Here is a 46,726-nt window from a genome sequence, read left to right as displayed (position 1 = left end):
CATCAACGCGCTGTGGAACATCGTCGACTGGACCGAGGTCGGCAAGCGCTTCGAGGACGCCCGCGCGGGCAAGAACGGCCTGCTGCTCCCCTGAGACCCGCGGTGCCCCGGGCGCGCGGCAGGGTCGCGCCCGGGACGCCACCGGGTCAGGCCGCCAGTTCGGCCACGGCGGCCGCGACCGTGGCCACCTCCTCCTCGGTGTTGTAGTAGTGCGGGGACAGGCGCAGCGCCCAGTCGACCTGCTTGTCCCGGAAGTCGAACTGGGCGAACTCGCGGAAGCTCAGCGCCGAGTTGATCCCGCGCTCGTCCAGGGCCGCCTTGAACGCCGCGGCATCCCACCCGGCGATCGCGAAGGTGACCATCGCGGACAGCCGCGGTCCTCGGTCCAGCACCCGCACCCCCGGCACCTCGGCCAGCCGGGCGCGCAGGTCCGCGCCGAGGGCGGGGGAGTAGCGCTCCACCTCCGCCATGCCGACCTTGAGCGCGTAGCGGGCCGCCGCCGCGCAGCCCAGCAGGGTCGAGTACGGGAACTCCCACTCCTCGAACCGGGCCGCCGAGGCCACCGGCTCATACCGGTCCGGCTCGGTCCAGCGGGCGCCGTACATGTCGATGAACAGCGGCTCGTAGCCCTCGCGCAGCACCCGGTCGGAGACGTAGAGGAAGCCCGAGCCGCGGGGGCCGCGCAGGTACTTCCGGCAGGTGGCCGAGAGCAGGTCGCAGCCGATCTGGGCCACGTCGAGCTCGAACTGGCCGACCGTCTGGCAGGCGTCCACCAGGTACAACAGGTCCAGCTCCCGGCAGTGGCGGCCGATCTCCGCGATCGGCTGCACCAGGCCGGAGTTGGTCGGCACGTGGGTGACAGCGACCAGCCGGGGCCGGCGGGTGCGCATCAGCGCGGCCATCGCCTCGACGTCCACGCCGGTGCCGTCGGCGTGGTCGGGCGCGTGCACGACCTCCACGCCGAAGCGCTTGCGCAGGGCCAGGAAGGCGATCTGGTTGGAGATGAAGTCGTTGCGGGTGGTCAGGATGACGTCACCGGGCTGGAACGGGATCGCGGACAGCGCCTTGGTGTAGGCGTGGGTAGCGCTACCGGCGAAAGCGATGTTCTCCGGGCGGCAGTTGATCAGCTCGGCGAGCGCGGCGTAGAAGTCGCGCACCTGCCCGGCCCGCGCCGCCGACGCCTCGTAGCCGCCGATCCGGGCTTCCAGGTCCAGATGTTCGTGCATGGCGGCCAGCACCGGCCGGGCGAGCAGTCCGCAGCCCGCGTTGTTGAAGTGGATGACCGACTCGCAACCCGGGGTGTCCGCCCGTAGCGCTGCCAGATCCATTGCGATAGCGCTATCGTTGTCTCTCATGTCCGAGAGTAGCACCGTGACCTGGCTGGCGGACCGGCTGCGCACCGAGGTGGCCCGGCTCGCGGTCGGCGAACGCCTGCCGAGCAGCCGCGACCTGGTGCGAAAGCTGGGCGTCAGCCCGGTGAGCGTGGCCAGGGCGGTAGCGCTACTGGCCGCCGAGGGGCTGGTGCAGACCAGGCCGGGCACCGGCACCTTCGTCGCACCCCGCCGGGCCACGCCCGCCCGCGGCGACACCTCCTGGCAGACCGTGACCCTGCCCAGCCGCCCGCTCGACCCGCTCACCGTCACCGACCTGCTCAGCGCACCCCCGGACGGCGCCATCACCATGGCGGGCGGCTACCTGCACCCGTCCCTGCAGCCCACCCGCGCCCTGGCCGCCGCGCTGGCCCGCGCCGCCCGCCGCCCCGACGCCTGGGACCGCGCCCCCTCGCAGGGCCTGGCCCCGCTGCGCACCCTGTTCGCCAGGATGGCCGGTGGCGACCTCGGCCCCGAGGACGTGCTGGTCACCGGCGGCGGCCAGGGCGCGCTGGCGATGGCCTTCCGCGCGCTGGCCGTGCCGGGCAGCCCGGTGCTGGTGGAGTCCCCGACCTACCAGGGCGCGCTCGCCGCGGCCCGCGCCGCCGGGCTGCGGCCGGTGCCGGTTCCGTTGGACGCCAACGGGATCCGCCCCGACCTGCTGGCCGACGCCTTCGGCACCGGGGCCCGCCTGCTCTACCTCCAGCCCGGCTGCCACAACCCCACCGGCGCGACCCTGGCCACCGACCGCCGCCGCCAAGTCCTGGAACTGGCCCGCGCCGCCAACGCCTTCGTCATCGAGGACGACTTCGCCCGCCACCTCGGCCACGCCGCCCCGCCCCCGCCACCCCTGGTCGCCGACGACCCGGACGGCACCGTGGTCTACCTGACCTCGCTCACCAAACCCGCCGCCCCGAGCCTGCGGGTGGGCGCGCTGATCGCCCGCGGCCCGGTGCTGGAACGCCTGCGCGCCACCAGGCTCGTCGACGACTTCTTCCTGCCCCGCCCCCTCCAGGAAGCCGCCCTCGAACTGCTCAGCACCCCGGCCTGGGACCGCCACCTGCGCGCCCTCTCCGCCGCCCTCACCGACCGCCGCGCCACCCTGGCCGCGGCCCTCGCGCGCGAGACTCCACAGTGGACAGTCAGCCAGCCGTCGACCGGCCTGCACCTCTGGCTCAGCCTGGACCGCGCGGAGCGGGACGTCGTGCGCGGGGCCAGGGACCAAGGCGTGACAGTGGTGTCCGGCCGCGGCCACTTCGCCGCCGAGCCGCCGGGACCGCACCTGCGGCTGAGCTTCGCGGCCGCCGCCGACCTCGCGGAGCTGGCGGAGGCGGCCCGCAGACTGAGCCGGGCCGCCCTGGGCTGATCGCAGGCTGGGCCGGACCGCCCGTGACCCGCTGGCTGAGCCGGGTTGCCCTTGGCTGACCGCGGGCTGGGCCGCGCCGCCCGCGACTGACCCCGCACAGCCGACAGCCCCCGGCACGGAAACCGGGGGCTGTCAGTGAGTGGTCGATCAATCAGAGAAGGACAGGTCCGCCAACGCGATCGCGCCCTTCGGCGTCTTGTTGAACGCCAGGTACACACTGTCCACCCGGGACAGATCAACACCGCTGAACGCGCTCAGCGGCACCCGGACCTGGTTGAACAGCAGGTGCGGGATGACATCCGGCGTGCCCGGCGGCACGTGCGGGTAGTCCAGGGCCTTGCCGAACTGCGCCACCGGCACCGAGCTGCGCCCGCCGGCCCGGTCGGTCACCACGACCTGCAGGTCCTGGGCCACCCCGGCCGGGTTGGCCGGGTCGGTGAAGTCCACCGCGGCCCGGAACCGCACCGCGCTGAACTTGCGCACGTCCTGGTACGCCACCGGAATCGTGTTGCTCAGCGTGTCCGAGATGTGCCCCCACAGCAGCCGCTGCGACGAGACTCCGAGCGTGCCCCAGCCGCGGTGCGGTTCCCGCTGACGGCTGGTCTGCTTGGTGTTCAGGCAGGAGGCGTCCGCGGTGCTCGCGGTGCCGCCGCACAGCCGGGAGGTCAGCGTGCCGCCCGGGACCACCTGGCCGCCCAGCTGGTTGACCTTGTCGGAGTCGGCCGCGGCGAACCGGTTGATGTCCAGCCGCCGGTTGTTCTGGCTCGGCGCGTGGTAGCTGACCAGCACCGTCGCCGGGGCGATCGAGGCCGGGGTGCCGACCTCGCCCTTCCACAGCGGCGCGAACGCCGCGTCGCCGCCGAGGTAGTGCCGGAAGAAGCTGCCCAGGTAGCCGTTGCCGACCTTGCGCTGCTGCTCCTCGGTCAGCCGGGTGGACTGCGAGGGGTGGCACTGCGAGCTGGTGTTGGCGGAACGCCAGTCATCCAGCGAACCGGCCAGGCCGCTGCTGGGCGCCCAGTTGGTGTTGAAGTAGTTGTGGTTGGCGCCCAGCACGGTGAAGATCGTGTGCACGCCGATGTCGTTGGCGTCGCTGTAGCGGGCGTCGTCGTAGTAGTGCACGCCCTGCAGGTCCGACAGGTCGCCGTCGCAGGTCGGGATCAGCGTGCCCACCGGCAGGTTCAGCGGGATCCGCCGGTGGAAGTCGGTCGGCGCCAGCGGCAGGATCGCCTTGATCGCGTACGGCTGCGGCCGCTGCGAGTTCAGCTCCACCGCCCGCACCACGCCCTCACCGCCGCGCGAGTGCCCCATCAACCCGATCTTGCCCAGGTCGAAGGAGCGCACCGCCTCCTGCGGGATCGGCGCGCCGGGCTGGTTCCGCCACTCCTGCCACAGGTCCAGGTGCTTGAGCACCAGGTGGCCACGGGCGACCATGCCGTACTGGGCGTCGGAGTTGTCCACCGCGTTGATGCCGTTGGCGCTGATGGAGACCACCGCGTAGCCGTGGCTGGCCAGCGCGCGGGCGGCGTAGTCGTAGCCGCGGTGGCTGGGGATCGGCAGCCTGCCCTGGGTGCACGGCCAGGCCAGCGAGGCGCTGCCGCCGGTGGGCGCGGACATGCAGGTGGCGTGCCTGCCGTGCAGGAACAGCGCCAGCGGGTACGGGCCCTTGGCCGCGTCACTCGGGTAGTACACCTGCCCGGCCAGCTCGACCGGCTTGGCGAACCCCGGCGGGGTGTAGGCGCTGTCGCCCAGGTCGTAGGGGGCCTCGCTGACCTGGTGCGTGCCGTTGACCAACGGGTCCGGCACGTCGGCTGGCGCGGCCTGCGCGGTGCCCGCGACGAGCATGGTGGCGGCCAGCGGGGTGAGCAGGGCCGCGGCGAGCAGGCGCCTCATCGCGGGCCTCCCATGGTCAGCGTGCCGACGGTGACCGGCGCTTCGTCGCCGTACCGGTAGGTCACGGTGGCGCCCGGCTTGAGCTGGACGTCCTCGGGCAGCACGGCCCTGGCCGCGTCCAGGTTCTCGGTCAGCAGGCCCCTGCCGACCGGCTTGCCGTCGATGAGCAGCACGTAGTCCAGCGCGCGGACCTCGAAGGCGGCCGAGACGGTGAGCCTGCGCAGCGGACGGCCGCGCTCGGCCACGGCCACCTCGTCCACCACAACGCCCTTGCCGTGCGCGAGCACCTTGCCTGCGGCGGCGGTGCGCACCTCGGCGGCGACCGCAGGCTCCGGTGCGGGCGGCAGCGGGTCGCCTGCTCCGGCGCCCGGTGCCACGGGCGCGTGCGGCACGGGCCGGGGCCGGCCCGACTCATCCGCGGATGGTGACTGTGCGTATAACGTGGCCACCGTCACGATCGAGGCGGCCACCGCCGCCAGCACGGCCACCCTGGCGAACCAGGTGGTTCGAGTTCTTCTGGGCAAATGAGGTCTCCCGCCGGTACTGAAACGGTTATCCGGTGGCTCAGAGGAGCCGGGATCTCACCGACCGTACGAAACGGTTAAACCTCCTGGTAGGGGCCGATTTGCTGGAGCCCGACCGACCGAAGGGGGTTCTTGTTCGAGATTTCAGTTCCACTTGACATGCAAGCCCCGAAACGGCCGCCCAGGTTGGTAAGGTGCGCACCTACTTTCTGTGATTTCAATTTTCTCCGCGCCGGAGACCTTCCGTTCCGCCGAGTTTGGCTCCACCGTTGTCATATGCGGGGAGGTAACTCTGGGGTCAGCACGCTGGACCGGCCACCACGGCCGGTGACCGCGCGCTGGAGACCCGTCTGGCCGGCGTACGCCGCCGCGGTCTGGGTGATCGCCTACGTGCTGTGGGTGTTCCTGGACCTGGCCGGGCACGTGCTCAGCGGCGACTACCTGAACGCGCCGCTGCTGGCCTCGGTGCTGGCCGACTCGGTGCTGCGGGCGGTGTGCGGCGTCCTGGCGCTGGCCACCGTGCGGCAGTGGCGGCACACCGTGCCGGATGGGCCGATGCTGCTGCTGGCCTGGGCCGCGGCCGGGGGCAGCCTGGCCTTCCCACTGCTGAAGTACACCCAGGCAGGGCTGGCCGGGTACGGCCTGGCCGAGCCGTGGCCGGGACCGCTGTTCACCGTGGCCTCGGTGGGACTGACCCTCGGCTCGGTGCTCTTCGTGCTCGCCGCGGTCTCCTTCCTCAACCGCAGCGTGGCGCCCCGCCGGTGGGCGATCCTGGGCCTGTTCCTCGGTTTCTGCGTGATGTACCTGCCCGTCTCGCACTGGTGAGACCGGTCAGCGCAGCAGCCCCGAGCGGAACGTGGACGGGGACTGGCCGGTCTCCCGCTGGAAGAACTTGCCGAAGTTGGTCGGCTCGCTGAAGCCGAGCCTGCGGCTGATGTTGGCCACCGGCAGGTTGGTGTAGGCGAGCAGACGTTTGGCCTCCAGGGCCACCCTGGCGTCGATCAGCTGTTTGGCCGCCTGACCGGTGGCCGAGCGGCAGGCCCTGGTCAGCGTCTTGCTGGAGCAGCCGAGCCGGTCCGCGTAGTCCTCCACCTGCCGGGTCTGGGCGAAGAAGCGCTCCAGCTCGCGCTGGAACTGGGCGAAGGTCGGATTGTTCCCGTTGCGCTCGGACTCACTCGGCCGGGGGAGCTGGGCGATCCGCAGCAGCAGCGTGGCCAGCAGGTGCCGCAGCAGCTCGGTCCAGGCGGTGTAGTCGCCGGTGTCGGTGCGCGCGTAGTCGGCGGCCAGCAGCTCCAGGTTCGCGGTGATCGCGGCCAGGTCCGGGCCGGCCAGCTGCCAGCGGACCGGGCCGCCGCGCCGGGTCAGCAGGTAGTCCGCGGCGCGCAGCCGGGGCGGGAAGGCGGGGGCGAAGAAGACCAGGCAGGCCTCCAGCTCGTCGTCCCTGGTGAACTGCTGCACCTGCCCCGGCCGCACCCACAGCAGCGTGCCGGGGCGGCACTCGTGCGCGACGAAGTCCACGGTGTGCGTGCCAGCGCCCGCGGTGACCAGGGCGATCAGGTGGAAGTCGATCCGCTGCGGGGCGTGCAGACCGGCCTGGCCGCCGGCCCGCTCGCGCAGCTCGGCCAGGGTGCCGCTGGCCATGCCGAGGCCGGGGAGCTGCGGGTTCTCCACCGCGCTGACTCCCCGGCCTGGCCGGTGCTGTCCGAAAACAACCCCCATACCCAGCGAGATTACCTTCCCCGGTAACGACTGTGACAGTTGCGACATCCGGACCTGGGTCTGATTGACCATCGTTTCACCGGGTGGGACGGTGGCGGGATGCTGCGAGCGATGGGCACCGCCTGGGTGGTGCGGGAGGCCGTGCCGGGCCCCGACGTGGACGAGTTCACCGATCCGCGCCAGGTCAGGGCCGCTTTGTCCGCGCAGACCGCGGGCCGGGTCACCCTGCTCGCCGTGCAGCACCCGCACCGCACGCCCGACTCGCTGGCCCACCACCGCGGCCTGAGCCAGGTGCTGCCGGACGCGCGCGCCAACCTGCGCCGCCTGCAACGTGAGTCCTACCGCAGGGTCGCCGACGTGGTGGCGCCCTACCAGGTGGACGGCCCGGACGGCAGCACCCTCGGCCTGCTCTGCCTGGCCGACCCGGCCGAGGTGGACGAGGTGCACGGCTCCGCGGTGCGGCGCACCGAGGAGGTCTACCCGGACATCGTGGCCGAGCGCGCCGCGGTGCTGGCCGAGCTGGGCTGCCTGACCAGCTCCGCGCTGCTGGTCCCGGTCTGCGGCGGCGCGGAGCTGACCGCCGCGCTGCGTACCACCGTGGCCGGGCTCGGCGACCCCGAACTGTCCATTGTGGACGTTCTCGGCAACCGGAACCGCCTGTGGCTGCTCGGTCCCGGGCCGCAGCGGGAGGAGCTGCTCGCGCTGGCCGGGCGGCACCCGCTGCTGGTGGCCGACGGCAACCACCGGGTCGCCGCCGCCGAGGCCGCCGGACTGGGTGGGCTGCTCGCGCTGGTCACCGCGGGACCGCTGCTGCGGGTCGGCCCGATCCACCGGGTGCTGGCCGGCACCGGCCTGAGCCTGGCCCAGGTGGCCGAGGCCTGGCGGGCGCACGGACTGACCGTCACCGAGGCCGACCCCGCCGAGGAGCCCGTGCCCGGCACCGTGCTGGCGCGCGCGGAGGGCCAAGCGGTGCGGGTCGCGCTGCCGCCGCCCCCGGCCGGGGAACCGTTGCCGCGCATTGACCACAGCGCGGTGGAGGAGACGCTGATCGCGGCCGCGCTCGGGCTGGACCCGGCCGGACGGAGCGTGCTGGCCGTGCCCGGCGGCCGCCGGCCCGCGCCACGGGAACCCGGTGATATCGAGCTGCTGATCGCGCCGGTGCCGCTGGCTGATGTGCTCGCGGTGCACGAGGCGGGGCGGCGGATGCCGCGCAAGAGCACCTACTTCACCCCCAAGCCGCGCAGCGGGCTGCTGCTGGCCGAACTCGACGCGCCCAGACTCGATGGAGGGACGGCGGGCGCTGGCGTGTCGTGATCGTGACCTGACGCGATATGCTACGGGCGGTAATTGCCCGGTTCTGGTGCGTGTTGCCATGCGAGGTGGGATTGAGCGCCGCGGGTCGCGCCGAGCTGGCCCGGCGGTGGACGGTGGCGGTCAGCACGGCCGCCTATGTGCCACTGTCGCGGGAACAGCTTGAGCAGCAGCTGCTCGACCTGGTCGACGAACTGCTCGACCTGGTCGCCGCTGACCCGTTCGACCCCCGCCCGGCCGGCCGGGCCGGCGCCCAGCTGGTGCTCGGCAACATCACCAGCAGGCTGGCCTTACGCCGCACCATCGAACTGCTCGGTGAGGGTTGCCGCCGTGAGCTGGCCGAGCGGCAGGGCTCGGTAGAGGAACCGAAGGTCACCGCGCTGCTCGCCGAGTTCGCCGCGGGCTTCGCCGAAGGGGTCCGCCAGTTGACCTTCAACCAGCAGGAAGAGCTCAAGAAGGCGCTGCTCAGCGCCAAACTGGACGCCGAACGGGAGCTGCGGGTCAGCGAGAGCCGCTTCCGCGAGCTGTTCACCGCCTCCGCCATGGGCATCGCGATCAGCGACCTGGACGGCAACTTCATCGAGGTCAACCAGGCCTTCACCGAGATCCTCGGCTACACCGGGCCCGAGCTGGGCTTCCTCACCGTGCCGGACCTGTTCGCACCGGAGGAGACCGCCGATCTGGCGCTGCTGTACCGGCACCTGGTGGACGAGCAGGTGGACCGGTTCCGCTGCCGCACCCGGCTGGTCAGCAAGGAAGCCGACAGCGTGTTCGCCTACCTCGCCGTCTCGCTGCTGCACGACGCGGACGGGCGGCCCAACGGGCACGTCACCATGGTCGAGGACCTGACCAACCTGCACCTGCTGCAGGGCCGGTTCAGCCACCAGACGCTGCACGACCAGCTCACCGGCCTGCCCAACCGGCAGTACCTGCACTCCCGGTTGCAGAGCGTGCTCGGCCGGGCCGAGGCCGGGCAGATCATCACGCTCTGCCACCTGGACCTGGACAGCTTCACCGTGATCAACGACGGGCTGGGCCACCACATCGGCGACGAGCTGCTCAAGACCACCGCGCAGCGGCTGCGGGCCGCGGTGGCCGGCCACAACGCGATGGTGGCCCGTTTCGGCAGCGACGAGTTCGCCATCCTGATCGAGGACTCACCCGCCCCGCCGGACGTGCCCGCGCTGGCCGCCCGGATCAACGAGGAGCTGACCGAGCCGACCTACCTGGACGGCTACGGGGTGGCGGTCACCGCCAGCATCGGCGTGGTGCAGCGCCCGGCCAAGGGCATGGTGGCCGCGGAGCTGCTGCGCGCGGCCGACCTGACGCTGCACCGGGTCAAGGCCAGTGGCAAGGCGCAGTGGGGCCTGTTCGACCCGGCCCGCGAGGCCCGCGACCGGGCTCGGTTCAAGCTGGCCGCCTCGATGCCGGGCGCGGTGGAGAACGGCGAGTTCAGCCTGCGCTACGAGCCGATCCGCTGGCTGGGCGGGCGGGAGCTGATGGCCACCGAGGTGCTGGTGGAGTGGGCGCATCCGGAGCTGGGGCCGCTGCCGCACCAGAAGTGCGTGGAGCTGGCCGAGAGCACCGGGCTGATCCTGGCGCTGGGCCGCTGGGTGCTCAAGCGGGCCTGCCGGGACGCCGCGGAGTGGCGGCCGCCGGAGGGTGATCCGCCGATCGTGCTGGCCACCCTGACCCCGTACCAGTCCCAGGACCCGGACCTGGTGGACGGCGTGCGCAAGGCGCTGGCCGAGGCCGGGCTGCCCCCGCAGCGGCTGCGGTTGCGGATGCCGCTGCGCGCGGTGGTCCGGGAGGACGGCGACGCCGCGGACAACCTGCGGGTGCTGGCCGACATGGGTGTCACGGTGGCCCTGGACGAGTTCGGCCGCGACTTCACCGACTTCGTCCGGCTGCCTGCGCTGCCGGTGTACGCGGTGCGCTTCGACCGGGTGCTGGTGCAGCGTCTCGGCGCCGAGCCCGATCCGCGCTCCTCGGTGGCCAGGGTGATGGCCAGCCTGACCGAGCTGGCGCACGAGATGGGCGTCAAGGTGATCGCCTCCGGGGTGGACAGCCCGGCCAAGCTGGACTGGCTGACCGGGATCGGCGTGGACGCCGGTCAGGGACCGCAGCTCGGGCCGCCCCGTCCCGCGGAGGCGTTCATCGCGGTCAGCGCGCACTCTGCGCTGTGACCTGACGGGCGGTCACCGACCCGTCCGCGGCCCGCTCACCCTGCACGGTCACGGTGGCTCCCGGCTGGATGTCGTTGACCTTGCCGGGCTGGCCGAGCTGCACCGCGGTGTCCGCGCTGAGCGTGACCTTGACCTCGGATCCGTTGGGTCCCTTGAGGTAGAGCGTGTCGCCCTCGATCCGGTCCACCGTGCCCGCAGTGGGCACGCGGCCGCCGGGACCCAGCTGAACGCCGCCGCGCTGGCCGGGGGCGGCGCTTTCGGAGTCGGCTGCCAGGGCGGTGGCGGCCCACATCCCACCGGCGAAGGCGACCGTGGCCAGTGCCGCCGCGGCCAGGCCGAGGGTGAGCTTCGAAGGGTGGGAACCGGGTGTGCTCGTCATGGCGGACATGCTTGGATCCGGAGGTGGGAGCGCGCTGGGCGCTGCCTGGCAACTGCCTGGGAAAGGGAAGCTCCATGAGCCGCCGGACCGATTTCCTGGACACCGCGCGGGTGGCCGCCGGGCTGCTGCGCGATCCGGCCCTGGCCCGCGACTGGGACAAACCGAGCGCGCTGCCCGAGTTCTCCGTCGCCGGACTGGCCGGGCACTTCGCGTACCAGGTCCTGGCCCTGCCCGCGATCCTGGACGGGCCGATCCCGCCGGAGCTGCCGATTTCGCTGCTGGAGCACTACAGCCGGGTCGAGTGGGTGGGCGCGGACCTGGACCACGACCTCAACGTGCGCATCAGGGACAGCGGCGAGCAGGCCGCGACCGAGGGTCCGGCGGCGCTGGCCGACCAGGTCGACGCGGCGATCGCGGACCTGGCCGGGCGGCTGCCGGACACTCCGGACCGGCCGGTGCGCATCCCGTTCTGGGGGCCGTGGTCGCTGTCCCTGGAGGACCTGCTGGTCACCCGCATGATGGAGCTGACCGTGCACGCCGACGACCTGGCGGTCAGCATCGGCGTGCCCACCCCGGAGTTCCCGGTCAGCGCGGTGGAGTCGGTGCTGGACCTGTTGAGCCGCTTGGCCTTGCGCCGTCGCGGCGCGCCGGCCATGCTGCGCGCGCTGACCAGGGCGGAGCGGGCCCCGGGGGACATCACCGCGTTCTGAGCCGGTCCGGCAGTGGGGCCAGGGGATACCGCTGCCAGAAGAAGGCGTCCGCCGCGTGCTGGTCCGCGGCGAAGTTCACCGCCGCCACGATCCGCCCGCGCTGGATCCGGTAGGCCAGCACCCAGGTGATGTCCAGGCCGGGCGGGCTGGTGCTCCAGCCGCGGTGCATGTCCACCACCCAGTCCCCGTCCGCGGCCAGGAACAGCACCTCCGCGCGGAACCCGGCCCGGCCCAGCTCGGTGAAGAACGCCAGCACCTCCTTGACCCCGGTCTTGGTGCCTGCCAAGGGGTGGTGGCCGGGGATGGTCCACCGGATGCCGGGGTCGAAGAACTCGCGCAGCGCGTTCAGGTCGCCCTTGGCGTAGGCGGCGTAGTAGCGGCGGATCAGTGCCACGTGCGGGTGTTCCTTGGTGCTCGCCTGTGCCGTGCCGCCGAGCAGGGCCGCAGCCACCGTTGCCGCGCCACCGGCCAGTACCGCGGCCCGGCTCACCGTTGTCTCTGTCATGCCGTCCAGGCAACCGCGTCCGCTTCACCGGGGTCCAATACCCGTGCCCATACCGTTCGGGCATGGCCGATGTGGACACCCGGCTGTTGCGCTACTTCCTCGCCGTCGCCGAGCACCTCAGCTTCACCGCCGCGGCCAAGGCGCTCTACCTCGCGCAACCCTCGCTCAGCCGCCAGATCCGGCAGCTGGAGGCGCGGCTGGAGGTGGAGCTGTTCGACCGCGGCAGCACCGGGATCCGGCTCACCGCCGCCGGTGCGGAGCTGCTGCCCGCGGCCCGTGCGCAGCTCGCCGACTGGCAGCGCACCCAGCGGCTGGTCCGGGCCGCCGCCGCGGCCGCGCGTGGCGCGCTGCGGGTCGGGTTCGTGGCCACCGGCTGGGGTCCGCTGGCGCGGCAGGCCCGCACCCGGCTGGCGCCCGGCGCGGTCGAGCCCCGGCGGCTGGACTGGGGTGGCGAACCCGAGGCGCTGCGCGAGGGCACGGTGGACATCGCGTTCGTGTGGCTGCCCGCCGACACCACCGGCCTGCACGTCGCACCGGTGGCCACCGAGTCCCGCTGGGTCGCGCTCACCCGCACACATCCGTTGGCGGACAAGGACTCGGTGTCCATCCACGACCTGCGCGAGGAACCGGTGATGTGGACCCGCCGCGCCCCGGCCGCCTGGGTGGACTGGTGGGCGGTCAACCCTCGCCCCGACGGCTCGACGCCGCGCTGGGGACCGGAGAACGACAACGTGGAGGAGATGCTGGAGGGCGTGGCCACCGGCGCGGCGGTCTGCATCGGCCCGGAGTCGATGGCCCGCTTCTACGCCCACCCGGACCTGGTCTGGCGGCCCATCACCGACGTCGAACCGCTCCGGATCGCACTGGCCTGGCCCCAGGACCGGTCCGGCGACCCGCTGTTGCGCGCCTTCGCACACGCCGTGCTGGCCGGGCGGGGTGATGGGGATCAAGGTGTGCCCGTCCCCCAGACGGGGTAACGCACAGGGAGCCGTTGTCCCAGAACCGGAAGGAGCCCTGTGCCCGCGTACTGGACCGACGTGCTGCTGCTGGTCGGCAGCACTCTGGCCGCCGTCGCGCTGGCGATCCTCGCCGTGGCCCTGCTGCACCGACTCATGCAGCGACTCGGCCGCCGGGCGCGCATCCTGGCCGACCTGGCCCGGCGGGCCTACCGCCCGGCCCAGTTCCTGGCCGGGCTGACCGCCATACAGCTGTCGTTGCTGCTGGGCGCGCCCAGCGGTGACTGGCGGGAACCCGTGCTGCACGGCCTCGGCCTGGCCCAGATCGCCGTGGGCGCATGGCTGGTGATCGCGCTGGTGCTGGTCTTCGAGGACACCGCGCTGGCCCGGATCCGGCTGGACCAGGCGGACAACCGGCAGGCCAGGCGGATGCACACGCAGATCACCCTGCTCCGCCGGGTCGCGGTGGCGGTGATCGCGGTGCTCACCGTGGGCGCGATGCTGATGACCTTCCCCGGCGCCCGCGCGGCGGGCACCAGCCTGCTCGCCTCCGCCGGTGTGATCGGCGCGATCTCCGCGCTGGCCGCGCAGTCCTTGCTGGGCAACGTCTTCGCCGGGATCCAGATCGCCTTCAGCGACGCGATCCGGATCGAGGACGTGGTGGTGGTGGAGAAGGAGTGGGGCCGGATCGAGGACATCACCCTGACCTACGTGGTGGTGCACCTGTGGGACGACCGCCGCCTGATCCTGCCCACCTCCTACTTCATGAAGACGCCGTTCGAGAACTGGACCCGGCGGGAGTCCCAGCTGCTCGGCACGGTCGAGCTGGACCTGGACTGGACCGTGCCGGTGGAGGCGCTGCGCGCCGAGCTGCGCCGTGCGCTGGAGGCCAGCGAGCTGTGGGACGGCCGGGTCTGCGTGCTCCAGGTGACCCAGACCACCAACACCCTGGTCCGGGTGCGCGCCCTGGTCAGCGCGGCCGACGCGGCCAGCCTGTGGGACCTGCGCTGCCTGGTCAGGGAGGACCTGGTGGGCTGGCTGCGCGAGCACCACGCCGAGGCGCTGCCGCAGCTGCGCGTGGCCCAGGCCCGCACCTACGGCCGGGTGGAGCCAGCGACCGCGACCGACGACGCGGACGCCAGGCTCTTCGGCGACACCCCGGACGGCAGGCGGCGCGAGCACGCCTTCAGCGGTCCCGCCGGCAACCCCGTCGAGAGCTGAGCAGCACCTCTTCCCAGGCGTTGAGCACCGAGAGCACCGTCCCCGCCAGGGCCACCGCGAGCGCCACCCGCAGCACGCCCTCGGCGGGGAACTCGCCCAGCACCACCACCAGCGCCCCGGCCTGCACCACGGTGAACAGCAGCGTGATGACCAGGCGACTGCTCACGGTCGACCCGTCCCGGCGAACCTGTTCCTGCTGGCTCATGACCTGACCCCTCTCTGCCCGGTCGAACTGGAGGAGTACAGGTGTAATGGCGTTTCCGCAGGTCCTCCGCGTCAGATGACACAGAACTCCAGGCAGGTGGGCCAGCTCACGCCTGCTGTTCGCCCAGCTCGCGCAGCCCGTCGAGGTCCAGCACCGTGATCCGCTGCCGCCCGGTGTCCACCAAGCCGCGCTTGCGCAGGTCGCGCAGCGCCCGCGCCAGCGACTCCCGCGACACCGCCATGGTGTCGGCCAGTTGCTGCTGGCTGACCGACAGCGCGATCTCCACGCCCGCCGCCACCGGCTGGCCGTACTGCTCGGCCAGGTCCAGCAGCAGCGCCACCGCGCGGTGCGCGGCCGGGCCGTCGGTGTACTCGCCGCGCCGCCGGTCGGACTGGCGCAGCCGGTCGGCCAGCACCCGCAGCATCGCCCAGGCGATCCGCGGCTGCTGCTCGCACAGCCGGTCCAGCCGCGCGGCGGGCACGACCAGCGCCTCCACCTCGTCCACCGCGGCCACGTTGGCCGAGCGGGTGCGGCCGTCGACCGCGGAGAGCTCCCCGACGATCTCGCCGGGACCGCAGATCGCCACCACCGCCTCCCGCCCGGCCACCGAGCCGGTGCTGACCCGGATCCGCCCTGCCAGCACCACGAACACGTGCTGGGACGGCTCGCCCTGGCTCCAGATCACCGCGCCGGGTGCGAACCGCCGCCGGGTGCCTGCCGAACGCATCGCGGCACGCTCGGCCGGCTCCAGAAGCCCCCAGAATGTGCCGATCGACGGCCGCCTTCCCCATGACCCGACAGTTGTCCGGCTCCCACACTGCTCCGCCAGGGTGTGCGCTTCCGTGACCGTCATCACGCTCATCACGGATAGGTTGCGATCCGCTGAGAACAGTCCGACACGGGTGTCGAATATGCCGCTTTTTCCGCGCGGCAGGCCCGCGGCGGTGCATCATCCCGGCATGAGCACGGGGGCGAGAAGCCGACTTTCGGACCTGGCGAAGCGTTACTGGACCAGGGGCGCTCCTGGCCGGGAGACACCGCAGGAGCTGCTCACCGGGCTGTTCCGGCTGTGGCTGGTCGCGCTGTTCCTCAAGGTCCTCGGCGCCTCCTGGGACGTCTCCTGGCACTTCAAGTGGCTGCGTGACGACACCGCGCCACCGCACATGATCAACATCACCGGCAACGCGATCGTGGTCGCGCTGGTGCTCTTCCACGGCTACACCGGCTACGGCGCGGACCGGCTCGGCCTGCGGCTGATGCAGTGGGGCGCGGGCATCTTCTTCACCGCGGTGCCGCTGGACCTGATCAACCACCGGGTCAACGGCCTGGACATCACCTCATGGAGCATCTCGCACGCGCTGCTCTACCTGGGCACCGCGGTGATGATCTCCGGCGCGATCCGGGCCTGGTGGGTCGGCGCGCCGCGCGAGGGCAACCAGCGCGCGGTGGTGCTGGGCCTGTTGTGGCTGTTCTTCTTGGAGAACGTGTGGTTCCCCAACCAGCACCAGGAGTACGGCGTGCTCTCCATCGCCGCCTGGGACCGCGGCACGCCCTACGCCGAGCCGATCCTGCTGCAGTTCGCCGCCGACCAGATCGGCAAGGCCCAGGTGGACCGGGACTCGCTGGTGGCCTTCTCGCTGCCGGTGCCGGACTGGGTGTACCCGGTGTGGGCGTGCACCGCGGCGCTGCTGGTGCTGGCCATGGCCAGGGCGATGGTGGGCCGTCGCTGGACCGCCACGCTGGTCGCGGCCGGTTACGTGGGCTTCCGCGCGCTGCTGTGGCCGCTGCTGTCCGGTATCGACTTCCCGCCCTCGGCGGTGCCGTTCTTCTTCGTGCTGGCCGCGCTGGGCGTGGACCTGGCCTTCCTGCTGCCGGTGCCGGAATGGGCGCGCCCGCTGCTCGGCTCGCTGCTCGCGGTCGGCCTCGGCTACGGCGCGGTCGCCGCCCAGGGGTTCCTGCTGGTCGCACCGCCGGTGGACTACGGCTCCGCGCTGCCCGCGGCGATCCTGCTGGCGGCCGGCTGGTCGCTGGTGGTGTGGCTGCACCAGCGCCGCGGCTGGCGGGTGCTGCCCAGCGGCGCGGCCGTGGTCAGCTGACCACCGGCGCCCTGGTGAGCACCACGGCCACCCCGTAGGCCAGGCCCATCACGCCGACCTCCAGGGTCGCCCAGCCGAGCAGCGCGGTGCGCTCCCGGCGGGCGATCCTGGGCAGCAGCCGGAACCGGATGTGCGCGCCGGTGGCGGCCAGCAGCACCAGGAACACCGTCTTGGCGATGATCAGCCAGCCGTAGACGCTGGTGAGCAGGCCGCCGGGCAGGCCGCCGCCCGGGGTGAGCGCGATCTCGACCAGTCCGTTGAACAGCCCGGTCGCGCCGACCAGGAACAGCGCCACGGTGGCCAGCTTGGAGAACTTGGGCAGCGCGCGGGCCAGCAGTTCGCCGTGGCCGAGCAGCAGGGTGGCGATCACCGCGAGCCCGCCGGTCCAGACCGCCGCGCCCATCACGTGCAGCTCCATGGACACCATGCTCACGTCGTGCCAGCGCCAGTTGGAGGCGTGCCCGGTCAGCGGCAGCAGCAGGATGCCGAACACCGCGACGAAGATCCGCAGCTCGGCGGGCACGGCCTCGCCGAAGCGCACCGCCAGCCGCCCGATCAGCACGCAACCCAGCGCGCAGCCCGCGCTGACCAGCAGGCCCTTGCCCGCCCCGACCAGCAGCACGTAGTCGTAGACCAGCCCCGGCGTGGGCAGCGTGCCCGGCGCGAGGTCGGTGGCCTGCAACACCACCGAGGCCAGCGCGCACACCAGCCACACCGCCGCGGTCCAGACGGTGAGCCTGCGCGCCACCGACAGCACGCCCTCGGTGCGCTCCGGATCGTCGATGCCCACCAGCTTCGGCAGCAGGCTCAGCCCGACGGTGGCCACCGCGGCGATGTCCAGCAGCACCCGCACCACCGGCAACCCGAAGGTCACCAGCGTGAAGGGCCGCGGCAGACCGGGCACCTCCGGCACCGGCACCAGCGCGGTCCCGGCCAGCGCCGCCGCGACCCCCGCGGCCACCAGGCACAGTCCCAGCACCGTACGGGCCAGTACGGGCGAGACCCCCTGCTCCCTGCTCACACCCAGGCTCACCCCGAGCATCCTGCCATCCGCTACCGGCGGGCTCGCAGGGCACGGACCACCGCGTGCACGTAGCGGCGGGCCGAGGGCAGGAACCGGGTCAGGTAGCTGGAGCCGTGAATGTGTCCCGGCAGGTCGAACCAGGTCACCGGCACCCCGGCCGCGCGCAGCCGTTCGAGGTAGGCGGTCCCGCTGCCGCGCAGGGCGTCGAACTCGCAGGTGAGCACCACGGTCGGCGGCAACCCGGTGAGGTCGGCGGCCAGCGCGGGGGAGGCGTACTCGCGCAGCCCGCCGTCCCCGCCGCCGGTGTAGAGGTCGGCCGCGCCCCGCAGGTCCACAGTGGACAGACCAACGCCGGTGTCCACGGCGGTTTTCAGCGTGGTGTCCACGAACGGGATCTCCAGCACCTGCGCCGAGGGCAGCGGGGTGCCCCGGTCCCGTGCCATCAGCGTCGCCGCGGCCGCCAGCCCGGCCCCGGCCGACACACCGCCGATCGACACCCGCGCCGGGTCGATACGCAGCTCGGCGGCTTGTGCGAGCGTCCACTGGAAGGCGGCGTACATGTCCTCGGCCGGGGCCGGAAAGGGGTGTTCGGGGGCCAGCCGGTAGGCCACGGACACCACCGCGCACCCCGCGTGCGCGCAGTACCAGCGGCAGAGCGGGTCGGTGTCCTCGATCGAGCCGAGCCAGAACGCGCCGCCGTGCGCGAAGACGTGCGCCGGGAACGGGCCGGGGCCGTGCGGGAGGTAGATCCGGAGCAGGATCTCGCCGCCGTCCACCGGGATCCGGCGGGCCAGCACCCTGGCCGGCGCCGGCGGGCGGGCCATCAGGCGGTGGATCACCCGGTAGGAGCGGGCGTCCCAGTCCCGGTAGTCGGCCAGGGACTTCAGCTCCGGGGTGCGCACCCGCCGCAGGAGCCAGAGTCCCAACCGGACCGCGGGGTGCAACGCCACAGCGTGATCTTAGGCAGGCGCGAGCACCTCGGCGGTGTGCGCCATCGACACCAGCAGTGGCCCGTGCGGCTCCGGCCGCTCGGCCAGCAGCGCGCGCAACCGGTCGGTGGCCGCCCTGACCTCGCCCTCGGCGTCGCCCGGATCGGCGCTCAGCGCGCAGACCGCCTCGGCCAGCGGTGGCAGCAGCTCGCGGTAGCCCGCCGGGGGAGTCGCCAGGTCGCGCAGGGTGTCGGACTGGTGGCGCAGCTCCTCGGCGACCCGGCACAGCGCGCGCAGCGCGGCGGCCCTGCGATGGGCTTCGTCACGGCCGCGGTGCCGCGGGTTCCAGCGGGTGCTCTCGGCGTCCCTGCGGTTGGCGCGCTGCGCGGCGTGCGCCTGGTCGCAGAGCTCGTCGGCGCGGCGGGCCCAGTCCCGCGCCGCACCCTCGCCCTCGGCCATGTCCCTGGCCAGCTGGGCCAGGTTCTCGGCGAGGCCGTGTAGCGCCCGGCGGGCGTCCCGCAGGTGCGCCGGTGGCAGCAGGAACAGGTTGACCGCGGCCCCGATCAGCACGCCCAGCCCGCTCTCGGCCACCCGCAGCGCCAGGTACTGCTCCTCGGTGGCCATGCCGTAGGCGAGCATCAGCAGCGCGGTGACCGCCACCCACTCCCCGTTCTCACCGAAGACCCGCCACCGCCCCAGCGCCAGCCCCGCCAGCACCACCACCCCCAGCGCGAGCAGCGGCCAGGGGATCAGCTCACCGGCCACGAAGGCCAGCACCACCCCGGCCAGCAGCGCGCCCAGTTGCTGCACGCCGTTGGCGAATGACCGGTAGACGGTGTCGCTGACCACGTAGAAGGCCGCGTAGGGGGCCAGGAACGGGTGCGGCACCTTGAGCAGCCAGGCGGCGACGAACCAGGCCAGCACGGCGGCCACCGCGGTCTTGGCGGACTGGATCCAAAATTGGCGTTCGCTCATCACTTACCCGGGTATCCCCTGGTTCGGGGTTCAAGCCGGGAGGTCGGGTGGAGCTGGTGCTGGCGGTCGCGGGCGGGCTCGCCCTGCTCGCGGCCGTGCTGCCGAGGGTGCTGCACGGCCGCGCGCTGTCCGCGCCGCTGGTGCTGACGCTGCTGGGAGCCTCGGTGTTCTTGCTACCCGAAGGCCTGGTGCGGCTGGATCCGAGGCCGGAGCTGGACCTCGTGCAGCTGCTCACCGAGCTGGCGGTGATCGTCTCGGTGGCCGGCGCCGGCCTGAAGCTGAACCGGCCGATCGGCTGGCGGGGCTGGGGATCGACCTGGCGGTTGCTGGGGATCACGCTGCCGCTGTCGGTGGCCGCGGTGACGTTCCTGGCGCTGGGACTGCTCGATGTGCCGGTGGCGGCGGCCCTGCTGCTCGGCGCGGCGCTGGCGCCCACCGACCCGGTGCTGGCCTCCGAGGTGCAGGTGCCCGGACCGGATGAGGCGGAACTGGGCAGTGACAACGAGGTGCGCACCACGCTGACCGCGGAGGCCGGGCTCAACGACGCGCTGGCCATGCCGTTCGTGCTGGCCGCGGTGACCCTCGCGGCGCACGGCGAGCTGGGGGTGCGCTGGGTGCTGACCGAGGTGGTGTGGTCGCTGGCCTGCGGGATCGCGGTCGGCTGGCTGGTCGGCAAGGCGCTGCACCGGCTGTTCTTCCGGGCGCGCTCGCGCTCGCTGCGGCTGGCCGAGCACACCGACGGGTTTGTGCTGCTCGCGGTGGCGCTGCTGCCGTTCGGGCTGGCCGAGCTGGCCGGCGGACTGGGGTTCCTGGCGGTGTTCGTCTGCGCCTACGTGGTGCGCGGCAACGCCGAGTCGCACGACTACCACGAGGTGCTGCACGACTTCGGTGAGCAGCTGGAGGTGCTGTTCGTGGCGGCGCTGCTGACCGCGCTGGGCGTGGCGGTGGGCAGCGGGCTGCTGGCCGGGCTGCGGCCGGTGGAAGTGCTGTTCGCGGTGCTGGTGGTGCTGGTGGTGCGGCCGCTGCTGGGCGGGCTGGCGCTGCTCGGCGGGGCGGCGCGGCCCAGGGCGGCCGCGGCGATCGCCTTCTTCGGCATGCGCGGTATCGGCACGCTGTTCTACCTGGCTTTCGCCTTGGGACACGCCGACTTCGGGCCGGTCGATCCGCTGTGGCGGGTGGTGACCTGCGTGATCCTGCTCTCGGTCGTGCTGCACGGGCTGACCGCCGGGCCGGTGATGCGGCGGCTGGAACGCCGTGGCGCGCACCAGCCCCGGCGCTGACCCGGTGACTCGGCTACCGTCGGGTGCATGGCGTTGACCGAGGTGGACGCGATCGTGATCGGCGCAGGCCCGAACGGGCTGGTCGCGGCGAACCTGCTCGCCGACCAGGGCTGGGACGTGCTGGTGCTGGAGGCCGAGGAGGCCCCCGGCGGCTCGGTGCGCACCGCGGAGATCACCGCGCCCGGCTTCCACAACGACCTGTTCAGCTCCTGCTACCCCTTCGGCGTGGCCTCCCCGGTGCTGGCCGGACTGGACCTGGGGGCGCACGGCCTGCGCTGGCGCAACGCGCCGCACCCGCTCGCGCACGTGCTGCCCGACCAGCGCGCCGCCCGCCTCGGCGCCACACCAGAAGACACCGCGGCCTCGGTCAGCACTTTCGCCCCCGGTGACGGCGAGGTCTGGCTGGCGGAGTTCGCGCGCTGGCAACGGGTGCGCGACGGGCTGATCGAGGCGATCCTGCGGCCGTTCCCGCCGGTGCGGCCCGCGCTGACCCTGGGCAGGGCGCTGGGCGTGGCCGAGGGGCTGCGGTTCGCCAGGATGGCGCTGTCCTCGGCGCGCGGCTACACCGGGGAGCGGTTCGCCGGTGAGGGCGCGCGGTTGTTGCTGGCGGGCAACGCGATGCACACCGACCTGAGCCCGGACACGGCGGGCAGCGCGGTGTTCGGCTGGCTGCTGGGCATGCTGGCCCAGGAGGTCGGCTTCCCGGTGCCGGAGGGCGGCGCGGGCGCGCTGACCGCGGCTTTGGTGGCGCGGCTGAACCAGCGCGGTGGCGGTGTCCACTGTGGACGGAAGGTGCGGCGGGTGCTGACCGCGCGCGGCACCGCGGTCGGCGTGGAAGACGTGACCGGGGAACGCTATCGGGCCCGCAAGGCCGTGCTGGCCGACGTGCACCCGGTGTCGCTGTACCGGGACCTGGTAGGGGAGGAGCAGCTCCCGGCGCGGCTGGTCGAGGACCTGGCGCGGTTCGCCTTCGACGACGCCACGGTCAAGATGAACTGGGCGCTGTCCACACCGATCCCGTGGCTGGCCCCGGAAGCGCACGGCGCGGCCGTGGTGCACCTGGGCGCTGACCTCAACGGCCTGAGCCGGTTCGCCACCGACCTGGCCTGCGGCGTTGAACCGAACCACCCGTTCGTCTTGTTGGGACAGATGACCACCGCCGACCCGACCCGTTCGCCCGCCGGCACCGAGGCGGTGTGGGCCTACTTCCACGTGCCACGGGGCCTGGACTGGACGCCGGACCGGCTGCACCGCTACACCGACCTGGTGGAGTCGTTGCTGGAGCGGCACGCGCCGGGTTTCCGGTCACGGATCCTGGGCCGCGCGGTGCAGGCCCCACCGGACCTCCAGGGGCGCAACCCGAGCCTGGTGGAGGGTTCGGTGAACGCCGGCTCGACCGCGCTGAGCCAGCAGCTGGTGTTCCGGCCGGTGCCGGGACTGGGGCGGGCGGACACGCCGGTGGACCGGATGTACCTGGCCGGGGCCGGGGCGCATCCCGGTGGCGCGGTGCACGGCGGGCCTGGCGCGAACGCGGCGCGGGCGGCGCTGGCGCGCAACGGGATCGCCGGTGGCGTGTACCAGACGGCGATCCAGGGCCTGCACCGGTTGGTCTACGGCTGACGGGCCCGGCCGATGGCCATGTCGGCCAACCGGCTCAGCGCCTCCCGGTTGCGCGGCCGCAACAAGGCCGCCTGCACCGCGTTCGGCAGCAGCTTGCCCGGCCCGGCGTCCACCAGCTCCGACATCGCCACCACCGTGGCGCCGTCCTGCGTCGGGGCCAGCTCCAGCCGCACGGTCGCCTTGCCCACCGGCCACATCCGGGCCTCCAGGACCAGCAGCCGGGACGGCTCCAGCTCCCGCACCACGGTCACGTCCTCGACCTGGAGCGGCCACGGGCCGATGCTGTGGTGGATGCGGGTGCCCACCGCGGGCCAGCCGGCGTCCACCTTGCGGATGTGCGAGGCGCCCACCACCCAGCTCCCATAGCTCCAGCCGTCGGCCAGCACCGCGAAGACGGTGCCCGGCGCGGTCTCGATCCGCTGTTCGACCTCGATCATGAAGCCTCCCGTGTCGACCGGGGGATACCCGGCGCGAGCCGGAACATGCTCACGACTTCTGCCGCACGCCCTTGACCACCACCAGCACCAGGGCCAGGGTGATCACCGCCTCGGCCCAGAAGAAGGCGCAGTAGTCGATCATCGAGCCGATCGGCGGCAGGCCGGGAGCGGCGTTGCGGAAGCCGACCAGCGCGAACAGGGTGGCCGCCATCCAGCCCAGCGCGGGCCAGATCATGCCGAGGCCGCGCCGCACGATGTGCAGCGCCCCGGCCAGCACCGACAGCGCCAGCGCCCACATCACGATCACCTGGAACCAGGCCAGGATGAACGTGCTCCGGGACCGCTTGATCAGCAGGTCCGCGCTGACCCCGCCGTCCTCGGCGGCGCCGCTGACCACGCGGGAGAGGAAGAACGGGTCGTGGTCGGCGTAGCTCAGCGTGGTCGGCACGGGTGAGCCGCCCGCGGTGACCTCGAAGTAGAGCGTGGTGCGGTAGCGGTCGAACGGGAAGTCCGAGACCACGCCGTCGTCAAGGGGTATCCGCAGCTCCTTGGCCGGGATGCGCTCGCCTGCGGTGAACCGCAGCGGCGCGGTGGCCACCGAGGAGCTGTCCACCACCAGGTCCTTGCCCGCCGCGCGGTCGTCGCCGTTGTCGCTGAAGGCTCCGCGCGGGGTGATGTGCAGTTGCAGCACCAGTTCCCTGGCCGGGGCGTCCACCCGCTGCACGTAGACCGAGACGTCCACCCGGTCGGCCTGCGCGGTGTCACCGAGCTCGTAGAAGCCTTCCCTGGTGTCCCGCTCGTGGTAGTAGGCCAGCGTGCCGAGCAGGACGGCGAGCAGCACGCCGAGCGGCGCCAGGACGTAGGGCCACCTGCGCATGCTTCCTCCTGCCCGGAAAACGTCACAACCCCGCGCGGCGGCGGGGTTGTGACGAGCGGTTCGCTCAGAGGGCGCCGTGGATGCCCTCGTTCAGGTCGATGTCCAGGGTGTTGTCGTTGAGGTCCAGCGTCAGCAGGCTGATGTCGACGTTCGCGCCCAGCGGCGACCACGAGACCGGTGGCCGCGACCTGGGCGAGACGACGACGCATGCGCGTTCTCCCATCGACGTTCCTGCACTGCTGCGGCGGAATCCGAACACGTCACCGGGTCCTCGGCAAGAGTTGATCATCCGATCCGGCGACGGCCCCGCCCGTGCGGGTGATCCCGCCGAGCGGGCAGGCGGCCGCGGTGGCACAGTGCCTTGCCCGGGCAACCCACGCCGTGGGCAGGTGCGGGCTCAGATCGGGTACTGGCTGTGCTGCGGCCCCACGGTGATCCACCGGGTCGTGGTGAAGGCGTCCACGCCCCAGCGGCCGCCGAACTTGCCGTAGCCGCTCTGGCCGACCCCGCCGAAGGGAGCCTGCGGCTCGTCGGCCACCGACTGGTCGCCGACGTGCGCGATGCCGGTGCGCAGCTGCCGCGCGATGGCCAGGCCCCGGCCCTGGTGGCCGGTCAGGATGCCGGTGCTCAGGCCGTAGCCGGTGTTGTTGGCCAAGGCGACGGCTTCCTCGTCGGTGTCGAAGGTCAGCACCGTGCACACCGGTCCGAAGACCTCCTCGTGCTGGATGCGCATCCGCGGGGTGATGCCGGAGAGCACCGTGGCCGGGTAGCTCGCGCCCTGCGCCGGGCCGCCGCCAGTGTGCAGGGTGGCCCCGGCCTCGACCGTCTCGGCGACCAGGGCGGCCACCCGCTGCGCGGACTCGGCGCTGATCAGCGGGCCGAGGGTGGTCGCGGGGTCGGCGGGGGCGCCGGGGTGCAGGGTGGCGGCGCGGGCGGTGAGCTTTGCGGTGAACTCCTCGGCCACCGCGCGGTGCACCAGCACCCGGTCGGCGGACATGCAGATCTGGCCGGTGTTGGCGAAGGCGCCGAAGTTGACCGCGGCGGCGGCCTGGTCCAGGTCGGCGTCATCCAGCACCAGCACCGAGTTCTTGCCGCCCAGCTCCAGCACCGCGGGCTTGAGGTGCTCGGCCGCGGTCACCCCGATGATCCGGCCGACGCCGGTGGAGCCGGTGAAGTTGACCATCCGCACCCGCTGGTCGGCGATCAGCGTGCGGGCGATCTCGGCGGCGTCCTCGCGGGCGTTGCTGACCACGTTGAGCACACCGGGGGGCAGGCCGGCCTCGTGCAGCAGGTCGGCCAGGAAGTACCCGGCGGCGATCGGCGCGTCCTCGGAGGGCTTGAGCACCACGGTGTTGCCCACCGCCAGCGGCACCGCGAGGGACCGGACGCCCAGGATCACCGGCGCGTTCCACGGTGAGAACGCGGCCACCACGCCCACCGGTTCGCGCACCGCGAGGGACAGCTGCCCGGTGAACTCCGAGCTGAGCACCTCGCCGACCGGCTGGGTGGTCGCGGCGGCGGCCTCGCGCAGGATCTGGCTCGCCAGGTCCACGTTGAACAGGGCCCAGCCCCTGGTGCCGCCGGTCTCCGCGGAGATCAGCTCCACCACCTGCTCGGCCCGCTTTTCCAGCAGGTCAGCGGCCTTGAGTAAGACCGCCCGGCGCTCGCTGGGCTTGGCCGCGGCCCAGGCCGGGAACGCGTCCTGGGCGGCTTCGGTGGCCCGCGTGACGTCGGCCGGGGTGGCCGCGGCGACCTGGGCGTAGACCTCGCCGCTCCAGGGGGAGTGGTCGGGGGCGGTGCGCCCGCTCGCGGCGGGTGTCTCGACGCCGTTGACGATCAGCTGACGGGTGCGCACAGGGAAACTCCTCGGAGGAAAGTGTTCGTGTAGCGAACTTTTGTTCGTCAGGGATACAGTGCAGTCTGGCGTGTTATCGGATAGGGCGTCAACAGTTCGTGCCGTGGAGGGAGCAGGAGTGCCGGTCGAGAACGGGCCACTGGAACGCGGGCTCGCGGTGCTGCGCGCGATCGGCGGGCACCAGGGGCCCCGGCTGCGGCGCGCCGACCTGGCCAGGCTCACCGGACTGGCCCGTTCGCCGATCGACCGGATCGCCGACACCCTGCTGCACCTGGGCCTGCTGCGCGCCGAAGGCCCCGACCTGCTGCCCGCGCCCCGGCTGCTCACCTTCGGCCACGCCTACCTGGACGGCACCGGCTTCATCGCCCCGCTGCGCCCGTTGCTGGCCGAGCTATCCGAACGGCTCGACGAGTCGGTCTCGCTGGCCGTGCCCGATGTCGGCGGCGTGCGCCTTGTCGCCCAGTCGGCCCGGCGGCGGGCGGTCTACCTGGCCTTCCACGTCGGCGGGCTGCTGCCGGAGGACCGGACCGCGGCCGGGGTGGTGCTGGCCGCGGGCTGGGAGCACGAGCAGTTCGAGGAGTGGGCCGCGGCCAGGGCGGCCGACCCGCTGGACCACGGCTATCCCGCGGTGCCCCCGCTGCGGCACCCGCTGCCGCAGCGGCGGCTGACCTTCCAGCGGCGGACCGCGCGGGCCTGGGACCTGGGCTGGTCCCTGGACGAGGAATGGGTCGAACCCGGACTGCTGGCGCTGGCCGCGCCGGTGCGCGGACGCGGTCAGCTCGGCGCGGTCAGCGTGCTCAGCCACACCAGCAGGCACACCCCGGAGACCTTCCGGGAGACCGCGCTGCCGGTGCTGCTGGACGCGGTGCGCGAGATGGAGGCCCGGCTCGCCCAGCCGGACCCGCCGGCCGTGCCGCCACCGGCGCCGGTGGTCCCGGCCAAGGACGAGCCGGGCGTGGAGTTCGTGGCGGCGCTGGCCAGGGGAGTGGCCGTGCTGGGCGCCTTCCGCGCGGGCGGGCTCACCGTGGCCGCCGCCGCGCGGGCCACCGGCCTGCCCAGGGCCACCGCCCGGCGGGCGCTGCTCACCCTGCACGAGACCGGCTACGCCACCGAGGACGAGGGCGTGTTCCACCTGCTGCCCTCGGTGCTGGACCTGGGCTACGCCAAGCTGTCCGCGCTGACCCTGCCCGAGCTGCTGGACCCGCACCTGGCCGAGCTGGCCGCCGCGACCGGGGAACCGGTGGCCGCCGCCGTGCTCGACGGGGCGGACCTGCGCTGCGCCGCGGTGGTCGGCACCGGGCGGGTGGTCCGCCTCGACCTGGCGGTGGGCTCCCGGCGACCGGCCGCGGACTCCGCACTCGGCCGGGCCATGCTCGCCGGGCGGGACTGGGCGGAGGTCGACGCCGAGCTGCCGGACGGGGTGCGCTGCCTGGCGGTCCCGGTGCCGGGCGGCGTGCCGCTCGCCTCGGCCGACCTGGCCCGCGGCGGCGGCCCGCTCGCCCTGGCCGTGCTGCCCACCGGACCCGCGGCAACGGAGGAGGTGTTCACGCAGCTCAGAGCGGTCGCCGCCCGGGTGGAGGCCGATCTGCGGCTGACCGGAGGCTTCTGAAAAACTAGCGACTATGGCAGATCCCAGGGCGGAGGCCGCGGTGCGCACCAGGGTGCGGGTGCCGCTGCGCTTCGGCGACGGCTTTGGTGTGACCGCGACCGCGGTGACCTTCCACGGCCTGGCTGACGGACTGGAACACCTGGCCCTGGTCTTCGGCGAGCCGGAGCGGACCCCGGAACCGTTGGTGCGCCTGCACTCCGAGTGCCTGACCGGCGACGTGTTCGGCTCGGCCCGCTGCGACTGCGGACCGCAGCTGCGCGAGGCCGCCGAGCGGATCGGCCAGCGCGGCGGCGTGCTGCTGTACCTGCGCCAGGAGGGCCGCGGCATCGGCCTGTACAACAAGCTGGACGCCTACGCCCTGCAGGACGACGGCCTGGACACCTACGCCGCCAACACCGCCCTCGGCCTGCCCGAGGACGGCCGCGACTACACCCCGGCCGCGCAGATGCTGCACGCGCTCGGCGTCGGCGAGCTCGACCTGCTGACCAACAACCCGGACAAGGCCGCCCAGCTGCGCGCCCTCGGCGTGCGCATCCGCCGCACCGTGCCCACCGGCGTCTTCGCCACCGAGAGCAACCTGCGCTACCTGCGCGCCAAGGCCGACCTCACCGGCCACACCATCCCGCTGCACGGCCTGGCCGGCTGAGCCCTCAGCCCAGGAACTCGTCCACGTTCGCCCGGAACACCGCCGGATCGTCCAGCCAGATCTGGTGCGCCGCGCCGGGCACCTCGACGTGCACCGCCTTGGGGAACAACGCGACCATGGACTCCACCACCTTGGGCCGCGGCCCGGTGTCCACCTCGCCGGAGAACATCAGCACCGACCCGGTCAGCCGGGCCAGTCCCGCCCTGGTGGCCTCGGGGTCGAACGCGCCCTCACCCGGATAGGCCGTGGCGGCCTCGCCGTTGCGGTGGCGGTCGCAGAACTCCGCGTGCGCCCGCGTCTCCGCGTTCCAGTCCCGATACCCGAACGGCGCGAGCTTGGCCGCCAGCTCCGGACCCGTCTCACCGGCCCGCAGCCGCGCCAGCGCGGCCATCGCCTCCGGGTACCACGGTTCGCCTGCCCGCAGCGCGATCGCCTCGTCCCGGTCCGACAGCGGGAACTCGATACCCACCGCCCGCGCCCGCCCGGCGATCAGCACCAGGCGCTCCACCCGCTCCGGATGCGCACCCGCGTAGGACAGCGCGAGGTCCCCGCCCGCGGAATGCGCGAGCAGGTCGATCCGCTCCAGTCCGAGGTGGACCCGCAGCGCCTCGACATCGGGGACCTGGCGGTCACAGCGATAGGTGGCGGGATCGGCGGGGACGGCGGAGTCGCCGGTGCCGCGCAGGTCCAGGCGGATGAGGGTGCGGCGCTCGGTCAGCCCGGCGAGATCACCGAGGTAGGCCGAGGCGGTCATCGGTCCGCCGGGCAGGCAGATCAGCGGCGCGCCGGTGCCCTCGACGTGGTAGGCGAGCAGGGTGCCGTCGGGAGCGGTGAAGGTGGGCATGGGCGCAGCGTAGGTGGGGTCGGGGGATCGCGGGGGCGGTTTGGCCGCGCTGACGGGCCGGGGGACTGGCGTGGGCGTTGGCGAGGGGGTGCCTGGGCGGCCGCAGGTGTTCAGCGGGGTGGGGATGTTCGGCGGGTGCTGGCGTTGGGCGAGCGGGATGTCGGGCGGGTGCTGGCGTGGGGCGAGGTGAGGGTCTGGGGTGGACGCTGCCGTGGGGCGGGGCGGGGCGAGGCGGGGCGTGGGTGTGGGGCGAGGCGGGGCGAGGGTGCGGGGCGGGTGCTGGCGTCGGGCGGGGCGAGGGTGCGGCGCGGTCGCTGGCGTTGGGCGAGGTTGAGGGGCGGTCGCTGGCGCGAGGCGAGGCTGCGGGGCGGGCGCTGCCGTGGGGCGAGGCTGCGGGGCGGGCGCTGCCGTGGGGCGGGGCGAGGCTGCGGACGGTCGCTGGCGTGGGGCGAGGCGAGGCGAGGCGAGGCTGCGGGGTCACTGGCGTGGGGCGGGGCGGGTGCTGCCGTGGGGCGGGGTGAGGTGCCGGGCGGTCGCTGGCGTGGCGCGAGGTGAGAGCGTCGCGTGGTCGCACGCGCTTGGCGGGGCGGGCCTGCCGGGCGGTCGCGGGCGGCGATGGCCGGGGCGTGGCGGGGGCGGCGGGGCTGCGGCGGCGCTGGTCAGTCCGGTGTGGACTGGTCGTGGTGCGCGAGCAGGCGGCCCAGCAGCTCCACCAGCTGTTCGCGTTCGGCCGCCGACAGTGGCGCGGTGAGGCGGTCCTGCGCGGAGTCCAGCGCGTGGTCGAGTCTGCGCAGCCGTTCCTTGCCCGCCGGGGTGATGCGGATGATGTTGCGGCGGCCGTCGGCGGGATCCGGGGTGCGTTCGGCGTGGCCCTCGGCGGCCAGCTCGTTCAGCGCGTTGACCACGTCGCTGCGGTCCATGTTGCCGCGCCTGCCCAGTTCCGCCTGACTCGCCGGGCCGAACTCGTGCAGGGTGGCCAGCAGCCGGTAGTGGTAGCCGCGGGCGCATTCCGCGCCGAAGACCTCGGTGACCAGTCGCCTGGCGTGCGTGGCGGTCTGGGTCAGCAGGTAGGTCGGGCGGGTGCTCAGCCGGCGCGGGGCCTCGGACATGGCACCAGCCTAACAGGATTGTTGGCAACACCAACGGTTCGTGTTAGCGTTGGTGACACCAACGAAATGAGGGGTCATGACCGAGATGCAGGAACTGTTGGACCGCAACGAGATCACCGCACTGCTGGCGCGGCTGGGGCGCTGGCTGGACGGCCAGGGCGGGGATCCGGGGGAGATCTACGACGCGGAGGTGGTGGTGCGCAGTCCGCGCGGGGAGTTCCGCGGACTCGCCGCGGTGGCCGAGGTGGCCGCGCCCCGGCCCGGTGAGGAGCTGGCCCAGCACTTCCACACCGATGTGCTGGTGTGGCAGGACGGTGACCGGGCCACGGTGCACGCCAACCAGCTGGTGCGCTTCTTCCACCAGGACCAGCCGCCGCACCGCACCTCCGGCCTGCGCCTGACCTACCAGGTGCGGCGCAGGCCGGAGGGGTGGCGAGTAACCGAGGCCACCATCGAGCTGGTCTGGCTGGACTCCAGGTCAGCGTGACGGAACGCCTGGGCCCCACGGGATCCCGAGTGCCCACCAGGCCAGGAACAACACCGTCCAGCTGAGTGTCATGGCCACCGCCAGCGGCAGCGTGTAGGAGGCCAGGGTGCCGATGCCCGCGTTCTTCCGATAGCGCTGCATGAAACCCAGCGCCATGATGAAGTACGGGCTCATCGGCGTGATCGCGGTGGAGCCGGAGTCGGCGATGCGGAACAGCGCCTGGGTGGTCTCCGGCGAGATGTGCACCAGCATCAGCATCGGCACCAGCACCGGGGCCGCGATGGACCACATCGCCGAACCGCTGGTCACCATCACGTTGACCAGGGTGAGCAGCACCAGCACCAGCAGGAAGATCACCGGGATCGGCATGCCGCTGTCGCGGAAGACCTCGGCCGCCTCCACCGCCAGCACATCACCGAGGTGGGTCCACTCGAAGTAGGCCAGGAACTGGGCGATGGCGAAGAACAGCACCAGCACCGGGGCCATCTGCTTGAGACCCTCGACCATCAGCTTCGGCACGTCACCGGCCTTGCGGATGGTCCCGGCGGTGACGCCGTAGACGATGCCGACCACGCCGAAGAGCAGCGCGACCACCGCGGCGATGCCGTCCAGCAGCGGGGAGTCGATGATGCTGCCGCCCTTGCCCCGCAACGGGGACCAGCTCGGCAGGGTGAGGGCGGCCAGCAGGCCCAGGGAGACCGCCAGGGTGGCCAGCGACAACCGCAGGGCCAGGCGTTCCCGTTGCGCGACAACGAGATCGCCGATGTCGGTCAGGTCGGCGTCCGGATCGGGATCCAGGTCCGGGCGCTTGGCCAGCACCAGCTTGGTGACCAGGGTGATCACCAGCGCGAGCAGCACCGAGGAGGCGATGTTGAAGAACCAGTTGCTCAGCGGGGAAACGGTGATCTCCGGGCTGATCAGCCGGGCCGCCGCGGTGGTGATCCCGGCGAAGATGGCGTCGTTGGGGGTGGGCACCGGGCTGGCGTCATAACCGGAGGCGATGGCGGTGTAGGCCACCACGATGCCCAGGATCGGCGACTTGCCGACCGCGCGGAAAGCCAGGCCGCCCAACGGGACCAGGATGATGTAGGCGGCCGCGGAGGCCACGTGCGCCACGGTGCCGGCGAAGGCCACCGCGAACACCACCCAGGAGGCGGGCACCCTGGACACGCTGACTTTCATCAGCGTGCCGAGGAACCCGCTGCGCTCGGCCACCGCGACACCCATGATCACCACCACGATGGTGGCCATCGGCGGGAACTTGGCGAAGTTCTCCACCATGGTGGACAGCGCCATGGCCAGGCCGTCGCCGCTGAACAGGTTCCGCACGGTGACGGTCTTGCCGTTGCTCGGCGAGATCACCGAGACGTCGAACCCGGCCAGCACCGCGCTGATCGCGCCCAGCAGCAGGGACAGCAGCCAGAACAGCCAGAACGGGTGCGGCAGCGCGTTGCCGGCGCGCTCGATCACGGCCAGCAGCCGGAGCACCCCCGGCAGCTTGGGTTTCTCCGTGGCAGGGGAGGTGGTCATGTCGGGGTCCCTGGCCTTCAGCGGGGCAGCCGGTAGTCGCGGACGAAGCGCCACAGCACCTCGTGCGCCTCGATGGTCTGGGTAGTGACGCCGCCGCCGCTGTAGCTGTCCGCGCCCGGCCAGGTGTGCCCGCCGCCACTGACCGCCACGTGCTCGACCTCGACCCCGCCCTTGCAGCCGGTGCGGCCGGTGACCGTGATGTCCTCGCCGACCTGATGCTGCGGCAACGACTTCCGGCACTTGTCCCGATCGGCCCACTGGCGCACCCAGCTCTGGATCGCGGGCAGGCCGCGGTCCTCGTCGCCGGTGTAGGGGATGGTGGCATCGGCGGTGCCGTGGAACTCGATCACCGGCACCGGGCGGGACGGGCGGCAGCTGATCCCGTTGGGGTAGAAGGCGCCCGCGACCGGTGCGATGGCGGTGATCCGGTCGGCCATGGTGCAGGCCAGGATCCCGGTGAACCCGGCGCCGTTGGACTTGCCGGTGGCGTACACCCGCCGGTCGTCCACGCACAGCGTCTGCTCCAGCGAGTCCAGCAGGCCGCGGGTGAAGGCCACGTCGTCCACGCCGGCCGCGGAGTAGGGCGCGCCCTGCCAGGCCTGCCGGTTGCCCTCGCCGGTGCCGATGACCCCGTTGGGGTAGACCACCACCGCGGGCAGGGTGGACAGCTTGGCGAACTCCTCGGTGGCCGCACCGGTGCTGCCCCTGCCGTGGAAGGCCAGCACCAGTGGCCAGTCCTTTGTGGACTCGTAGTCGGCAGGCAGGTGCAGCTGGTAGGTGCGGTCGCGGCCGCCGCTGCTGATCTGCTGGAGTGCGCTGGTGCCCGGCGGCTGCGGCGGTGTCTTGCCGCAACCGCCGGGAAGGGTGGTCCGAGTGGGGGGCTCGGACCAGGCCGCCGTCGCGGCAGCGCTGGGGAGGATCGCGGCGACGGCGGAGATCAGCAGGACCGCGGTGCGCAGTCGGGAGGGACGAGACATGGGAGTCCCTTTCGTCGGCTCTGACGAGGGGTCGAGGGGAAGCTCAGGTGGCGAGCCAGTCGTCGAGGTAACCGACGATCCGGTCCACCACAGTGTCCACAATGGACTCACCGTGCCGCGCGGTGGCGCGTCGCGGATCGCCCAGCACCCCGTTGGGGCTGAGCCGGTCGTAGCGCAGTGCGAGTTTCGGGTGGCCGTCCCGGCGGGAGAGCCGGGCCAGCGGGGTCAGCTGGTCGAGGGTGACGGTGCCGGGGATCAGCAGGTTGGTGCGCACCAGTTCCGGGGCCAGGTGCAGCATCTGCGCGGTCTCGGCCTCGCCGCTGTGCCCGTGCACCTCGCTGACGTTCATCTCGGCCACCACCGCACCGGCCAGCGCGGTCAGCGGGGTCCAGGCGAACTGGAGGTCGGGGTGGGTGGCCAGGAAGTCCTGGGCGACCGTGCCCAGCGCGGCGTTGTTGCCGCCGTGCCCGGTGATCACCAGAATCCGCCGCCAGCCGTGCCGGTACAGGCTCTCGCAATACTCCCGCACCAGGGTGGCGAAAGTGTTGGTGGACAACGAGATCGTGCCGGTGAAGGCCAGGTGGTGCGGGGAGACCCCGACCGGCAGTGAGGGCCCGATCAGCGCGCGCCCGGCCAGCTTGGCCGCGACCAGCTCGGCGACCTGTTCGGCCCTGATCAGGTCGGTGGCCAGCGGCAGGCCGGGTCCGTGCTGCTCGAAGGCGCCCGCTGGCAACAAAACGACCGGGCTGGCCAGCACCGCGGCCTGGGCTTCTTCGGTGGTCAGCTCACCAAGGCGGTGCCTGGTCACGCGCGCTCCGCGGCCACGGCGGCCCTGATCGAGTGCAGGTGCTCGCGCACGAGTCGTTCGGCGAGGCCGGCCTCTCCGTCCCGGACCGCGGCGACGATCTCGCGGTGCTCGGCGTGGTCCCGGTCGCGGTAGTGGTAGCGGTGCCGGATCTCGATCTGCTCCCTGGAGCGCATCTGCAGCAGCGCGTCCACCATCTCCCGCAGCAACCCGTTGCCGGTGACCGCGGCCAGTGCCACGTGGAAGTGCAGCGCGGGCCGGACATCGCCGTCCGGCGGGTGCAACGCGTTGTCCGCGGCCACCTCCAGCGCGGCCAGCGCCTCGGGCACCCTGGCGCGGGCGGCCTCGGCGGCGATCGCGGGTTCGAGCACCAGGCGGGCGTCCACCAGTTCCAGGATGGAGTCCCGGTCCACCGGCGGGCGGTGCGGGTTGGCCAGCAGCCTGCGGTCCAGGCCGGGCCCGACGTAGGTGCCCGAGCCGTGCCGCAGCTCGACCACGCCGGTGGCCTCCAGGCGGCGCAGCGCCTCGCGCACGGTGGGGGTGGTGACGTCGAGCCTGCGCGCCAGGTCCCTGGAGGAGGCCAGTGCCTCACCGGGGACCAGTCGCTCGCTGCGAATGATCTCGACGATGTCCTCGGCCAGCCGCTCGGACAGCGTCTGCTCACGTCGGGTCATAAAGTGACTAAATCACTTGATGAGTGCGCTGGTCAAGCGCGATGTCAGGATGTGCACCCGAACGAGCTGCCTGGGACGGGAGAGTGCGTGGCGCGCGCGGAACGACCGCTGGACGAGGGCGAAGGACCGCTGCTGAACCTGGCCGCTGACCTGCGAAAATTGCGCCGCGAGGCGGGCAGTCCGGCCTACCGCGAGCTGGCCCGCCGCGCGCACTTCGCCGCAGGCACGCTCTCCGAGGCCGCCGGTGGCCGCAAACTGCCCAGCCTTGAGGTGACCCTGGCCTACGTGCGGGCCTGCGACGGCGACCCCGAGCAGTGGCGGGAGCGCTGGTTCGCGGTGGCCGCCGAGCTGCACGGCGACCCGGCGAACCCGCCGCCTGCCGAGGCGCCCTACGTGGGGCTGGCCGCCTTCGGCACCGCGGACGCCGACCGGTTCTTCGGCCGTGAGGAGCTGCTGGCCGAGCTGACCGAGCGGGTCGCCGGGCACCGCTGCGTGGTGCTCACCGGGCCCTCCGGCTCCGGCAAGTCCTCGCTGCTGCGCGCCGGTCTGCTGCACCAGGCCAAGGGCTCGCCGACGCTCCTGCTCACCCCCGGTCCGAGGCCGGTGCAGGAGCTCGCGGTCCGGCTGGCCGCCTTCACCGGGGCGGGCGCGGCCGAGCCGGCCCGCTCGCTGGCCGAGCCGGCGGCGCTGCACCTGACCGTGCGGCAGGCCCTTGACGACCGGGAGGACGACCTGCTGCTGGTGGTGGACCAGTTCGAGGAGGTCTTCACCCTCTGCGCCGACCCGGCCGAGCGGGACCGGTTCCTGGAGCTGCTGCTGACCGCGGCGCGCGCGGTGAACAGCCGGGTGCGGATCGTGCTGGGCGTGCGGGCCGACTTCTACGCGCACTGCGCGGCGCTGCCCGGACTGGTGGAGGTGCTGCGCACCGCGCAGGTGCTGCTCGGGCCGATGAGCACCGAGCAGCTGCGCGCGGTGATCACCCAGCCCGCGCTGCGGGCAGGCTGCCGGGTGGAACCGGACCTGGTCACCCAGATCCTGCTGGAAGCCAGTGGCGAGGCTGCCGTGCTGCCGCTGGTCTCGCACGCGCTGCGGGAAACCTGGGCGCGGCGCAAGGGCGCCATGCTCACCCTGGCCGGATACCAGGCCACCGGCGGGATCAGCCAGGCCATCGCGCGCACCGCCGAGGCGGTCTACGCCGAGCTGACCGCCGGGCAGCAGGACTGGGCGCGGCGGCTGTTCGTCCGGCTGGTCGCACTGGGCGAGGGCACCGAGGACACCGGCCGCCGCCTGGACCGGGCCGAGCTGGAACCCGCCGAGCCGGTGGTGCTGGAGCGGCTGGCCGCGGCCCGGCTGATCAGCCTGGAGCAGGACAGCGTGCGGATCGGCCACGAGGCGCTGATCCGCAACTGGCAGCGGCTGCGGCAGTGGCTGGCCGAGGACCGGGAAGCCCTGCGCAGGCACCGCCGGCTCACCGAGGCCACCGCGCTCTGGGAGTCCCTGGACCACGACCCCGGCGCGCTCTACCGCGGCGCCCGGCTGGCCATGGCCGCCGACCTGCCGCCGGAGTCGCTGACCAGCCGCGAGCGCGAGTTCCTGCGGCTGAGCCGGACCGCGGCCCGTCGCCGGCGACGGTTCGGGCGGGCGCTGGTGGCCGCGCTGGCGGTGCTGCTGCTGGTCAGCGTCAGCGCCACGGTGTACGCGGTGCGGGCGGAGAACGCGATGGCCCGGCAGCGGGACGCGGCTCTGGCGCACAAGGTCGCGGGCGCGGCCGTCGCCCTGCACGCGAGCAGCCCGGAACAGGCGGCGAAGCTGGCCATCGCCGCGCACCGCCTCTCGCCCTCGGCGGAGACCGCGGACAGCCTGCGCAGCGCGCTGGCCGTGCCGCTGACCGGGCACACCGACGCGGTGACCGGCACGGTGTTCAGCGCCGACGGCCGCAGGCTGGCCACCTCGGCCTACGACCGGACCGTGCGGCTGTGGGACCTGGCGGACCCGTTGCGGCCCAAGAAGACCGGCACGCTCACCGGGCACACCGGGCCGGTGCTCGCGCTGGCGCTGAGCCCGGACGGCCGTACCCTGGCCTCCGCGGGGGCCGACCGGACGATCCGGCTGTGGGATCCGGCCGACCCGCAACGCCCGCCGACCGTCCTGAGTGGACACACCGGTTCGGTGGTGTCGCTGGCGTTCAGCCCGGACGGCCGCACCCTGGCCTCGGGCAGCTACGACCACACCGTCCGGGTCTGGGAGCTGGCCACCGGCACGGCGAGCACGCTGACCGCGCACACCCTCAACGTCAAGCGGGTGGTGTTCAGCCCGGACGGCAGGACGCTGGCCACCGCCGGTGATGATCGGACCGTCCGGCTGTGGCGGCTGGACGATCCCCGGCAGCCGGTGGAGCGGGCAGTGCTGACCGGGCACACCGACTTCGTGGTGTCGCTGGCCTTCAGCCCGGACGGCCGCACCCTGGCCTCCGGCGGCGACGACCGCACCATCCGGTTGTGGGACCCGGCCGACCCGGCCCGCGCGCCCGTGGAGTTGCCGGGGCACACCAACGTGGTCTCCGCGCTGGCCTTCAGCCCCGACGGGCGGGTGCTGGCCTCCGGCGGCTACGACCAAACCGTGCGGCTGTGGGCAGGCGGCCGGTCGCTGGCCACCCTGTCCGGGCACACCAGCGCGGTGTTCGCGCTCGCCTTCGCCCCGGACGGCCACACCCTGGCCACCGGCAGCCACGACCGCACCGCGCAGCTGTGGGAGACCGACCTGGCGCTGGCCGAGACCCGCGCCTGTGCCCAGCCCGCGCTCTCCGCGGCGGACTGGGCACAGCACTTCCCCGAAGTCGGCTACCGGGTGTCCTGCTAGGCCCGGCGGGTGAGCCTGCGCGCGGGCAGCCGGATCGAGCACAGTCCAATCAGGACGGTCGTGGCCAGGATGCCTGCGTACACCAGCGGTGGCCCGGCCGGGATCGGGGAGCCGGTGAGGTTGAGGCTGAGCAGGGTCAGCGGCAGCACCGGGACCGCGGAGCCGATCAGCACCGCGATCGAGACCACCAGCGCGGACTCGGCGCGGAACATCCGCCGCACCTGGCTGCGGGTGCCGCCGAGCAGCCGGAGCAGCCCGACCTCGCCCGCCCGGTCCAGGGTGGAGGTGACCAGGCTGTTGACCACCGAGAGCGCCACGTAGAGCAGGATCACGCCGAGCAGCACCCGGTTCAGCCACAGGTTGGCCTCCTGCTGCGCATCAGTGGCCACGATCAGCTGCGCGCGGTCCTGGACCTGAAGGCCGGGGTAGGCGGCGGCCAGTTCGGACAGTCCCTTGTGGACGGACGGGTCCTTGGCCGCGACCAGGATCGAGTCGGCCAGCCGGTCGGTGGTGTGCGGCAGCAGCACATCCTGGGGCAGCAGCACATCGCCGTAGCCCAGGTTGTCCGCGAAGACCGCCACCACCGTCGGCGTGACCTTGGTGCGGTCGCCCAGGTACAGCTCCACCCGCTCGCCGACCGCCTTGCCCAGCCAGGAGGACTCGGACTCGCTCAGCGCCACGGTGTCCCCGCGCAGCTCGGTCAGCGCGCCGCTGACCGCCTTGAGGCCCAGGGTGCCGGACAGCTGCGCGGAGTCCACGCCGTAGGCCTTGGACCGGGACAGCGGTTCCTCGCCGGCGTCCTTGTCCACCGCGATCACCTCGGTGCCCACCAGCGGGGTGGCGGCGGTGACCCCCGGCACCCGCCGTGCCGCCGCGGCCACCTCGGCCGGCACGCCCTGCGGCGCGGTGAGCACGTAGTCGGCGGCGGTGGCCGCGCGGGCCTGGTGCTGGGTGGCCTCGGCCAGGGTCGTGCCGCTGTAGAAGTGGGTGACCGCGAAGCCGATGGTGAGCACCAGCGGGGTCACCGCGGCGGCCAGGCGGCGGGAGTTCGCGGTGCTGTTGTGCGCGGCCAGATAGCGGTCGGCCCTGGCGGAGCGCAGGAACAGCCCCGCGGCGATCCGGGTCGCGGCCGAGGTGAGCACCGGGCCGAGCAGGCCGAGGCCGATGATGGCCAGCAGCGCGGACATGCTGGCCGGGACCTGCGCCACCGGACCGGGGATGAACAGCGTCGAGCAGGCCCCGGCCAGTGCCACACCCAGCAGCGCCCACCCGGTGATCAGGCGCCCGCGGCCCAGTGCCGCCGGTTCCACCGCGGCCTCGCCCAGCGCGGCCGTCGGCTTGAGCTTGAGCATCCGCCGGGCCGCGGTCAGGCTGGCCAGCTGGGCCGCGCCCACGCACAGCAGCACGGTGGCCAGCAACGGGACCGGGCCGAGGGAGAGGGTGAAGTCCTCGGCCACCACGCCGATCGAGGCGAACATGCCCAGCAGCCACTGCGCGGCGAACACACCGGGGGCCAGGCCGAGCAGCGCGGCGAACCCGGACACCAGCAGGGTTTCCGCGGCGATGAGCCGGCGCACCTGCTTCGGAGTGGCCGCGATGGCCCGCAGCAGGGCCAGTTCCCTGCGACGCTGGTTGAGCACCAGTGCCAGCGTGCTCGCGGTCACGAAGACCACGATCATCAGCACGAAACCGGCGAAGGAGCCGGAGACCATCATCAGCACGAACCTGGACTGAGCGCCGTCCAGGTTCTCCGCCTCGCCCCTGTCCAGTCCACTGTGGACGACCACACCGGGCGGCAGGTGCCCGGCCAGGTCAGGGGCCGGGCCGAAGACGCCGATCGCGGAGACCTGGTCCGGCCTGCCGGAGAGGGCGCGCGCGGTGTCGTCGTGGAAGAACACCGCGGACTGGCGCACCAGCCGGTCCCGGCCCGCTGGAGCGGCGAGGCCGCTGACCCGGTAGGCGCGTGGGGCCGAGTCCACCATGATCCGCACCTGGTCACCGGCCGAGATTCCGGCCCGCTGGGCCAGCTCGGCGTCGAGAACCACCTCACCTGAGCGGGGCGCGACGCCGGAGACCAGCGCGAACGGGGTCAGCGGCGCGCTGCCCCAGCCGTGGCCCAGGGTGCGGCCCTGGTCCGCGCCGGGCAGCACCCGGTTGTCCTTGCCCACCACGGTGGCCGGGAAGCTGACCTCGCCGACCGCCCGTTCCACGCCAGGCAGCCGGCGCACCTGCTCCACCAGCGCGGCCGGCAGCGGCACCTGCTCGGCCAGGTCCTCGCTGAGGTCAGTGGTTTCCGCCCGCTCCACGGTGATGGTGCGGTCGCCGCCGAGCACCACCGGCGCGGCCGCGTAGCGCTGCGCCGGGACCCCGCCGAAGAGCCCGGACTGCAACAGCACCCCGCAGGCGGTGAGCAGGACCGCGCCGCCGAACAGGGCGAGGAAGGCCGCGGCGAACCCGCCCTTGCGGGCCCGGATCGTCTGCCAGGCAAAGGAGAACACCGCTCACCACTCCCCGAGGTGGGTCATCCGCTTGGCCACCTGGTCCGCGTCCGGCCCGTGCAGCTCGTCCACGAACCGGCCGTCGGCCAGGAACAGCACGCTGTGCGCGTGTGCGGCGGCCACCGGGTCGTGGGTGACCATCACCACGGTCTGGCCCAGCTCGTCCACCAGCTGGCGCAGCAGCCGCAGCACCTCCGCGCCGGTGCGCGAGTCCAGCGCGCCGGTGGGCTCGTCGGCGAAGACCACCTCCGGCCTGGCCACCAGCGCGCGGGCCACCGCCACCCGCTGCTGCTGCCCGCCGGAGAGCTGGCCCGGCCGCCGGTGCAGCAGCCCGTCCAGGCCGACCCGGTGCACGATCTCGTTGAGCCAGCCCACATCCGCGCTCCGTCCGGCGAAGCGCAGCGGCAGGGTGATGTTGTCGGTGACGCTGAGGGAGGGCACCAGGTTGTAGCCCTGGAAGATGAACCCGATGCGCTCGCGGCGCAGCTCGGTGAGCTTGGTCTCCTTCAGCCCGGTCAGCTCGGTCTCGCCGAGCCGCACCGAGCCGGAGGTGGGCGTGTCGAGCCCGGCGGCGCACTGCAGGAAGGTGCTCTTGCCCGAACCGGACGGCCCCATCACGGCGGTGAACCGGCCACGCGGGATGGCCCTGCTCACCCCGCGCAGCGCCGTGGTCGCGTGGTCACCGCTGCCGTAGACCTTGGTGACCGAGTCCAGTCGTACTGCTGTCATGGCCACGACGGTAGGTTTCAGCTGATGTGCCGCGACATCCCGCGCGGTGCCGGATCAGGGGTGGAGCCAGCTCTACCATGGGAGGTCGGATGCGGCCGGAGCTGCTGCGGGTGGGGCGGGCGATCCTCGGCCTCGCCCTCGGGTTCGCCACCGCGATCGCCGGGATGATGGTCCTTTTCGGACTGTTGATCTGCGTCATGCTGGTGTTCACCCTGCCGCTGCTGCCGCTGGTGGTGCGGGTGCAGCGCTGGCTGGTCGCGGTGGACCGCCGCCGGGTGGCCGCGCGCACCGGCAAGCCGGTGGAGGAGCGCTACGCCGAGGTCACCGGGCCGCTGCCGCAACAGATCGTCACCGTGCTCACCGATCCGGCCACCCGCAGGGACCTGCGCTGGCTGCTGGTGCACGCCCCGGCCGGGATGCTGCTGGGCCTGCTCGGCTTCGCGGTGCCGGTCTCGGTGCCGCAGAACCTGGTGGTGCCGATGATCTGGTGGCTGGTGCCCGGCGGTGTGGACAGCTCCTACGGCGTGCACGTCGACTCCTGGCCGAGCGCCGGGCTGTCCGTGCTCACCGCGCTGGCCGCCGCGCTGGTGTCCTGGTGGCTGCCGCCGAGGCTGGCCGACTGGGAGGCGGGCTGGGCCGCCAGGCTGCTCTCGCCCGGCCGGGGCAACCTGGCGCAGCGGGTCGCCGAGCTGACCGCGACCAGGGCCGCCGCGCTGGAGGCGCACGGGGCCGAGCTGCGCCGGATCGAACGCGACCTGCACGACGGCACGCAGAACCGGTTGGTCGCGGTGGTCATGCACCTGGGCATCGTGGAACGCGCGCTGCGCCGCGACCCGCCCACCGCGCTGGCCTCGGTGCTCACCGCGCAGAACGCGGCCACCGACGCGCTCACCGAGCTGCGCGAGGTGGTGCGCAGCATCTACCCGCCGGTGCTGGCCGACCGCGGCCTGGACGGCGCGGTGGACGCGGTGGTCGCCCGCTGCCCCATCCCGGCCACCCTCACCGTCACCGGACTGCGGCGGCTGCCCGCGGCGGTGGAGGCGGCGGCCTACTTCGTCATCGCCGAGGCGCTGACCAACGTGGCCAAGCACAGCGGGGCCGAGCACGCGGAGGTTTCCCTTGCCGTGCAAGGAGACCACCTGGTGATCGAGGTCCGCGACGACGGCCACGGCGGGGCCGAGGAGGCCAACGGCACCGGGCTGACCGGCATCCGCCGCCGAGTCGCCGCCTTCGACGGCCAGACCACCCTGTCCAGTCCCGAGGGCGGCCCCACCGTGCTCGGCGTGCGCCTGCCGACCGGAACCTGAGAGGATCACCCCCGTGCGGATCATGATCGCCGAGGACGACGCCCTGCTCCGCGAGGGCCTGACCCTGTTGCTGCGCAGCGAGGGCCTGGACGTGGTCACCGCGGTCGAGCACCCCGAGCAGCTGCTGGCCGCGATCGACGCGGACACCCCGGACGTGGCCGTGGTCGACGTCCGGCTGCCGCCGACCTTCACCGACGAGGGCCTGCGCGCCGCGGTGGAGGCCCGCCGCAGGCACCCGGAGCTGGCCGTGCTGGTGCTCTCCGCGTACGTGGAGGACAGCTACGCGGGTGAGCTGCTGGCCAGCCCCGGCGGCGGGGTCGGCTACCTGCTCAAGGAACGGGTCGGCAAGGTCGCCGACTTCCTGGACGCGCTGAACCGGGTCGCCGCCGGCGGCACCGCGCTGGACCCGGAGGTGGTCTCCCAGCTGCTGGTCCGCCGCCGCGCCGACGACCCGATCCGCTCGCTGACCGCCCGCGAGCGCGAGGTGCTGGCGCTGATGGCCGAGGGCCACTCCAACACCACCATCGGCGAGATGCTGGTGATCAGCGCGGGCGCGGTGCACAAGCACATCGGCAACATCTTCACCAAGCTCGACCTGCCCAGCACCGACGGCGCGGGCCACCGCCGGGTGCAGGCCGTGCTGGCCTACCTGCGCGCATGACCCGGCTCACCGCGGGGTGGACAGCGATCACGGGTGCGGCCAAGACTGTTACCGGGGAGTAGCAACCCAACCGGTGCGAAGGAGCGTCATGGCTGGTCAGTACGGTGCCTACCAGAACGAGATCTACCTGCAGGGCCTCGCCGACCAGCGGCCGCCGATGAGCACCGACCCCACCGCCCTGGAGGCGATGGCCAAGGGCCTGATGGACCCGGGCCCGTTCGGCTACGTCGCCGGCGGCGCGGGTTCGGGGGCCACCATGCGGGCCAACCGGGCCGCCTTCGACCACTGGCGGCTGGTGCCCCGGATGCTGCGCGATGCCACCCAGCGCGATCTCAGCACCACCGTGCTCGGCCGGCAGCTCCCCGCGCCCGTGCTGCTCGCGCCGGTGGGCGTGCAGGCGATCGTGCACCCCGACGCCGAGTCCGCCAGCGCCCGCGCCGCCGCGGCGCTCGGGCTGCCGATGATCATGTCCACCGCCTCCTCCAGCACCATCGAGGAGGTGGCCGAGGCCAGCGGCGAGGGACCGCGCTGGTACCAGCTGTACTGGCCCAACGACGACGAGGTGTGCGCCAGCATCCTGCGCCGGGCCAAGGCTGCCGGGTTCACCGCGCTGGTGGTCACCCTGGACACCTGGACCCTGGCCTGGCGGCCTGCCGACCTCGACCAGGCCTACCTGCCGTTCCTGCGCGGCATCGGCACCGCGGTCCCGTTCTCCGACCCCGCCTTCCGCGCGGGGCTGGCGAAGACCCCCGAAGAGGACCCGCAGCTGGCGATCCTGCGCTGGGTCGGGCTGTTCACCGGGCAGGACAAGAGCTGGGACCGGCTCTCCTTCCTGCGCGAGCACTGGGACGGGCCGATCGTGCTCAAGGGCATCCAGCACGTGGAGGACGCGAGGCGGGCCGCGGACGCCGGGATCGAGGGCATCGTGGTGTCCAACCACGGCGGCCGCCAGGTCGACGGCGCGATCGCCTCCCTGGACGCGCTGCCCGGCATCGCCGAAGCCGTCGGCGACCGCCTGGACGTGCTGTTCGACTCGGGGGTGCGCACCGGCGCGGACGTGCTCAAGGCGCTCGCCCTCGGCGCGAAGGCGGTGCTGCTGGGGCGGCCCTGGGTGTACGGGCTCGCGCACAGCGGCGAGGCCGGGGTGCGGCACGTGCTGCGCTCGATCCTGGCCGACACCGAGCTGACCCTCGGCCTGTCCGGCCACCGCACCCTCGGCGAGCTGGACCGGGACGCGCTCGCCGAGGTGACCCGGTGAAGGCCCTGGCGGTGCTGTCCCCGCACGTCGGCGGGACCAAGCTCAGCAGCATGATCGCCGCGGACCTCGGCGACGGCTTCGAGCTGACCGCGGTGGAGGAGGCCGGGGCCGACCCGGTCGCGCTGCGCGAGGCCGAGGTCATCCTCAGCGCGCTCGCCCCGGTCACCGCCGACCACCTCGCCAAGGCCGGGCGGGTCAGGCTGATCCAGTGCGCCAGCCACGGTTTTGACCACATCGACCTGGCCGCCGCCCGCGCCGCCGGGATCACCGTGTGCAACATCGGCTCCACCGGCGCCGAGGCCCAGGACGTGGCCGAGCAGACCCTGTGCCTGATGCTCGCGCTGGCCAAGCAGCTCATCCCGGGCCACAACGCGCTCACGCAGGGGGAGTGGGCGCTGCCGCGCTTGCAGTTCAGCATCACCGAGCTGTTCGGCAAGACCCTCGGCATCGTCGGCTTCGGCGCCATCGGCCGCGAACTGGCCAAGCGCGCCAAGGCTTTTGACCTGCGCCTGGTCTGCGCCACCCGGCGCGGCCTGCCCGCTGAGCTGGCCGAGCGCTACGACATCACCGAACTGCCACTGGACACGCTGCTCGCCCAGTCGGACTACGTGTCCCTGCACCTGCCGCTCACCGAGGCCACCCGGCACCTGATCAATGCCGACCGCCTGGCCCTGATGAAGCCCACCGCCATCCTGATCAACACCGCCCGCGGAGCCCTGGTCGACCAGGATGCGCTGGCCGCGGCCCTGCACGCGGGGCGGCTCGGCGGCGCGGGCCTGGACGTCTTCGACCCGGAACCGCCACCGGCCACGTTGGCCGTGCTGCGCGCGCCCAACGTGGCGCTGTCCCCGCACGCGGGCGGGGTCACCAGGGAGTCCATGCTGCGCATCGCCGCCGCGGCCCTGGACAACGTGCGCCGCTACGCAACCGGGCAGGCGCCCGCCGACGTGGTCAGCTGACTGCCCGCTACAGCGGACAAAGAACCACCGGTATTTTCCGCTGGGCAAAAGGATTTTTGATGACAAACAGTGCCGAAACCAAGCTAGTTAGGCCACTGAGGCAACCAACTCGGTCATCATCTCCGGCACCCCTTGGCGCATTTCCGCGCCCGCTCAGCGGCTGAACCATGCCCGCTTTCCGCCCGTTTCCGGACAACGATTGCCCAACCGGACTCCCAGCGGCAACTGGACAAAGCCCCCGAAGCACGCATCGGCCATCCAGACCAACCGAGCACAACCGGGTCCCGAGCCGTCCGACCTGACGACACGCCTGCCCGCTTCCCGCCCGACTCGCCGGGGAAGCGCTCCCACCTGGTGTGGCCGATCCACACGTGTTGATGTCCGCACCCGGCCGTTCCTGGCACCGGCAAGATCGCAACAAGCCCGGAAGCCGACGCTGCCGATCTTGGACAGCCGGTGCCAGACTGGCCGTGCTAGCAGGGGCTGAGCTGCGGCGGACGCGGGTGTCGGCCATTGGCCCCAGGCGAGACCAGGGGGCGGTGTGCGCGCCCCCGCGGTGTGAGGAGGCCCTGAAGATGATGTTGCAGACGAGTCAGGTCCAGCGTCCGGCTGAGCTGCCCGAGGACCTGCTCGATCCCCAGGCGCGGGCCCTGTTGTCCCTGATGTGCTCCGGCTGCACGGACGAGTCGATCGCCCGCCAACTGGGCATCAGCCCCCGGACCGTGCTGCGGCGGATCCGGACCCTGATGGACCGGGCCGGGTGCACGACCCGGTTCCAGCTGGGTTGTCACGCCGAACGCAGGGGCTGGCTCAACTGAGCGGTTTCCGCGCCTCGATCAGAAAACGGGTGGTGTGGGCGAGGAAAGGCCCTTCGGACTCGATCCGTTCGTGCAGTCGCCGGAGGTCCGGCAGGTATTCGGCGACCGTGAAGCCCGGCACCATCCAAATCACCTTGCGCAGGAAGTAGACCACCGCACCGATGTCGTGGAAGACGGTGCGCAACGACTCCATCCGGAGATCCAGCACCTGAAGTCCGGCAGCCTCGGCCGCCGCGCGCGCCGCCTCCGGATGCCGCCCGTTGCGCACCTCTTCCGGCTGCGGCCCGAGGAAGAACTCCACCAGCTCGAACACGCTGGCCGGCCCCACCTGCTGGGAGAAGTAGGTGCCGCCGGGCGCCAGCACCCTGGCGATCTCAGCCCACCACACGGTCACCGGATGACGGCTGACCACCAGGTCGAAAGTGTTGTCCGGGAACGGCAGCGGCGGCTCGTCGGCATCCAGCAGCACCTGCGCGCCCCTGGGTTCCAGCAGCGCGCGGGCCTTGGCCAGGTTCGGTTCCCAGGACTCGGTGGCGAAGGTCCGCTCAGCGAGCCGCGGCACGCCGGCCAGCACCTCGCCACCGCCGGTCTGGATGTCCAGCGCGACCTTGGCCGCGGCCATCCGTTCGCCCATGGACCGCTGGTAGCCCCAGGAGGGCCGCTGCTCGGTGGCGCGGCCGTCCAGCCAGGAGAAGTCCCAGCCGTCCACCGACACCGCGTCGGCCTCGGCTACCAGTTCCTCAAAGCTCCTGTCCATGCGGGCATCCTGGCACCGGTCCTGGCTCGGGGCGACCGGATAACCGCCAGGCGTCGAAGGCCTCGGTGCCGCTGACCCCGTGGTCCAGCACGGCCCGGTAGACCTCGAAGCTCGGCCCCGGCCGCGGCCGGGCGGCCAGCGCGGTCTTGATCTCCAGGATGCGCGCGCGGCTGGTGTCGTCCAGGCGCGGGGCCAGGGTGCGCAGGTGTTCGAGGTCGGGCTGGCGGTCCGGCTCGTCGACGAACCAGAGGTCGAGGGTCCAGTCCTGGCCGGTGTCCGCGCGGTAGCGCAGGCCGAGGTAGAGCCCGTCCGGGTAGCGCGGATCGGTGTTCCAGGCCCCGGTGTCGTTGCGGAAGGTGACCTCGCGCACCCGCTGGTCCGCGGCTAGTCCAGCACCGATCGCGATCACCTTCGCGTGTGTGGCCGGGTCCAGTGCCGGGCAGGTCACGGTGAGGTCCAGGTCCCGCCGGACCATCAGCCCCAGCGCGGCACTGCCCACCAGGGTTGGTTCCCCGGCCGTGGCCAGCCGCTCGGTCAGCCCCAGCTCGGCGAGCACCACCTCGGCTTCGGCCCGGACTTTCCCTTGCCGCGCCAGCAGATCCGTCATTTCGGCGACAGCCTGCGGATCTCGTCGGCATGGTCCGGATAGGACAGTGCCAGCTCGTCCCCGACCGGGAAGTCCACCACGTCGTCGGTGTACGGCGGGGCCATGAACGTGCCCAGCAGCGACCATTCGCCCACCGGCTCACTGGCCTGCCAGGTGC

At 73.0% G+C, this 46,726-nt stretch carries 45 protein-coding genes and 1 pseudogene (1 of these 46 only partly in view); 20 read left to right on the top strand and 26 right to left on the bottom strand.

The genetic code is table 11. The features are described 5' to 3' along the window. A pseudogene (locus ACWDY5_RS09815) lies at positions 1-94 on the top strand (superoxide dismutase); the annotation flags it as partial. A 52-nt stretch (positions 95-146) separates the two neighbouring features. Here the strand turns inward: ACWDY5_RS09815 and ACWDY5_RS09810 are convergent. Continuing rightward, entirely contained in the window at positions 147-1,328 is a 1,182-nt protein-coding gene (locus ACWDY5_RS09810; protein WP_449721870.1) for an aminotransferase class V-fold PLP-dependent enzyme, read from the bottom strand. A gap of 25 nt (positions 1,329-1,353) precedes the next feature. On the opposite strand from ACWDY5_RS09810, the gene ACWDY5_RS09805 reads away from it, so the two are divergent. Then, positions 1,354-2,736, top strand: coding sequence for an aminotransferase-like domain-containing protein (locus ACWDY5_RS09805; RefSeq protein WP_449721869.1), 1,383 nt, complete (start codon positions 1,354-1,356; stop codon positions 2,734-2,736). 147 nt (positions 2,737-2,883) lie between these two features. On the opposite strand, the gene ACWDY5_RS09800 is transcribed toward ACWDY5_RS09805, so the two are convergent. Further along, a complete protein-coding gene (locus tag ACWDY5_RS09800; RefSeq protein WP_449721868.1) occupies positions 2,884-4,626 on the bottom strand; it encodes a hypothetical protein in 1,743 nt (580 codons plus the stop codon). Next, on the bottom strand, positions 4,623-5,003 hold the full coding sequence (locus tag ACWDY5_RS09795) for a hypothetical protein (RefSeq protein WP_449721867.1): 381 nt from the start codon (positions 5,001-5,003) through the stop codon (positions 4,623-4,625). Before ACWDY5_RS09795 ends, ACWDY5_RS09800 begins: the two co-directional genes overlap by 4 nt. 423 nt (positions 5,004-5,426) lie before the next feature. On the opposite strand from ACWDY5_RS09795, the gene ACWDY5_RS09790 reads away from it, so the two are divergent. Then, a complete protein-coding gene (locus ACWDY5_RS09790) occupies positions 5,427-5,975 on the top strand; it encodes a hypothetical protein (protein WP_449721866.1) in 549 nt (182 codons plus the stop codon). Between the two features lie 6 nt (positions 5,976-5,981). Here ACWDY5_RS09790 and ACWDY5_RS09785 read toward each other — a convergent pair whose 3' ends face one another. Continuing rightward, entirely contained in the window at positions 5,982-6,869 is an 888-nt protein-coding gene (locus tag ACWDY5_RS09785) for a helix-turn-helix domain-containing protein (RefSeq protein ID WP_449721865.1), read from the bottom strand. A 99-nt stretch (positions 6,870-6,968) separates the two neighbouring features. Here ACWDY5_RS09785 and ACWDY5_RS09780 point away from each other — a divergent pair, with 99 nt between their 5' ends. Next, a complete protein-coding gene (locus tag ACWDY5_RS09780) occupies positions 6,969-8,183 on the top strand; it encodes a DUF1015 family protein (protein ID WP_449721864.1) in 1,215 nt (404 codons plus the stop codon). A gap of 71 nt (positions 8,184-8,254) precedes the next feature. Beyond that, positions 8,255-10,366 carry a putative bifunctional diguanylate cyclase/phosphodiesterase gene (locus tag ACWDY5_RS09775; protein ID WP_449721863.1) on the top strand — a complete coding sequence of 704 codons (2,112 nt, stop codon included), beginning with the start codon at positions 8,255-8,257 and terminating at the stop codon, positions 10,364-10,366. Here the strand turns inward: ACWDY5_RS09775 and ACWDY5_RS09770 are convergent. Further along, positions 10,344-10,745: a DUF5666 domain-containing protein gene (locus tag ACWDY5_RS09770; RefSeq protein ID WP_449721862.1), complete on the bottom strand. Its 402-nt coding sequence runs from the start codon at positions 10,743-10,745 to the stop codon at positions 10,344-10,346. The two genes, ACWDY5_RS09775 and ACWDY5_RS09770, sit on opposite strands and share 23 nt — an antisense overlap. A 74-nt stretch (positions 10,746-10,819) precedes the next feature. On the opposite strand from ACWDY5_RS09770, the gene ACWDY5_RS09765 reads away from it, so the two are divergent. Next, positions 10,820-11,455, top strand: coding sequence for a maleylpyruvate isomerase N-terminal domain-containing protein (locus ACWDY5_RS09765; RefSeq protein WP_449721861.1), 636 nt, complete (start codon positions 10,820-10,822; stop codon positions 11,453-11,455). Here the strand turns inward: ACWDY5_RS09765 and ACWDY5_RS09760 are convergent. Then, entirely contained in the window at positions 11,442-11,960 is a 519-nt protein-coding gene (locus ACWDY5_RS09760) for a nuclear transport factor 2 family protein (RefSeq protein ID WP_449721860.1), read from the bottom strand. The two genes, ACWDY5_RS09765 and ACWDY5_RS09760, sit on opposite strands and share 14 nt — an antisense overlap. A 62-nt stretch (positions 11,961-12,022) precedes the next feature. Here ACWDY5_RS09760 and ACWDY5_RS09755 point away from each other — a divergent pair, with 62 nt between their 5' ends. After that, the gene (locus ACWDY5_RS09755) at positions 12,023-12,937 is read left to right on the top strand and encodes a LysR family transcriptional regulator (RefSeq protein WP_449721859.1); all 915 of its coding nucleotides are present in this window, start codon (positions 12,023-12,025) and stop codon (positions 12,935-12,937) included. A gap of 39 nt (positions 12,938-12,976) precedes the next feature. Beyond that, positions 12,977-14,137 carry a mechanosensitive ion channel family protein gene (locus ACWDY5_RS09750; protein ID WP_449721858.1) on the top strand — a complete coding sequence of 387 codons (1,161 nt, stop codon included), beginning with the start codon at positions 12,977-12,979 and terminating at the stop codon, positions 14,135-14,137. On the opposite strand, the gene ACWDY5_RS09745 is transcribed toward ACWDY5_RS09750, so the two are convergent. Next, complete coding sequence (locus ACWDY5_RS09745; protein WP_283659795.1) at positions 14,103-14,342, bottom strand: hypothetical protein; 240 nt, start codon at positions 14,340-14,342, stop codon at positions 14,103-14,105. The two genes, ACWDY5_RS09750 and ACWDY5_RS09745, sit on opposite strands and share 35 nt — an antisense overlap. Before the next feature lie 106 nt (positions 14,343-14,448). Further along, entirely contained in the window at positions 14,449-15,069 is a 621-nt protein-coding gene (locus tag ACWDY5_RS09740; RefSeq protein ID WP_449721857.1) for a Crp/Fnr family transcriptional regulator, read from the bottom strand. A gap of 232 nt (positions 15,070-15,301) precedes the next feature. Between ACWDY5_RS09740 and ACWDY5_RS09735 the strand changes: the two genes are divergently transcribed. Continuing rightward, entirely contained in the window at positions 15,302-16,438 is a 1,137-nt protein-coding gene (locus tag ACWDY5_RS09735; RefSeq protein WP_449721856.1) for a hypothetical protein, read from the top strand. On the opposite strand, the gene ACWDY5_RS09730 is transcribed toward ACWDY5_RS09735, so the two are convergent. The 3 genes from ACWDY5_RS09730 to ACWDY5_RS09720 are packed head-to-tail and all read right to left on the bottom strand — an operon-like array spanning position 16,431 to position 19,366. Then, positions 16,431-17,459, bottom strand: coding sequence for a copper resistance D family protein (locus ACWDY5_RS09730; protein ID WP_449721855.1), 1,029 nt, complete (start codon positions 17,457-17,459; stop codon positions 16,431-16,433). The genes ACWDY5_RS09735 and ACWDY5_RS09730 overlap by 8 nt on opposite strands. Positions 17,460-17,491: 32 nt before the next feature. Then, the gene (locus ACWDY5_RS09725; protein WP_449721854.1) at positions 17,492-18,412 is read right to left on the bottom strand and encodes an alpha/beta hydrolase; all 921 of its coding nucleotides are present in this window, start codon (positions 18,410-18,412) and stop codon (positions 17,492-17,494) included. 9 nt (positions 18,413-18,421) lie between these two features. Beyond that, positions 18,422-19,366, bottom strand: coding sequence for an FUSC family protein (locus ACWDY5_RS09720; protein WP_449721853.1), 945 nt, complete (start codon positions 19,364-19,366; stop codon positions 18,422-18,424). Between the two features lie 47 nt (positions 19,367-19,413). Between ACWDY5_RS09720 and ACWDY5_RS09715 the strand changes: the two genes are divergently transcribed. Beyond that, positions 19,414-20,646 carry a cation:proton antiporter gene (locus ACWDY5_RS09715; RefSeq protein ID WP_449721852.1) on the top strand — a complete coding sequence of 411 codons (1,233 nt, stop codon included), beginning with the start codon at positions 19,414-19,416 and terminating at the stop codon, positions 20,644-20,646. A 27-nt stretch (positions 20,647-20,673) separates the two neighbouring features. Continuing rightward, positions 20,674-22,266, top strand: coding sequence for a phytoene desaturase family protein (locus tag ACWDY5_RS09710; RefSeq protein WP_449721851.1), 1,593 nt, complete (start codon positions 20,674-20,676; stop codon positions 22,264-22,266). Here the strand turns inward: ACWDY5_RS09710 and ACWDY5_RS09705 are convergent. The 4 genes from ACWDY5_RS09705 to ACWDY5_RS09690 form a co-directional block, all read right to left on the bottom strand. Continuing rightward, entirely contained in the window at positions 22,257-22,703 is a 447-nt protein-coding gene (locus ACWDY5_RS09705) for an SRPBCC family protein (protein WP_449721850.1), read from the bottom strand. The two genes, ACWDY5_RS09710 and ACWDY5_RS09705, sit on opposite strands and share 10 nt — an antisense overlap. Positions 22,704-22,752: 49 nt before the next feature. Next, on the bottom strand, positions 22,753-23,580 hold the full coding sequence (locus tag ACWDY5_RS09700) for a DUF4436 family protein (RefSeq protein ID WP_449721849.1): 828 nt from the start codon (positions 23,578-23,580) through the stop codon (positions 22,753-22,755). A gap of 64 nt (positions 23,581-23,644) precedes the next feature. Next, complete coding sequence (locus tag ACWDY5_RS09695) at positions 23,645-23,803, bottom strand: hypothetical protein (RefSeq protein WP_449721848.1); 159 nt, start codon at positions 23,801-23,803, stop codon at positions 23,645-23,647. 174 nt (positions 23,804-23,977) lie between these two features. After that, complete coding sequence (locus ACWDY5_RS09690) at positions 23,978-25,435, bottom strand: aldehyde dehydrogenase family protein (RefSeq protein WP_449721847.1); 1,458 nt, start codon at positions 25,433-25,435, stop codon at positions 23,978-23,980. Between the two features lie 118 nt (positions 25,436-25,553). Between ACWDY5_RS09690 and ACWDY5_RS09685 the strand changes: the two genes are divergently transcribed. After that, on the top strand, positions 25,554-27,044 hold the full coding sequence (locus ACWDY5_RS09685; RefSeq protein WP_449721846.1) for an IclR family transcriptional regulator domain-containing protein: 1,491 nt from the start codon (positions 25,554-25,556) through the stop codon (positions 27,042-27,044). 13 nt (positions 27,045-27,057) lie between these two features. Then, positions 27,058-27,690, top strand: coding sequence for a GTP cyclohydrolase II (locus ACWDY5_RS09680; RefSeq protein WP_449721845.1), 633 nt, complete (start codon positions 27,058-27,060; stop codon positions 27,688-27,690). A 4-nt stretch (positions 27,691-27,694) separates the two neighbouring features. Here ACWDY5_RS09680 and ACWDY5_RS09675 read toward each other — a convergent pair whose 3' ends face one another. Together ACWDY5_RS09675 and ACWDY5_RS09670 are read right to left on the bottom strand one after the other, a co-directional pair. Further along, a complete protein-coding gene (locus ACWDY5_RS09675; RefSeq protein WP_449721844.1) occupies positions 27,695-28,534 on the bottom strand; it encodes an alpha/beta fold hydrolase in 840 nt (279 codons plus the stop codon). Positions 28,535-29,193: 659 nt separating this feature from the next. Then, a complete protein-coding gene (locus ACWDY5_RS09670) occupies positions 29,194-29,643 on the bottom strand; it encodes a MarR family winged helix-turn-helix transcriptional regulator (protein WP_449721843.1) in 450 nt (149 codons plus the stop codon). 76 nt (positions 29,644-29,719) lie between these two features. Between ACWDY5_RS09670 and ACWDY5_RS09665 the strand changes: the two genes are divergently transcribed. Continuing rightward, positions 29,720-30,130, top strand: coding sequence for a nuclear transport factor 2 family protein (locus ACWDY5_RS09665; RefSeq protein ID WP_449721842.1), 411 nt, complete (start codon positions 29,720-29,722; stop codon positions 30,128-30,130). Here the strand turns inward: ACWDY5_RS09665 and ACWDY5_RS09660 are convergent. From ACWDY5_RS09660 to ACWDY5_RS09645, 4 genes are read right to left on the bottom strand one after another with little or no spacing between them, the layout of a single operon-like run. Then, positions 30,122-31,660, bottom strand: coding sequence for an AbgT family transporter (locus ACWDY5_RS09660; RefSeq protein ID WP_449721841.1), 1,539 nt, complete (start codon positions 31,658-31,660; stop codon positions 30,122-30,124). The genes ACWDY5_RS09665 and ACWDY5_RS09660 overlap by 9 nt on opposite strands. Before the next feature lie 17 nt (positions 31,661-31,677). Further along, positions 31,678-32,637, bottom strand: a complete 960-nt coding sequence (locus ACWDY5_RS09655; RefSeq protein WP_449721840.1) for an alpha/beta hydrolase family esterase — start codon at positions 32,635-32,637, stop codon at positions 31,678-31,680. Positions 32,638-32,680: 43 nt separating this feature from the next. Further along, positions 32,681-33,445, bottom strand: a complete 765-nt coding sequence (locus tag ACWDY5_RS09650; RefSeq protein WP_449721839.1) for a creatininase family protein — start codon at positions 33,443-33,445, stop codon at positions 32,681-32,683. Then, positions 33,442-34,116, bottom strand: coding sequence for a FadR/GntR family transcriptional regulator (locus ACWDY5_RS09645; RefSeq protein ID WP_449721838.1), 675 nt, complete (start codon positions 34,114-34,116; stop codon positions 33,442-33,444). The genes ACWDY5_RS09650 and ACWDY5_RS09645 overlap by 4 nt, the downstream gene beginning before the upstream one ends. Positions 34,117-34,203: 87 nt before the next feature. Between ACWDY5_RS09645 and ACWDY5_RS09640 the strand changes: the two genes are divergently transcribed. Then, complete coding sequence (locus ACWDY5_RS09640) at positions 34,204-36,975, top strand: nSTAND1 domain-containing NTPase (RefSeq protein WP_449721837.1); 2,772 nt, start codon at positions 34,204-34,206, stop codon at positions 36,973-36,975. Here ACWDY5_RS09640 and ACWDY5_RS09635 read toward each other — a convergent pair. Both ACWDY5_RS09635 and ACWDY5_RS09630 read right to left on the bottom strand, forming a co-directional pair. Beyond that, positions 36,972-39,473: an ABC transporter permease gene (locus ACWDY5_RS09635; protein ID WP_449721836.1), complete on the bottom strand. Its 2,502-nt coding sequence runs from the start codon at positions 39,471-39,473 to the stop codon at positions 36,972-36,974. The genes ACWDY5_RS09640 and ACWDY5_RS09635 overlap by 4 nt on opposite strands. A gap of 3 nt (positions 39,474-39,476) precedes the next feature. Beyond that, a complete protein-coding gene (locus ACWDY5_RS09630; protein WP_449721835.1) occupies positions 39,477-40,202 on the bottom strand; it encodes an ABC transporter ATP-binding protein in 726 nt (241 codons plus the stop codon). 89 nt (positions 40,203-40,291) lie between these two features. Between ACWDY5_RS09630 and ACWDY5_RS09625 the strand changes: the two genes are divergently transcribed. The 5 genes from ACWDY5_RS09625 (at position 40,292) to ACWDY5_RS09605 (ending at position 45,205) form a co-directional block, all read left to right on the top strand. Continuing rightward, entirely contained in the window at positions 40,292-41,509 is a 1,218-nt protein-coding gene (locus ACWDY5_RS09625) for a sensor histidine kinase (protein WP_449721834.1), read from the top strand. 13 nt (positions 41,510-41,522) lie between these two features. Continuing rightward, positions 41,523-42,170, top strand: coding sequence for a response regulator transcription factor (locus tag ACWDY5_RS09620; protein ID WP_252484696.1), 648 nt, complete (start codon positions 41,523-41,525; stop codon positions 42,168-42,170). 88 nt (positions 42,171-42,258) lie between these two features. Continuing rightward, positions 42,259-43,428: a lactate 2-monooxygenase gene (locus ACWDY5_RS09615; protein WP_449721833.1), complete on the top strand. Its 1,170-nt coding sequence runs from the start codon at positions 42,259-42,261 to the stop codon at positions 43,426-43,428. Then, positions 43,425-44,387: a 2-hydroxyacid dehydrogenase gene (locus tag ACWDY5_RS09610; protein WP_449721832.1), complete on the top strand. Its 963-nt coding sequence runs from the start codon at positions 43,425-43,427 to the stop codon at positions 44,385-44,387. Before ACWDY5_RS09615 ends, ACWDY5_RS09610 begins: the two co-directional genes overlap by 4 nt. A gap of 575 nt (positions 44,388-44,962) precedes the next feature. Continuing rightward, complete coding sequence (locus ACWDY5_RS09605; protein WP_449721831.1) at positions 44,963-45,205, top strand: response regulator transcription factor; 243 nt, start codon at positions 44,963-44,965, stop codon at positions 45,203-45,205. Here ACWDY5_RS09605 and ACWDY5_RS09600 read toward each other — a convergent pair. The 3 genes in view from ACWDY5_RS09600 to ACWDY5_RS09590 are tightly spaced (each overlapping or abutting the next) and all read right to left on the bottom strand, a layout consistent with a single transcriptional unit that may run on beyond the window. Continuing rightward, the gene (locus ACWDY5_RS09600) at positions 45,198-45,962 is read right to left on the bottom strand and encodes a class I SAM-dependent methyltransferase (protein ID WP_449721830.1); all 765 of its coding nucleotides are present in this window, start codon (positions 45,960-45,962) and stop codon (positions 45,198-45,200) included. The two genes, ACWDY5_RS09605 and ACWDY5_RS09600, sit on opposite strands and share 8 nt — an antisense overlap. Continuing rightward, positions 45,946-46,569 carry a hypothetical protein gene (locus ACWDY5_RS09595; RefSeq protein ID WP_449721829.1) on the bottom strand — a complete coding sequence of 208 codons (624 nt, stop codon included), beginning with the start codon at positions 46,567-46,569 and terminating at the stop codon, positions 45,946-45,948. The genes ACWDY5_RS09600 and ACWDY5_RS09595 overlap by 17 nt, the downstream gene beginning before the upstream one ends. Next, positions 46,566-46,726, bottom strand: partial view of a cupin domain-containing protein gene (locus ACWDY5_RS09590; RefSeq protein ID WP_449721828.1) — the end only. 289 nt of this gene lie beyond the right edge of the window; the window shows 161 of its 450 coding nt (coding positions 290-450); its start codon lies beyond the right edge, outside the window — the gene reads right to left on this strand; the stop codon is at positions 46,566-46,568. The genes ACWDY5_RS09595 and ACWDY5_RS09590 overlap by 4 nt, the downstream gene beginning before the upstream one ends.

Source organism: Crossiella sp. NPDC003009, assembly GCF_053591555.1.
This window is presented reverse-complemented; position numbering and strand designations above follow the sequence as displayed.

Excerpts from the sequence above, each read along its gene's own strand:
- ACWDY5_RS09760 (WP_449721860.1), bottom strand. The coding sequence starts at position 11,960 with ATGACAGAGACAACGGTGAGCCGGGCCGCGGTACTGGCCGGTGGCGCG.
- ACWDY5_RS09720 (WP_449721853.1), bottom strand. The coding sequence starts at position 19,366 with ATGAGCGAACGCCAATTTTGGATCCAGTCCGCCAAGACCGCGGTGGCC.
- ACWDY5_RS09625 (WP_449721834.1), top strand. The coding sequence starts at position 40,292 with ATGCGGCCGGAGCTGCTGCGGGTGGGGCGGGCGATCCTCGGCCTCGCC.
- ACWDY5_RS09655 (WP_449721840.1), bottom strand. The coding sequence starts at position 32,637 with ATGTCTCGTCCCTCCCGACTGCGCACCGCGGTCCTGCTGATCTCCGCC.
- ACWDY5_RS09670 (WP_449721843.1), bottom strand. The coding sequence starts at position 29,643 with ATGTCCGAGGCCCCGCGCCGGCTGAGCACCCGCCCGACCTACCTGCTG.
- ACWDY5_RS09805 (WP_449721869.1), top strand. The coding sequence starts at position 1,354 with ATGTCCGAGAGTAGCACCGTGACCTGGCTGGCGGACCGGCTGCGCACC.
- ACWDY5_RS09660 (WP_449721841.1), bottom strand. The coding sequence starts at position 31,660 with ATGACCACCTCCCCTGCCACGGAGAAACCCAAGCTGCCGGGGGTGCTC.
- ACWDY5_RS09600 (WP_449721830.1), bottom strand. The coding sequence starts at position 45,962 with ATGGACAGGAGCTTTGAGGAACTGGTAGCCGAGGCCGACGCGGTGTCG.
- ACWDY5_RS09595 (WP_449721829.1), bottom strand. The coding sequence starts at position 46,569 with ATGACGGATCTGCTGGCGCGGCAAGGGAAAGTCCGGGCCGAAGCCGAG.
- ACWDY5_RS09785 (WP_449721865.1), bottom strand. The coding sequence starts at position 6,869 with ATGGGGGTTGTTTTCGGACAGCACCGGCCAGGCCGGGGAGTCAGCGCG.
- ACWDY5_RS09605 (WP_449721831.1), top strand. The coding sequence starts at position 44,963 with ATGATGTTGCAGACGAGTCAGGTCCAGCGTCCGGCTGAGCTGCCCGAG.
- ACWDY5_RS09700 (WP_449721849.1), bottom strand. The coding sequence starts at position 23,580 with ATGCGCAGGTGGCCCTACGTCCTGGCGCCGCTCGGCGTGCTGCTCGCC.
- ACWDY5_RS09705 (WP_449721850.1), bottom strand. The coding sequence starts at position 22,703 with ATGATCGAGGTCGAACAGCGGATCGAGACCGCGCCGGGCACCGTCTTC.
- ACWDY5_RS09630 (WP_449721835.1), bottom strand. The coding sequence starts at position 40,202 with ATGACAGCAGTACGACTGGACTCGGTCACCAAGGTCTACGGCAGCGGT.
- ACWDY5_RS09735 (WP_449721856.1), top strand. The coding sequence starts at position 15,302 with ATGAGCACGGGGGCGAGAAGCCGACTTTCGGACCTGGCGAAGCGTTAC.
- ACWDY5_RS09665 (WP_449721842.1), top strand. The coding sequence starts at position 29,720 with ATGACCGAGATGCAGGAACTGTTGGACCGCAACGAGATCACCGCACTG.
- ACWDY5_RS09680 (WP_449721845.1), top strand. The coding sequence starts at position 27,058 with ATGGCAGATCCCAGGGCGGAGGCCGCGGTGCGCACCAGGGTGCGGGTG.
- ACWDY5_RS09765 (WP_449721861.1), top strand. The coding sequence starts at position 10,820 with ATGAGCCGCCGGACCGATTTCCTGGACACCGCGCGGGTGGCCGCCGGG.
- ACWDY5_RS09675 (WP_449721844.1), bottom strand. The coding sequence starts at position 28,534 with ATGCCCACCTTCACCGCTCCCGACGGCACCCTGCTCGCCTACCACGTC.
- ACWDY5_RS09800 (WP_449721868.1), bottom strand. The coding sequence starts at position 4,626 with ATGAGGCGCCTGCTCGCCGCGGCCCTGCTCACCCCGCTGGCCGCCACC.
- ACWDY5_RS09615 (WP_449721833.1), top strand. The coding sequence starts at position 42,259 with ATGGCTGGTCAGTACGGTGCCTACCAGAACGAGATCTACCTGCAGGGC.
- ACWDY5_RS09745 (WP_283659795.1), bottom strand. The coding sequence starts at position 14,342 with ATGAGCCAGCAGGAACAGGTTCGCCGGGACGGGTCGACCGTGAGCAGT.
- ACWDY5_RS09710 (WP_449721851.1), top strand. The coding sequence starts at position 20,674 with ATGGCGTTGACCGAGGTGGACGCGATCGTGATCGGCGCAGGCCCGAAC.
- ACWDY5_RS09790 (WP_449721866.1), top strand. The coding sequence starts at position 5,427 with ATGCGGGGAGGTAACTCTGGGGTCAGCACGCTGGACCGGCCACCACGG.
- ACWDY5_RS09695 (WP_449721848.1), bottom strand. The coding sequence starts at position 23,803 with ATGGGAGAACGCGCATGCGTCGTCGTCTCGCCCAGGTCGCGGCCACCG.
- ACWDY5_RS09770 (WP_449721862.1), bottom strand. The coding sequence starts at position 10,745 with ATGACGAGCACACCCGGTTCCCACCCTTCGAAGCTCACCCTCGGCCTG.
- ACWDY5_RS09810 (WP_449721870.1), bottom strand. The coding sequence starts at position 1,328 with ATGGATCTGGCAGCGCTACGGGCGGACACCCCGGGTTGCGAGTCGGTC.
- ACWDY5_RS09645 (WP_449721838.1), bottom strand. The coding sequence starts at position 34,116 with ATGACCCGACGTGAGCAGACGCTGTCCGAGCGGCTGGCCGAGGACATC.
- ACWDY5_RS09780 (WP_449721864.1), top strand. The coding sequence starts at position 6,969 with ATGCTGCGAGCGATGGGCACCGCCTGGGTGGTGCGGGAGGCCGTGCCG.
- ACWDY5_RS09755 (WP_449721859.1), top strand. The coding sequence starts at position 12,023 with ATGGCCGATGTGGACACCCGGCTGTTGCGCTACTTCCTCGCCGTCGCC.
- ACWDY5_RS09740 (WP_449721857.1), bottom strand. The coding sequence starts at position 15,069 with ATGCGTTCGGCAGGCACCCGGCGGCGGTTCGCACCCGGCGCGGTGATC.